The 57,671-nt window shown below is 58.0% G+C and carries 52 protein-coding genes and 2 pseudogenes (2 of these 54 cut by a window edge); 31 read left to right on the top strand and 23 right to left on the bottom strand.

The genetic code is table 11. The annotated features are described in order from the left end of the window. Both AOC04_RS14665 and AOC04_RS14670 read left to right on the top strand, forming a co-directional pair. Positions 1 to 452, top strand: the final stretch of a protein-coding gene (locus AOC04_RS14665) for an alpha/beta hydrolase (protein ID WP_060694570.1). Its footprint begins 493 nt before the window's first position; 452 of the gene's 945 nt are visible here — the last part of the coding sequence; its start codon lies beyond the left edge, outside the window; its stop codon occupies positions 450 to 452. Between the two features lie 70 nt (positions 453 to 522). Then, positions 523 to 993, top strand: a complete 471-nt coding sequence (locus tag AOC04_RS14670; RefSeq protein WP_060694572.1) for a MaoC family dehydratase — start codon at positions 523 to 525, stop codon at positions 991 to 993. A gap of 58 nt (positions 994 to 1,051) precedes the next feature. Here AOC04_RS14670 and AOC04_RS14675 read toward each other — a convergent pair whose 3' ends face one another. Continuing rightward, positions 1,052 to 1,519 carry a ferritin-like domain-containing protein gene (locus AOC04_RS14675; RefSeq protein ID WP_060694574.1) on the bottom strand — a complete coding sequence of 156 codons (468 nt, stop codon included), beginning with the start codon at positions 1,517 to 1,519 and terminating at the stop codon, positions 1,052 to 1,054. Between the two features lie 208 nt (positions 1,520 to 1,727). Here AOC04_RS14675 and AOC04_RS14680 point away from each other — a divergent pair, with 208 nt between their 5' ends. Together AOC04_RS14680 and AOC04_RS14685 are read left to right on the top strand one after the other, a co-directional pair. Next, positions 1,728 to 1,964, top strand: a complete 237-nt coding sequence (locus AOC04_RS14680) for a DUF3820 family protein (RefSeq protein WP_019693207.1) — start codon at positions 1,728 to 1,730, stop codon at positions 1,962 to 1,964. Positions 1,965 to 1,976: 12 nt separating this feature from the next. Then, positions 1,977 to 3,170, top strand: coding sequence for an aminotransferase class V-fold PLP-dependent enzyme (locus AOC04_RS14685; protein WP_060694577.1), 1,194 nt, complete (start codon positions 1,977 to 1,979; stop codon positions 3,168 to 3,170). A 140-nt stretch (positions 3,171 to 3,310) separates the two neighbouring features. On the opposite strand, the gene AOC04_RS14690 is transcribed toward AOC04_RS14685, so the two are convergent. The 3 genes from AOC04_RS14690 to zwf are packed head-to-tail and all read right to left on the bottom strand — an operon-like array spanning position 3,311 to position 6,172. Then, a complete protein-coding gene (locus tag AOC04_RS14690) occupies positions 3,311 to 4,006 on the bottom strand; it encodes a bifunctional 4-hydroxy-2-oxoglutarate aldolase/2-dehydro-3-deoxy-phosphogluconate aldolase (RefSeq protein ID WP_171970609.1) in 696 nt (231 codons plus the stop codon). After that, on the bottom strand, positions 4,003 to 4,716 hold the full coding sequence (pgl, locus tag AOC04_RS14695; protein ID WP_060694581.1) for a 6-phosphogluconolactonase: 714 nt from the start codon (positions 4,714 to 4,716) through the stop codon (positions 4,003 to 4,005). The genes AOC04_RS14690 and pgl overlap by 4 nt, the downstream gene beginning before the upstream one ends. Further along, a complete protein-coding gene (zwf, locus tag AOC04_RS14700) occupies positions 4,703 to 6,172 on the bottom strand; it encodes a glucose-6-phosphate dehydrogenase (protein ID WP_060694583.1) in 1,470 nt (489 codons plus the stop codon). Before zwf ends, pgl begins: the two co-directional genes overlap by 14 nt. A 208-nt stretch (positions 6,173 to 6,380) precedes the next feature. On the opposite strand from zwf, the gene AOC04_RS14705 reads away from it, so the two are divergent. Continuing rightward, a complete protein-coding gene (locus AOC04_RS14705; protein ID WP_171970613.1) occupies positions 6,381 to 7,241 on the top strand; it encodes a MurR/RpiR family transcriptional regulator in 861 nt (286 codons plus the stop codon). A 93-nt stretch (positions 7,242 to 7,334) separates the two neighbouring features. On the opposite strand, the gene AOC04_RS14710 is transcribed toward AOC04_RS14705, so the two are convergent. From AOC04_RS14710 to edd, 10 genes are all read right to left on the bottom strand, one after another. After that, the gene (locus AOC04_RS14710; protein WP_060694586.1) at positions 7,335 to 8,198 is read right to left on the bottom strand and encodes an aldose epimerase family protein; all 864 of its coding nucleotides are present in this window, start codon (positions 8,196 to 8,198) and stop codon (positions 7,335 to 7,337) included. A gap of 212 nt (positions 8,199 to 8,410) precedes the next feature. After that, positions 8,411 to 9,760: a carbohydrate porin gene (locus AOC04_RS14715; RefSeq protein ID WP_060694588.1), complete on the bottom strand. Its 1,350-nt coding sequence runs from the start codon at positions 9,758 to 9,760 to the stop codon at positions 8,411 to 8,413. 127 nt (positions 9,761 to 9,887) lie between these two features. Beyond that, on the bottom strand, positions 9,888 to 11,048 hold the full coding sequence (locus AOC04_RS14720) for an ABC transporter ATP-binding protein (RefSeq protein WP_060694590.1): 1,161 nt from the start codon (positions 11,046 to 11,048) through the stop codon (positions 9,888 to 9,890). A gap of 2 nt (positions 11,049 to 11,050) precedes the next feature. Then, a complete protein-coding gene (locus tag AOC04_RS14725) occupies positions 11,051 to 11,896 on the bottom strand; it encodes a carbohydrate ABC transporter permease (protein ID WP_060694592.1) in 846 nt (281 codons plus the stop codon). Further along, a complete protein-coding gene (locus AOC04_RS14730; protein WP_060694594.1) occupies positions 11,889 to 12,797 on the bottom strand; it encodes a carbohydrate ABC transporter permease in 909 nt (302 codons plus the stop codon). The genes AOC04_RS14725 and AOC04_RS14730 overlap by 8 nt, the downstream gene beginning before the upstream one ends. Positions 12,798 to 12,915: 118 nt before the next feature. Further along, positions 12,916 to 14,214, bottom strand: a complete 1,299-nt coding sequence (locus AOC04_RS14735; protein WP_060694596.1) for an ABC transporter substrate-binding protein — start codon at positions 14,212 to 14,214, stop codon at positions 12,916 to 12,918. A gap of 133 nt (positions 14,215 to 14,347) precedes the next feature. Beyond that, positions 14,348 to 15,808, bottom strand: coding sequence for an ATP-binding protein (locus tag AOC04_RS14740; RefSeq protein WP_060694598.1), 1,461 nt, complete (start codon positions 15,806 to 15,808; stop codon positions 14,348 to 14,350). Next, positions 15,798 to 16,535: a response regulator gene (locus tag AOC04_RS14745; RefSeq protein WP_060694600.1), complete on the bottom strand. Its 738-nt coding sequence runs from the start codon at positions 16,533 to 16,535 to the stop codon at positions 15,798 to 15,800. Before AOC04_RS14745 ends, AOC04_RS14740 begins: the two co-directional genes overlap by 11 nt. 125 nt (positions 16,536 to 16,660) lie before the next feature. Then, positions 16,661 to 17,617: a glucokinase gene (locus AOC04_RS14750; protein WP_060694602.1), complete on the bottom strand. Its 957-nt coding sequence runs from the start codon at positions 17,615 to 17,617 to the stop codon at positions 16,661 to 16,663. Then, the gene (gene edd, locus AOC04_RS14755) at positions 17,614 to 19,440 is read right to left on the bottom strand and encodes a phosphogluconate dehydratase (RefSeq protein WP_060694604.1); all 1,827 of its coding nucleotides are present in this window, start codon (positions 19,438 to 19,440) and stop codon (positions 17,614 to 17,616) included. The genes AOC04_RS14750 and edd overlap by 4 nt, the downstream gene beginning before the upstream one ends. Before the next feature lie 209 nt (positions 19,441 to 19,649). Here edd and gap point away from each other — a divergent pair, with 209 nt between their 5' ends. The 7 genes from gap (at position 19,650) to AOC04_RS14790 (ending at position 26,782) form a co-directional block, all read left to right on the top strand. Beyond that, entirely contained in the window at positions 19,650 to 20,651 is a 1,002-nt protein-coding gene (gene gap, locus AOC04_RS14760; RefSeq protein WP_060694605.1) for a type I glyceraldehyde-3-phosphate dehydrogenase, read from the top strand. Positions 20,652 to 20,655: 4 nt separating this feature from the next. Continuing rightward, positions 20,656 to 21,120, top strand: a complete 465-nt coding sequence (locus tag AOC04_RS14765; RefSeq protein ID WP_060694607.1) for a methylglyoxal synthase — start codon at positions 20,656 to 20,658, stop codon at positions 21,118 to 21,120. Between the two features lie 211 nt (positions 21,121 to 21,331). After that, the gene (locus AOC04_RS14770; RefSeq protein ID WP_060694609.1) at positions 21,332 to 21,850 is read left to right on the top strand and encodes an RNA polymerase sigma factor; all 519 of its coding nucleotides are present in this window, start codon (positions 21,332 to 21,334) and stop codon (positions 21,848 to 21,850) included. 98 nt (positions 21,851 to 21,948) lie between these two features. Beyond that, positions 21,949 to 22,854: a FecR family protein gene (locus AOC04_RS14775; protein WP_237178957.1), complete on the top strand. Its 906-nt coding sequence runs from the start codon at positions 21,949 to 21,951 to the stop codon at positions 22,852 to 22,854. A gap of 131 nt (positions 22,855 to 22,985) precedes the next feature. After that, positions 22,986 to 25,583, top strand: coding sequence for a TonB-dependent receptor (locus AOC04_RS14780; RefSeq protein WP_060694612.1), 2,598 nt, complete (start codon positions 22,986 to 22,988; stop codon positions 25,581 to 25,583). 112 nt (positions 25,584 to 25,695) lie between these two features. Continuing rightward, positions 25,696 to 26,304: a biliverdin-producing heme oxygenase gene (locus AOC04_RS14785; RefSeq protein ID WP_060694614.1), complete on the top strand. Its 609-nt coding sequence runs from the start codon at positions 25,696 to 25,698 to the stop codon at positions 26,302 to 26,304. A 58-nt stretch (positions 26,305 to 26,362) separates the two neighbouring features. Continuing rightward, positions 26,363 to 26,782, top strand: coding sequence for a YbaN family protein (locus AOC04_RS14790; protein ID WP_060694616.1), 420 nt, complete (start codon positions 26,363 to 26,365; stop codon positions 26,780 to 26,782). Between the two features lie 123 nt (positions 26,783 to 26,905). On the opposite strand, the gene arcD (AOC04_RS14795) is transcribed toward AOC04_RS14790, so the two are convergent. Further along, a complete protein-coding gene (gene arcD / locus AOC04_RS14795; protein WP_060694618.1) occupies positions 26,906 to 28,333 on the bottom strand; it encodes an arginine-ornithine antiporter in 1,428 nt (475 codons plus the stop codon). A gap of 450 nt (positions 28,334 to 28,783) precedes the next feature. Here arcD (AOC04_RS14795) and arcD (AOC04_RS14800) point away from each other — a divergent pair, with 450 nt between their 5' ends. The 12 genes from arcD (AOC04_RS14800) (at position 28,784) to AOC04_RS14855 (ending at position 43,145) form a co-directional block, all read left to right on the top strand. Further along, entirely contained in the window at positions 28,784 to 30,211 is a 1,428-nt protein-coding gene (gene arcD, locus AOC04_RS14800; RefSeq protein WP_060694620.1) for an arginine-ornithine antiporter, read from the top strand. Between the two features lie 33 nt (positions 30,212 to 30,244). Further along, a complete protein-coding gene (arcA, locus tag AOC04_RS14805; RefSeq protein WP_060694621.1) occupies positions 30,245 to 31,501 on the top strand; it encodes an arginine deiminase in 1,257 nt (418 codons plus the stop codon). A 77-nt stretch (positions 31,502 to 31,578) separates the two neighbouring features. After that, a complete protein-coding gene (locus AOC04_RS14810) occupies positions 31,579 to 32,589 on the top strand; it encodes an ornithine carbamoyltransferase (protein ID WP_060694623.1) in 1,011 nt (336 codons plus the stop codon). Positions 32,590 to 32,732: 143 nt separating this feature from the next. Then, positions 32,733 to 33,662, top strand: coding sequence for a carbamate kinase (gene arcC / locus AOC04_RS14815; RefSeq protein ID WP_060694625.1), 930 nt, complete (start codon positions 32,733 to 32,735; stop codon positions 33,660 to 33,662). A 57-nt stretch (positions 33,663 to 33,719) separates the two neighbouring features. Continuing rightward, the gene (locus AOC04_RS14820; protein WP_060694627.1) at positions 33,720 to 34,079 is read left to right on the top strand and encodes a DUF5064 family protein; all 360 of its coding nucleotides are present in this window, start codon (positions 33,720 to 33,722) and stop codon (positions 34,077 to 34,079) included. 176 nt (positions 34,080 to 34,255) lie between these two features. Further along, positions 34,256 to 35,764 carry a sigma-54-dependent transcriptional regulator gene (locus tag AOC04_RS14825; protein WP_060694629.1) on the top strand — a complete coding sequence of 503 codons (1,509 nt, stop codon included), beginning with the start codon at positions 34,256 to 34,258 and terminating at the stop codon, positions 35,762 to 35,764. 300 nt (positions 35,765 to 36,064) lie between these two features. Next, on the top strand, positions 36,065 to 36,448 hold the full coding sequence (gcvH, locus tag AOC04_RS14830) for a glycine cleavage system protein GcvH (RefSeq protein ID WP_060694631.1): 384 nt from the start codon (positions 36,065 to 36,067) through the stop codon (positions 36,446 to 36,448). A gap of 10 nt (positions 36,449 to 36,458) precedes the next feature. Next, on the top strand, positions 36,459 to 39,317 hold the full coding sequence (gene gcvP / locus AOC04_RS14835) for an aminomethyl-transferring glycine dehydrogenase (protein WP_060694633.1): 2,859 nt from the start codon (positions 36,459 to 36,461) through the stop codon (positions 39,315 to 39,317). Between the two features lie 125 nt (positions 39,318 to 39,442). Further along, the gene (locus AOC04_RS14840) at positions 39,443 to 40,819 is read left to right on the top strand and encodes an L-serine ammonia-lyase (protein ID WP_060694635.1); all 1,377 of its coding nucleotides are present in this window, start codon (positions 39,443 to 39,445) and stop codon (positions 40,817 to 40,819) included. A 17-nt stretch (positions 40,820 to 40,836) separates the two neighbouring features. Further along, complete coding sequence (gene gcvT / locus AOC04_RS14845; protein WP_060694637.1) at positions 40,837 to 41,967, top strand: glycine cleavage system aminomethyltransferase GcvT; 1,131 nt, start codon at positions 40,837 to 40,839, stop codon at positions 41,965 to 41,967. Between the two features lie 380 nt (positions 41,968 to 42,347). After that, positions 42,348 to 42,560: a cold-shock protein gene (locus AOC04_RS14850; RefSeq protein ID WP_003440624.1), complete on the top strand. Its 213-nt coding sequence runs from the start codon at positions 42,348 to 42,350 to the stop codon at positions 42,558 to 42,560. A 96-nt stretch (positions 42,561 to 42,656) separates the two neighbouring features. Beyond that, positions 42,657 to 43,145 (top strand): RDD family protein, encoded by a 489-nt coding sequence (locus AOC04_RS14855; RefSeq protein WP_060694640.1) that lies wholly within the window; start codon positions 42,657 to 42,659, stop codon positions 43,143 to 43,145. A gap of 93 nt (positions 43,146 to 43,238) precedes the next feature. Here the strand turns inward: AOC04_RS14855 and AOC04_RS14860 are convergent, their stop codons facing one another. The 4 genes and pseudogenes from AOC04_RS14860 to rpoE form a co-directional block, all read right to left on the bottom strand. Beyond that, a complete protein-coding gene (locus AOC04_RS14860; RefSeq protein ID WP_060694643.1) occupies positions 43,239 to 44,660 on the bottom strand; it encodes a DegQ family serine endoprotease in 1,422 nt (473 codons plus the stop codon). A gap of 184 nt (positions 44,661 to 44,844) precedes the next feature. After that, positions 44,845 to 45,812 (bottom strand): annotated as a pseudogene (locus AOC04_RS14865) (MucB/RseB C-terminal domain-containing protein). A gap of 8 nt (positions 45,813 to 45,820) precedes the next feature. Then, the gene (locus AOC04_RS14870) at positions 45,821 to 46,411 is read right to left on the bottom strand and encodes a sigma-E factor negative regulatory protein (protein WP_060694645.1); all 591 of its coding nucleotides are present in this window, start codon (positions 46,409 to 46,411) and stop codon (positions 45,821 to 45,823) included. Positions 46,412 to 46,442: 31 nt separating this feature from the next. After that, the gene (gene rpoE, locus AOC04_RS14875; protein ID WP_003172477.1) at positions 46,443 to 47,024 is read right to left on the bottom strand and encodes an RNA polymerase sigma factor RpoE/AlgU; all 582 of its coding nucleotides are present in this window, start codon (positions 47,022 to 47,024) and stop codon (positions 46,443 to 46,445) included. 504 nt (positions 47,025 to 47,528) lie between these two features. On the opposite strand from rpoE, the gene nadB reads away from it, so the two are divergent. Further along, positions 47,529 to 49,145, top strand: a complete 1,617-nt coding sequence (gene nadB, locus AOC04_RS14880; protein ID WP_060694647.1) for an L-aspartate oxidase — start codon at positions 47,529 to 47,531, stop codon at positions 49,143 to 49,145. Here the strand turns inward: nadB and AOC04_RS14885 are convergent. Both AOC04_RS14885 and AOC04_RS14890 read right to left on the bottom strand, forming a co-directional pair. Continuing rightward, positions 49,114 to 49,566: a protein YgfX gene (locus tag AOC04_RS14885; protein WP_060694649.1), complete on the bottom strand. Its 453-nt coding sequence runs from the start codon at positions 49,564 to 49,566 to the stop codon at positions 49,114 to 49,116. The two genes, nadB and AOC04_RS14885, sit on opposite strands and share 32 nt — an antisense overlap. Then, complete coding sequence (locus tag AOC04_RS14890; protein WP_003440597.1) at positions 49,550 to 49,804, bottom strand: FAD assembly factor SdhE; 255 nt, start codon at positions 49,802 to 49,804, stop codon at positions 49,550 to 49,552. The genes AOC04_RS14885 and AOC04_RS14890 overlap by 17 nt, the downstream gene beginning before the upstream one ends. Before the next feature lie 139 nt (positions 49,805 to 49,943). On the opposite strand from AOC04_RS14890, the gene ygfZ reads away from it, so the two are divergent. Together ygfZ and AOC04_RS14900 are read left to right on the top strand one after the other, a co-directional pair. Further along, positions 49,944 to 50,885 carry a CAF17-like 4Fe-4S cluster assembly/insertion protein YgfZ gene (ygfZ, locus tag AOC04_RS14895; RefSeq protein ID WP_060694651.1) on the top strand — a complete coding sequence of 314 codons (942 nt, stop codon included), beginning with the start codon at positions 49,944 to 49,946 and terminating at the stop codon, positions 50,883 to 50,885. Positions 50,886 to 50,911: 26 nt separating this feature from the next. Further along, positions 50,912 to 51,730, top strand: coding sequence for an HDOD domain-containing protein (locus AOC04_RS14900; RefSeq protein ID WP_060694653.1), 819 nt, complete (start codon positions 50,912 to 50,914; stop codon positions 51,728 to 51,730). A 96-nt stretch (positions 51,731 to 51,826) separates the two neighbouring features. Here the strand turns inward: AOC04_RS14900 and AOC04_RS14905 are convergent, their stop codons facing one another. Next, on the bottom strand, positions 51,827 to 53,233 hold the full coding sequence (locus AOC04_RS14905; RefSeq protein ID WP_060694655.1) for a sensor histidine kinase: 1,407 nt from the start codon (positions 53,231 to 53,233) through the stop codon (positions 51,827 to 51,829). Beyond that, positions 53,226 to 53,897: a response regulator gene (locus tag AOC04_RS14910; RefSeq protein ID WP_060694657.1), complete on the bottom strand. Its 672-nt coding sequence runs from the start codon at positions 53,895 to 53,897 to the stop codon at positions 53,226 to 53,228. The genes AOC04_RS14905 and AOC04_RS14910 overlap by 8 nt, the downstream gene beginning before the upstream one ends. Before the next feature lie 450 nt (positions 53,898 to 54,347). Between AOC04_RS14910 and AOC04_RS14915 the strand changes: the two are divergent. From AOC04_RS14915 to AOC04_RS14930, 4 genes and pseudogenes are all read left to right on the top strand, one after another. After that, positions 54,348 to 55,324 (top strand): annotated as a pseudogene (locus tag AOC04_RS14915) (Bug family tripartite tricarboxylate transporter substrate binding protein). A gap of 58 nt (positions 55,325 to 55,382) precedes the next feature. Next, positions 55,383 to 55,841 (top strand): tripartite tricarboxylate transporter TctB family protein, encoded by a 459-nt coding sequence (locus AOC04_RS14920; RefSeq protein WP_060694659.1) that lies wholly within the window; start codon positions 55,383 to 55,385, stop codon positions 55,839 to 55,841. A gap of 1 nt (position 55,842) precedes the next feature. Beyond that, entirely contained in the window at positions 55,843 to 57,357 is a 1,515-nt protein-coding gene (locus tag AOC04_RS14925) for a tripartite tricarboxylate transporter permease (RefSeq protein WP_060694661.1), read from the top strand. Next, positions 57,350 to 57,671 carry the beginning of an AbrB family transcriptional regulator gene (locus tag AOC04_RS14930; protein ID WP_060694662.1) on the top strand. The gene runs 713 nt beyond the window's last position, so only the first 322 of its 1,035 coding nucleotides appear in the window; its start codon is at positions 57,350 to 57,352; its stop codon lies beyond the right edge, outside the window. The genes AOC04_RS14925 and AOC04_RS14930 overlap by 8 nt, the downstream gene beginning before the upstream one ends.

Consider the following 57,671-nt stretch of genomic DNA (forward strand, 5'->3'; position numbering starts at 1 on the left):
GCAGTGCGCTGATCGAATGGCTGTCTTTTGGCTCGTTCAATAAAGCGTTCAAACCCAATCGCACCCAATATGACTGGTTAAGCCGTGATCCGGCCGAAGTCGACGCCTACGCCAGCGACCCTTTGTGCGGGTTCCGTTGCACCAACCAACTGTGGATTGACCTGCTGGGCGGCTTGCAGCAAATCAGCAAAGCGTCCAACCTCGCTCAGATAGATCCTGCCCTGCCATTGCTGGTGATGGGTGGCGCCTGTGATCCGGTGAGTGAAGGCAAGCGCCTTGAGGACCTGGCCCGGGCGTTGCGCAAAGCAGGCAGTCTGCATTTGCAACTCAATATCTACCCGCAGGCTCGGCATGAACTGTTCAATGAAACAAACCGTGACCAAGTGATGGCAGACGTTGTCGAATGGCTGAACCAGGCATTGCTTCACGCTCGTCCGCCACACAGCGAATAGCTCGACCATCTAAAAAATACTTTAAAATCAAAAACTTGAAATTAAACACTCGTCACAGGACATGCGCTAGATGACTCAGGTTACCAACACCCCGTACGAAGCCCTCGAAGTCGGTCAGACTGCCAGCTACAGCAAAACCGTCGAAGAGCGTGATATTCAGCTTTTTGCGGCCATGTCTGGTGACCATAACCCGGTGCACCTCGATCCGGAATTTGCCGCTGCGACCATGTTCAAAGAGCGCATTGCCCACGGCATGTTCAGTGGCGCGCTGATCAGCGCAGCCGTGGCATGCGAGCTGCCTGGCCCGGGCACTATTTATGTCGGCCAGCAGATGAGCTTCCAGAAACCGGTAAAAATTGGCGACACCCTCACCGTGCGTCTGGAAATTCTCGAGAAAATGCCGAAATTCCGCGTCCGTATCGCGACCCGCGTTTTCAATCAACGCGATGAAATCGTGGTCGACGGTGAAGCCGAAATCATTGCCCCGCGCAAGCAGCAAACCGTGACACTGCCGGTGTTGCCGGCGATCAGCATCGGCTGAATCGCAAACATAAAAAAACGCCGGCTAGCCGGCGTTTTTTTATGGGGTCACGCGGTATTCAGGATTGAGCACGAGCTCGGTTGCGCAGGGCTTTAACTTCATCGTGATTGCGCTGTACACCTTGAAGCTGGCGCACAACCAGATCACGAATGTGCAGCAGTTGGTGCTTGTCGATTTTTTCCAAGGCTTCTTTATAAGCCTTCAGCGCATGGTCTTCGCCGCGCTCGGCTTCATTAAGTACCGCCTCTTCGCCCTTGCCGGTAAAGATGGATTTCACATCGACCCAGCGACGATGCAAATCACCCGTCACACTGGTGCTGGTCTCCGGATCGCCACCCAGTGAGCGAACAGCACTCTGCAATTCAGCAGCGGCTGTACCGCAATCGGCAGCGCGCTGGACGAAAAAGGCCTTCAGATCCGGTTGCTTGATATCTTCAGCACAGGATTTGAATCCCTCCTGACCGTCTTTACTGGTTTCGATCAAATCGTTCAGGACAGAGATGGCTTCTTTATTAAGGTCAGTCATTGTTCAATTCCTTACAAGGTTGAGGATCGTGCAATAGGTATTGCAGAGCTCGTGCCAGTTACAGAATTTAACAAATCACATATATATCAATGACTTATAAAATACAGCTATTTCTGTATCCGGTTTATTTGCATGATCTGTCAATTGGCCTGCATGCAAAATGCCTGTATTTTTCATCCCGTTGATCCACGTGCCCGAAGGCTGTTGCATGAACCCCGAAAAACTCGAACTGCTGGTGACTCGCGAAATGCCATTCGGCAAATACAAAGGCCGAATCATCGCCGACCTCCCGGGCCAGTACCTGAACTGGTTTGCCCGCGAAGGCTTTCCACACGGCGAATTGGGCGGCCTTCTGGCCCTGATGCAAGAAATCGATCACAACGGTTTGTCAGACCTGCTCGACCCGTTGCGCGCCAAACACGGAAAACCCAAACCTCGCCACTGATAGAGTTGCCTTATGCCAAGGATTGAAGAGAACGCCCGCGATGAAAACTTCTGGCACGCTATCGCCGAGCGCTATGACATGGCACCCGGCCCGGTCAATCTGGAAAACGGCTACTTCGGGCGTATGACCCGGGGAGTTGCCCAGGACTACCAGCGCAATATCGACTTTATCAACCGCAACAACTCGGTGCATGTACGCCAGCAATTCGATGGTCCGCAGAACATCGAAATCCGTAATCAGCTGGCCGGGATGCTCGGAGTTGCACACGCCAGTATCGCCCTCACCCGTTGCGCTTCGGACGCACTGCAATCGCTGATTGGCAACTACAAGAACTTGCAGCCAGGCGATCAGTTACTGATCAGTGACCTGGAGTACCCCAGCGTCGAATCCGCCATGCGCTGGGTGGCACAGCATCGTGGCCTTGAGATCATCGAAATAGTCCATCAGCACCCCGCGACCCATGACGCCCTGGTGGCCAGCTATCGCGAGGCATTTGAACGTCATCCGCGGATCAAACTGATGGCGCTGACCCACGTCACCCACCGTACCGGCCTGGTTTTGCCGGTGCAGGCGATTGTCGAAGCGGCCAATGCTCACGGGGTGGACGTGGTACTGGACGGCGCCCATGCGCTCGGCCAGATCGAGTTTGACCTGCCGGCGCTGGGCGTGGCCTTTGCCGGCTACAACCTGCATAAATGGGTTGGCGGGCCTCTGACTCTGGGCTTTATGTACATCGACCCGCGGCGCCTCGCAGACATTGCCCCGGACATGGGCAGCCAGCGCTACCCTGAGCCTGACATCCGCACCCGTGCGCCCTACGGCACGGTCAATATTGCGGCATGGCTGACGCTGCCCAAGGTGCTGCAAGAGCACAAGGCATTGGGTGGCGCCAGGGCCAAAGGCGAGCGCCTGAACTACCTGCGAGAGCTATGGGTGAGTGAAGCGCGAAAAATGCCGGGAGTCGAAGTACTCACGCCTGACGATCCGCGTTTGCAGTGCGCCATTTCAGCGCTGCGCTTTACCGGGCTGGAGGATCAAAAGCCGATGGCAGACCGCCTGCTTGAGGACTACAACCTGTTCACCGTAGTGCGCGACGGTTCAGCCTGCGGCAGTTGTATCCGTATCACCGTGGGCTTGAGCACCTCACTGGATGACATCAACCGGTTGATCAGGGCATTGCGCGAGCTTTCCTGCAACCCACTGTAGGAGCGAGCTTGCCTCGCGATCTTTTAAAAGCTGGCGAGCAACCCCGCTCCTGCAGTGGGTGCCGGCACCAACAAATTGCGGGCAAAAAAAAGGTGCGCCGACCAAGCGCACCAAAAACCGTAGAACACACAACAAATTCTTTACAGGCTTGAGTCCAGCAGGGCCAGGGCCTCGGCCGTGCATTCCTGGATCCGGGCCCAGTCGCCGTTCTTGATCCACTCGCTGTCGAGCATCCAGCTACCGCCAACACACATGACGTTTTTCAATGCCATATAGTTGCGAATATTCGCCGGGCTAACACCACCGGTCGGGCAGAACTTCACTTCACCGAAGGGGCCGCCCAGCGCCTTGATCGCCGCCACACCGCCGCTGACTTCAGCCGGGAACAGCTTGAATCGACGGTAACCCAGCCCGTAGCCTTCCATAATTCCGGACGCATTGCTGATACCCGGCAGCAGCGGGATATCGCTGGCCACGCTGGCTTCGAGCAAGTCACGGGTAATGCCCGGAGTGACAATAAACTGCGAACCGGCCTCTTCGGCAGCCGCCAGCATGTGCCGGTCCAGCACGGTGCCCGCACCCGTCACCAACTCGGGCCGTTGCTCGCGCAGAACACGAATGGCCTTGAGCCCGAACTGTGAACGCAGGGTCACTTCAAGTGCCGTCAGACCGCCCGCTGCCAGCGCATCGGCCAGCGGCAAAATGTCTTGCTCACGAGCGATGGTGATCACCGGCAGAATTCGCGCCGAGGCACACAGTTCATCGATCAGGGCGACTTTATCCGCCATCGAAACGTGGGAAGTTTTTATTGTCATGGCAGCTGATCCTTGGCTCATGGGCACCAGTAAATCTCTAACGTAGGTTGCAGAAAGGCACGAATCGGCAAGGCGGCAATATCAGTGCCCGCCAGCGCTTCGTTGAGGGTATTCAATTTGGCCTGCCCTTGAATCGACAGCACCGTGTTCCTGGCGCTCGCCAGCAGGCTGCGGCTCATGCTCAAGCGTTGATGAGGCACGGTCGGTGCCAGCATCGGCCAGCAACGGCGCTCGCCATCCGCTTTCAAGGCTTCAAGCAGATTCGGGCTGTTGGGGAACAGCGATGCGGTATGCCCGTCATCACCCATCCCCAGGATCAGCACATCAATCGGCGGCAACTCGGCCAATGCCCGGTCGGCTTGCTCTGCCGCAGCGTCCAGATTGGCTGCAACGTTATACAAGCCGACAAAGCGCGCCTTGGCGCCAGGCCCTTGCAGCAGATGCTTTTTCAGCAGGCCGGCATTGCTGTCGGCGTGTTCGACCGGCACCCAGCGTTCATCAGCAAGGCTGACCACCACTTTGGACCAATCGACCGGTTGCTTGATCAGGCTCTGAAAAAACGCTACCGGACTACGACCGCCCGATACCACCAGGGTGGCAACCCCTTGTGCACCAATGGCTGCATTCAATTGCCCTGCCACTTTTTTTGCCAGTTCCTCGGCCAGAATCGCCGGGTTCTTGAAGGTGTGCGCGTTGACCCCTTCAGGCAGTTTCAAATCAGATATCGCCATACCAAGACCTCCCGTCCCGCGTAATCAATGCTATGGAACTCATCGGTCCCCAGGAGCCCGCCGCGTAGGGCTTGGGCGCATCACCAGACTTTTTCCAGCCGGCGATCAACTGGTCACACCACTTCCATGCCGCTTCAATTTCGTCCTTGCGCACAAACAGGTTCTGATTGCCGCGCATCACTTCGAGCAATAAACGCTCGTAGGCATCCGGAATCCGCGCACTGCGGTACGTGTCGGAAAAATTCAATTGCAGTGGGCCGCTACGCAGTTGCATGCCTTTATCCAGGCCCTGCTCTTTGGTCATCACCCGCAAGGAGATACCTTCGTCCGGCTGCAGGCGAATAATCAGCTTGTTGCCGATTTGCAGGCGCTGCTCCGGGGCGAAGATGTAGTGCGACGGCTCCTTGAAGTGGATAACGATCTGCGACAGTTTTTGCGGCATGCGTTTGCCAGTACGCAGATAAAACGGCACACCCGCCCAACGCCAGTTGCGAATATCGGCACGCAGGGCAACAAAGGTTTCGGTATCGCTCTGGGTATTGGAGTTTTCTTCCTCCAGATAACCCGGGACCGACTGCCCTTCGCTGTGACCGGCGATGTATTGGCCACGTACCACCTGGGTGGTCAGGCCCTCAGCGCTGATCGGGGCCAGCGCCTTGAGAACTTTTACTTTCTCGTCACGAATGCTGTCTGCCGACAAGTCCGCAGGCGGATCCATGGCAATCAGGCACAACAGCTGCAACAAGTGGTTCTGAATCATGTCGCGCAGTTGCCCGGCCTTGTCGAAATAGCCCCAGCGCCCCTCGATACCGACTTTCTCGGCCACGGTGATTTCAACGTGAGAGATGTAGCGCTGGTTCCACTGGGATTCGAACAGACTGTTGGCAAAGCGCAGGGCGATGAGGTTTTGAACGGTCTCTTTGCCCAGGTAGTGGTCGATGCGGTAAATGCGCGTCTCGGGGAAGAACTGCGCTACGGCGTCGTTGACCTTGCGCGACGAGTCAAGGTCCGAACCAATGGGTTTTTCCAGCACCACTCGGGTATTTTCAGCCAGACCGACCCTGGACAGGTTCTCGCAAATGGCGCCATACACCGCCGCAGGAGTCGCGAAATACGCGATCAAGGGCTGGTCGGTGCCGGCCTGTTCGGCCAGAAGCAAATAATCGTCAGTATTGAGAAAATCTACATGCAGATAGCTCAAACGAGCCAGGAAGCGGGTCAGCGCTTCATCTTCGATTTCCTTGTCGCCTACATACTGGCGCAACTGGCTGTCGATGTGCGCCAGATGCGTGAGGGCGTCGCCCGGCTCACGAGCCAGCGCCAGAATGCGCGTGTCGGCGTGCAACAGCCCGGCGCGATCCAGTTGGTATAAAGCAGGAAACAGCTTGCGCAAGGCTAAATCGCCAAGGGCGCCGAACAAGGCAAAGGTGCACGGTTCAACCGTAATCGAAGGCATGATGTTTGTTCTTTTATCAAGTTAAGCTACAAATACCTTTTTTCAAGGTATCACTCAAGGAAAAATGTAGTAATAACCACAACATTTTCTCAAAATACAGATTCCTGCTAGTGGTCGTTACAGGCCACAAGTAGGATAGGCCACCTTCCAGAGCCGCTTTAGAACACGGCTCTTTGCATCGCTGAACCAAGGAACATAAATGGACCGCGTGCGAAATTTACTCGAACAAATCAAAGGCCGCCTCGAAGACCTGAACAAGGCCGAGCGCAAAGTGGCAGAAATCATCCTGCAGAACCCGCAACAGGCGACCCGGTTCAGCATTGCGGCGCTCGCCCAGGCAGCTTCGGTCAGTGAACCGACGGTTAACCGGTTTTGCCGTTCGTTCGGCGTCAGCGGATACCCGGAATTAAAGCTGCAACTGGCGCAGAGCCTGGCCAGCGGTGCCGCCTATGTCAGCCGTGCGGTCGAGGCCGACGACAATCCGGAAGCTTACACCCAGAAAATTTTCGGCAGTGCAATTGCATCACTCGACAGTGCCTGCCAGGCGCTGGACCCCAACCTTGTGAGCCGCGCCGTCGACTTGCTGATACAGGCCCGCCAAATCCATTTCTTTGGCCTGGGCGCCTCGGCTCCGGTGGCGCTGGATGCACAGCACAAGTTCTTCCGCTTCAACCTGGCCGTCACTGCCCATGCCGACGTGTTGATGCAGCGCATGATTGCGTCAGTGGCGCACACCGGCGAGCTGTTCGTGATTATTTCTTACACCGGGCGTACGCGAGAGCTGGTAGAGGTGGCGCGCATTGCACGGGCCAACGGTGCCTCGGTACTGGGACTGACCGCCGAGAACTCGCCACTGGCCAAGGCCAGTACCCTGAGCCTGAACATCCCGCTGCCTGAAGACACCGACATTTACATGCCGATGACCTCACGCATCATCCAGTTGACCGTACTGGACGTATTGGCCACCGGCATGACCTTGCGCCGGGGCGTGGATTTCCAGCCACACCTGCGCAAAATCAAGGAGAGCCTCAACGCCAGCCGCTATCCGGTGGGTGACGAGTTTAATTGAAGCCAACAACTGCAGGAGCGAGCTTGCCTGTAGGAGCGAGCTTGCTCGCGAGCTTTTACAACAAACACAGCTCGCTCCTACAGGCAGGTTCGTTCAGGCACTCACTAACCTGGCCCGCGCCTGAAGGCTCAGATGCGCTTGCTCGCCGGGGGCCAGAGTCTGGTTGTGGGCTCCGCCGCTGGTGGACTCCACACACACAAATCCCATCACTTCGTTCCAGCTCACACCCAGTAACGGCCGCTTGCCCGGGTGCCACACCACCGTGTTGCCACTTGTGCCGGTGTCGATGCTCAGCGCGCGCCGCCAGGCGTGATCATTGAGCTGCATTTCGCCGTCATGCCGGAATACCCGCTGACAACCACCCGCCACCCGCAATTCGCCCTTTTGCTGGCAAACCTCACGGTTGAGCTGGTCGTACCCTTGCACTCCGTCCAGCCCGGACAGCGCTGCCTCAGCCACATCACCAATCCGCCAGTAAGCGCGTAAAGCCTGGCTCAGTTGGCAAGGTTCATCGTCCTGGTGCTCGGTACTCAGGTGTAGCGCCATGTCTTCGCCCAGTCGCGCATGCAGGTCAACCTGCCAGTCACACAGCTGCAACCGCCAATGCAGGCTCACGCCCTCTTCATCTGAATGGCTATCCAGTAACTTCCAGTCGATCAAGCGCGCCCAGCCGTGGGACGGCCACGCATTTTCGCTCGGATGGCGGCCATACCATGGCCAGAAAACGGGTACGCCGCCACGGATCGCACCGACCTGAGGCCATTTGGCAGCACACCACAACCAGGGCTTTTGCCCGGTAGGCTTGAAATGCAGAAGTTGCGCACCCTGACGGCTGAACACGGCCTGGCAGTGCGGGTGATCGATCACCAGAATGTCACGCTGCTGAAAGCGCTCCCACTGGAAGACAGGTTGCTCGCGTCTGGATTTGAAAAACCGGTGAAGTGGATGCTCATGCATGTGCCGCAGTCCTGAAAATCATGTCGCCCGAACCTTAGTAGAACCTGTGAAAGCCGACTTGCCTGCAATGAGGCAGCCACCTCCTGAATAGATATCGACGGTTACACCGCCATCGCAGCCTCACTAAAACCCGACGGCTGCGGCACAAAAAAAACGGATAGCCATGGCTATCCGTCAAATGCGCACTAGGAGAGGAGCTTATCGCAACAACGTTAGAACACCGACTGAATTTTCAGGCCGGCCACCAACGCGTTGTCAACTTGGTCCACGCCACCCGGATGGGTGATGTATTGCAGATTGGGACGCACAGTCAGCCAGTTGGTGACGTGGATGCCGTAGTTGAGTTCGTAGTTGTACTCGGTGGAACGCAGCGGCGCGTACAACGGGTCGTTGTAGTCGGTAACACCATTGGCCTCGTTGGCCAGCTCGGCGTTTTTCTTCACTTCGTTGTTAACGTGGATACGGGCAAAACCGATACCGATGTCATCTTTTGGACGCGCATCGAACGGTCCTTTGTACACGAACATCAGCGACTGGTAGTTGTCGACGATGTTGGTCGCCTTGTCGTGAAAAGTCGCGTTGGCTGCGACATTCAGACCACGGGAGGCATCACCGTTGTGGCTGGTGAGTTGCTGCTGGGCAACAAACCAGTAACCGTGTTTGCTGTTGTGCACGCGGTAGCTCTGACCGGTGGTGGCAGCGTCTGCACCGTTGATGTCTTCACGCAGGTCATTGGCAGGAGCCGTGCTCTTGTAGTAGCCCACACGGTATTCACCCGGCAGGTTGTTGACCTTCGGCGACCAGACCAGTTCGACTGGCAAAACGGTGCCCTTGGTCCCGCTGCCGCTGAGCTTGAAACCGTTGCCGTGTTCCAGCTGCGACGGGTTCTGGTTGTAAGCACCGATCTGCGCATAGAACTCTGGCGTGATGTTGTACTTCACGCGCAGTGCAGCCTGGCTGACCGGCCAGTTGTACCAGATGTTAGTGGCCCAGTTACCCACCTGGGAACCGCAGAACGCCAGGTTCTGGAATTCGCACGGGAAGGTGTTGAAGTCTTCGCCTTCACCGAAGTAGCCGGCTTTGACATCCAGTTTGCCGTCCAGGAATTGATGCTGGATATACAACTGGGTCAGACGAACCATGTGGCCACGGCCGTAGACTTCCTGCGAGGAACTCAAGGTTCCGGCACGCGGGTCGCCGACACGGTCATTGGAGATGCTCTGACCGTTACGGTTGGTCAGCTGGATCTTGGCCTGGGTGTTATCCCAGCCCCACAGCTTTTGCAGGTCCAATGCCACGCCCAGGCCAAACTGGTCGCTGTAGCGCGCGGTCTTGTCGTGGTTATAGCCGCCATGCAGGTTGGCGCCTACTTCACCGACGTAATCGGCCTTGATGTCGATACCCTGCTCAATGAGTTTGGTACGCTCGCCTCCCCAATCGCCGGTCATCCATTTTGAGTCCGCGCTGAAAGCGTCGTCTGCCATCGCATTGGCAGAAAGAACCAGCGCAGCGACTGCTGACAACTGGCAGACCAACCGGGTACTTGTGTGTTGCTTTTTCATCCCTAAATCCTCGTCTTTTATTGTTATTAACTGTTTTTGACTAACGCGGTCCACTTTTTTATTCCCGACAACCCCAATCCCCTCTGGAGCCAGCATTGCCGGCTGCCAGGCTTGCGCACATTGAAACTCAGCGACCCTTGATCCGGGTGACATTGTCGGCACGGTCCTGCACGGGCAACGTGCCTGCAGTGCCCAACCGCTCACCGGTCTTGGCGTCGAACAACAACACCTTGGCCGGATCGAACTGCAGCGTCAGGGTTTCGCCCACTTGTGGCGCCACATCGGGTGCCAGGCGGCAACAGACCTTGACGTCATTGAGCTGAACGAACACCAGCGTGTCCGGCCCGGTAGGCTCGGTCACTTGAACCTCGGCGCGAATGGTCGGCATGCCGGCCGCGTCGGCCGAGGCCAGCACGATTTGCTCCGGGCGCAGGCCCAAAATCACCTCACGGTCTTCCAGACCGGCGTCGCCCATGTTCAGCGGTAACTCACAACGCGCCTGGCCGCTATCCAGCAGCGCCACCAGGCGGCCGTCCTTGCGCTGCAGGCGCAGGGGAATGAAGTTCATCGGTGGTGAGCCGATGAAACTGGCGACAAACAGGTTGGCCGGATCGTTGTAGATCTGCTTGGGAGTACCGAACTGCTGAATGATGCCGTCCTTCATGACCGCCACTTTGTCGCCCAGTGTCATGGCCTCGATCTGATCGTGGGTGACATAGACGGTGGTGGTTTTCAGACGCTGATGCATCAGCTTCATTTCGGTCCGCATCTCGACCCGCAGTTTGGCGTCGAGGTTGGACAGCGGCTCGTCGAACAGGTAGATCTTCGGCCGCCGGGCCAGTGCCCGCCCCATCGCCACACGCTGTTGCTGGCCGCCGGACAACTGGCCCGGCTTGCGGTTAAGCAAATGCTCGATCTGCAACAACTTGGCGACCCGGGCAACCTCTTCGTCGATGTCCGCCCGGGGCATCTTGCGAATTTTGAGACCGAACTCGATGTTCTCGCGCACGCTCATGGTCGGGTACAGCGCATAGGACTGGAACACCATGGCGATGTCGCGATCCTTGGGGCTCAAGCCGCTGACATCCTGATCATCAATCATGATCGCGCCGCCCGTGATGTTCTCCAGGCCGGCGATGCAGTTCATCAGCGTCGACTTGCCGCACCCCGAGGGGCCCACCAGAATCAGGAATTCGCCTTCCTTGATCGACAGTTCGATGTTCTTGAGGGTGTCCGGCAGGCCGGCACCATAGGTCTTGTTAACGTTACGAAGCTCAAGCGTTGCCATGATTACCCCTTGACTGCGCCGGCCGTCAGCCCGCGCACGAAATACTTGCCTGCGACCACATAGACCAGCAGGGTCGGCAGCCCGGCGATCATCGCCGCTGCCATATCAACGTTGTATTCCTTGACCCCGGTGCTGGTGTTGACCAGGTTGTTCAGGGCCACGGTGATCGGCTGCGAGTCGCCACTGGAGAACACCACACCGAACAGGAAGTCGTTCCAGATCTGGGTGAACTGCCAGATCAGGCAGACCATGATGATCGGGGTCGACATCGGCAAAATGATCATGCGGAAGATCGTGAAGAAACCCGCGCCATCCAGACGTGCTGCCTTCACCAGCGCATCGGGAATGCTGACGTAGTAGTTGCGGAAAAACAGTGTAGTAAACGCCAGGCCGTAAACAATGTGCACGAACACCAGGCCGGTGGTGGTGCTGGCCAGGCCCATTTTGCCGAGGGTGAACGAGGCTGGCAGCAGCACGGTCTGGAACGGCAGGAAGCAGCCGAACAGCAACAGGCCGAAGAACAACTGCGAACCACGAAAACGCCACATCGACAACACATAGCCGTTCAGTGCACCGATAGCGGTGGACACCAGCACCGCCGGGACGGTGATCTTGATCGAGTTCCAGAAGTAGCCGTCGACCGTGGCCCAGGCCTTGACCCAGCCAATACCAGTGACCACGGTGGGCCAGCTCAGCAAGTTACCGGTACTGATGTCTTCCGGGGTCTTGAAGCTGGTCAACAGCATGACCACCAGTGGCACCAGATAAAGCAGTACGGCGAAGATCAGCACCGCGTAAATCGCGATGCGAGTGAGACTGATGGAAGATTTGCCGGCAAGACTAGTCATTACGCTTGGCCCTTAGCTCGGAGTACAGGTAAGGCACGATGATCGCGAGAATCGCACCGAGCATCAGGATCGCACTGGCCGAACCTACACCCATCTGGCCGCGACTGAAGGTGAACGAATACATGAACATCGCAGGCAGGTCGGAGGAGTAACCCGGTCCACCGGCCGTCATCGCCGCCACCAGGTCGAAGCTCTTGATCGCGATATGCGCCAGAATCATCACCGCACTGAAGAACACCGGACGCAGGCTGGGCAGCACCACTTTCCAGTAAATCCTGGGCAGGCTTGCCCCATCTATCTGGGCCGCACGAATGATCGATTGGTCCACCCCTCGAAGGCCGGCGAGGAACATCGCCATGATAAAGCCGGAGGCTTGCCACACTGCCGCGATGACCAGGCAATACACCACGCGGTCGGGATCGATCAGCCAGTCCAGGCGAAAGCCTTCCCAACCCCAGTCACGCAGCAGCTTGTCCAGCCCCATGCCCGGGTTGAGCAACCACTTCCAGGCAGTACCGGTCACGATCATCGAGAGCGCCATCGGGTACAGATAAATAGTGCGGATAAAACCTTCACGCCGGATGCGCTGATCGAGGAACACCGCCAGCGTCACGCCAATCACCAAGGTAATCGCGATGAACATGCCACCGAATACCGCAAGGTTTTTGCTGGCTACCCACCAGCGGTCGTTGTCGAACAACCGTACGTATTGCGCCAGCCCCACCCATTGGTAGGTCGGCAGGAAAGTCGAGTTGGTGAACGAAAGTACGAACGTCCACAGGATATAGCCATAGAAGCCCACCAGAACGATGAACATGCTGGGCGCCAGCACCAGTTTCGGTAGCCAGCGCTGCAATGCATCGAACGGTGAGGCTTTGCTGAACACAGCAACAGAACTCATGGGGAAATCCGGGCAGAGGATAGAGATTACAAGGCCATTGCACCTCTGCAGGAGCGAGCTTGTTCGCGAACCTTAAAGACAGCTCGCGAGCAAGCTCGCTCCTGCAGGGGGTGTGGGGTTACTTGGCAGACTTGACTGCGGCGCCGAGTTTTTTGGCCGTTTCAACCGGGTCGGCTTTCGGGTCGTTGATGTAGTTGGTCACGACATCAAAGAATGCGCCCTGCACTGCCAGCGTGGTTGCCATGTTGTGCGCCATGCTCGGCTGCAGGCCACCGCTCTTGGCATCCGCCAGGAAGTCCTTGGCTGCGGTCTGGGCGCAGGAGTCGAAGCCGTACTTGTTCATGTCGTTCAGCATGTCGATCCGCACCGGGATCGAGCCTTTGTTGATGCTGAAGACCTTCTGGAAGTCCTCACCCAGAGCGACCTTGGCGATGTCCTGTTGACCCGCCGCCGTGCCCTTGTCCTTCTGCTTGAACACCGCCAGGGAGTCGATGTTGTAGGTGAAGGCTTTATCGGTGCCCGGGAAAGGAACGCACTCATAATCCTTGCCCGCGACTTTCTTGGCCGCTGTCCATTCGCTCTTGGCCCAGTCGCCCATGATCTGCATGCCGGCCTTGCCGTTGATGACCTTGCCCGCTTCCAGGTTCCAGTCCTGACCTTTGCCGTCTGCGTCCATGTAGGTCGCGACTTTCTTCAGTTCGGTCAGCGCCTTGACCATTTGCGGACCGGTGAGTGTGGCGTCATCCAGCTCTACCAACGCTTTTTTGTAGCCATCGACACCCATGACCGAGAGCACCACGGCTTCGAACACCGTGCTGTCCTGCCAAGGCTGGCCACCGTGGGCCAGCGGAATGAAACCGGCAGCCTTGAGCTTGTCGCCGGCGGCGTAGAATTCTTCGAGGGTGGTCGGGGCTTTTTCGATACCGGCTTTCTTGAAGACTGCCGGGTTGATCCACAGCCAGTTGACGCGGTGGATGTTCACCGGCACGGCCACGTAATTACCTTCGTACTTCACGGTATCGGAGACTTTCTTGTCGAGCAGGCTGTCCCACTTCTCGTCCTTGGCCACATTCTTCAGGACGTCAGTGTCGAGCAGGCCGGTAGATGCCCACTCCTGGATGTCCGGACCTTTGATCTGGGCCATGCCTGGCGGGTTGCCGGCAACGGCACGACTTTTCAGTACGGTCATGGCCGTGGCCCCGCCACCGCCGGCAACAGCGCCGTCTTTCCAGGTGAAGCCGTCTTTTTCTACTTGGGCCTTGAGGACATCCACGGCCGCTTTTTCACCGCCCGATGTCCACCAGTGCACCACTTCGACCGTGCCTTTGGAATCGGCAGGTGCATCGGCGGCATAGGCGGTCAGGGGAAATGCACAGGCGAGAGAGATGGAAACGGCGAGGCGACTGAGTAAATTCATGACATGTCCTTTCTTGTTGTTATAGCTGGGCAAGTCTTTTGCTTGCGCTGCTAAAGAGTGTATCCATCACCGCCCGCCCCCACGTAACGAAGAGACGCGCAAATGTCACAGTCCGGTTACATAAGGCAGGAGATCAATCGGCATTTCGCGGCAAGGTCAACGTCACCCGCAGACCACCCACACGCAGGTTCTGCAGACTGACTTCGCCCCCATGGCTGTGGGCGATGCTGCGCGCGATACCGAGCCCCAGGCCATAGCCCTGCTGCTGTCCGGCCAGGCGAAAGTGCGGTTCGAAGATTTGCTCCATACGCTGCTCGGGTACGCCCGGGCCCTCATCGTCAACGGTCAGGACAAATTTATGGGCATTGTCATCAATGCGCAGGTGAGCGTTTTTACCGTATTTCAGAGCGTTGTCGATCAGGTTGCCCATGCAGCGGCGCAGCGCCAGCGACTTGCCCGAGTAGGGCTTGAGCGCCCGCCCGTGCAACGTCACGCGGCCATTGCCCTGTGGCAGCAAGTAAGGTTCGATCAAACAATCCAGCAACAGGTTGAGGTCCACCTGCTCGATATTTTCGTGAATATCGGTGTCCTTCACGCACTGCAGCGCACCTTTTACCAGCAGCTCGAGTTCATCCAGATCGCGGCCAAACTTGTGTTGCAATTGCTCATCATCAAGCAGCTCGACCCGCAGACGCAGGCGGGTGATGGGCGTACGTAAATCATGGGAGATCGCACTGAACAATTGGCTGCGCTCAGTCAAATAACGGCTGATACGCGCACGCATGGTGTTAAAGGCCCGACCGACTTCCACCACTTCGCTGCCGCCACCGATCTCCACCGGCTTGAGCCTGTCCTCGCCCAGCGACATATCCCGCGCCGCCCGTGCCAGACGCTTGAGCGGGCGGCTTTGCCAGTGCACCAGCAGCCCGATAAACAACAGCAGGAAAATACTGCTCAGGCCAATGAACCACAGCTGCACGGCCGGCAGGCCTTCCTCCTCAAGACTGGTATAGGGCTCGGGCAACAAGGAGGCGATGTACAGCCACTCGCCGGGCGCCATCTGAATTTGCGTCACCAGCACCGGCGGGTTGACCGGTTCCAGGGTCAGGGCGAAATGCGCCCAGGAACGCGGCAACTCTTCGAGTTTCATGCCGGCATTGAAGATGCGTAAGTCCTGGGGGCTGACAAACTGCACGGTCATGTCGACATCAGCCCCCAGCGACTGGCGCAACACTTGATCGACCGCGCTGAGCACCGCCTTTTTACGCTGGGTCGGCTGCAGAACCGGCATCTGCAGTGGCTTGTCATTCAGGCTTACGAAGAACCGCGTACCGCCCATGCTGCGCATCTGATCGAGCACCATGGGACGGTAGGCCAGGGGCAGTGAGCGCAAGTACGTCACCGTGGCGTTCATCGAATACGCCAGGCTGCGCGCACTGGTGACCAGACCTTCAAGCTGGGTGGTGCGCAACTGCGAGAGCCAGATCGCACTCGAAAGCGTCTGCGCCAGCAAGATGGCAAGCAGGGTCAGTAACAACATGCGCCCGAGCAGTGAACGGGGGACCCGTACCTTGCCCAGGAATTTAAAGGCCATGGACAGGGAAAACCTGGGCCGCCAATTGATAGCCACTGCCACGGATGGTGCGGATCAACCGTGGCGGTTTCTCGGTGTCGCGCAGGCGCTGACGCAAGCGGCTGACGGCCATGTCAACGATCCGGTCCAGAGGCATCAGCTCCCGGCCCCGGGTCGCATTGCCAATGGTGTCGCGATCAAGGATCTGTTGCGGATGATCCAGAAACATCTTCAGCAGAGCGAAATCTGCGCCGGACAGAATGACCTCCTCACCATCGGTATGGAACAAGCGGTGGGTCACGATGTTGAGCCGCCACTCGTCAAAGGCCATGACCTCGTTGCCCGCAGCCGCACTTACGCTGGCAAATTGCGCACGGCGCAACAACGCCTTGATTCGCGCCTGGAGCTCGCGGGGGCTGAAAGGTTTACCCAGGTAATCATCGGCGCCCAGTTCCAGGCCTATCACCCGATCGGCTTCGTCGGAACTGGCGGTGAGCATGATGATGGGGATCTGGGCAAAACGCGGATGCTGACGCACCCAGCGGCATAAACTGAAACCGTCTTCGTCGGGCAACATGACATCAAGAATCAACAGATCGCTTGAAGCGTCGTCCATGGCCAGCCGAAAACCGGCACCGTCGCCCACGGTGCGGACCTGGAAGCCCGCACGGGTGAGATAGATATCAAGCAGTTCGCGAATTTCCTGGTCATCGTCGACCAGCAAAATGGATTTGCCGAGTGCGCTCACAGCAATGTTCCTTATTGTTTTTTACCCGTCACAGCGGGCTTGCCGGCAACAGTAGCGCTGCGGGTATTCAGACTGCCGTCTGAATCGCCGGCAAGCCGGCTTCCACATGTTTGGCCATCAGAGAGTCAACCGAACGCCTGCTGCAGGGCTACCCCCGCGCCGATCAGTCCCGAGTAGGGAGCCGTCACCAGCCATACCGGGATACCTTTGAGGTAGTCGCTCATGCAGCCCTTGTCCGCGAAACTTTTGGCAAAACCGCTGGCCAGAAAGATATCGGCAAAGCGCGGGATCACCCCCCCGACGATGTATACCCCGCCGCGTCCGCCGACAGTCAGCACGTTGTTACCCGCCACTCGCCCCAGCCAGCAACTAAACTGCTCCAGCACTTGGCGCGCAACCGGGTCACCGTCCAGGGCCGCCGCCGTGATGGCACGGTCGCTGTCCAGCACCGGGGTATGACCATCTACGGCACAGATCGCGCGATAGACACGGGGCAGCCCGCTACCGCTCAAAATGGTCTCAGCGCTGACATGCCCGATTTCGTTGTAGATGTGCTGCCACAGCTGCACTTCGCGCGGGTTGCTCATGGGCAGATCAACGTGACCGCCCTCCCCCGGCAACGCCATCCACTGCTCGTCACCCAGATTCAGCAGGGTGCCGACCCCAAGCCCGGTGCCCGGGCCGATCACCACCGCAGGTCGCGCCGGGTCAGCAGTGCCGGGGCACACCTCACGCACATCCTCCGGCTGCAAGCGGGTCATGCCCAGTGCCATGGCACTGAAATCATTGACCAGCAGCAGATTGTCGACCTGTAACGCCTGGCAGAACGCCGAACGGCTCAAGCGCCAGTGGTTGTTGGTGAAGCGAAATTCATCGCCACTCACCGGTCCTGCCACGGACAAACAGACCGAGCCTACTGCGCCCGGGGCCAGTTGCAGATCGTGCAGGTACAGCCTGATGGCGTCTTCCGGGCAGACGAAGTCCACCGTGGCCAATACGCGGACCGAATGCAGCTGGTCGTTCTCCCACAACGCAAATCGTGCGTTGGTGCCACCGATATCACCGACCAGCGCCAGTTTCATTTCAAGTTTTCCAGAGACGAGGTGAAGGTACTCGCGCCCTGCTCAGCCGAACTGAAGGCCTCGCGCATGAACGCAAACAACTCGCGCCCGGTACCGACGGCATTACTCAAGGTGCCGATGGCCGGAGTGCGCGCCGCGAATTCTGCCTCATCCACCAGCAGTTGCAACGTTCCCTTGACCCCATCAACCCGAATCAGGTCGCCGTCCCTGACCCGTGCCAGGGCGCCGCCGCGCGCGGCCTCGGGGCTGACGTGAATCGCCGCCGGGATTTTGCCCGACGCGCCGGACATGCGACCGTCAGTAATCAATGCCACTTTAAAGCCACGGTCCTGCAACACGCCCAGGAATGGCGTCATTTTGTGCAGCTCGGGCATGCCATTGGAGCGCGGCCCCTGGAAACGCATTACAGCGACAAAGTCGTGTTCCAGGGTCCCGGCCGTGAACGCATCGGCCAGCTCTTGCTGATCCTGAAATACCCGGGCCGGGGCTTCAACGATTTGATGCTCGGGCGCAACGGCCGAGACCTTCATCACGCCGCGCCCCAGGTTGCCTTCCATGACCCGCAAGCCACCCTCTGCCGAGAAGGCACGGGCCACCGGGCGCAAGATCGCTTCATCAAGGCTTTCAATCGGGCCATCACGCCAGACCAGTTCACCATCAACGAGGAATGGTTCGCGGGTGTAGCGACTCAGGCCAAAGCCGGCCACGGTATTGACGTTTTCGTGCAGCAAACCGGCTTCGAGCAGTTCACGGATCAGGAACGCCATACCGCCTGCGGCCTGGAAGTGGTTGATGTCGGCTTTGCCGTTTGGATACACGTGGGACAGGGTCGGTACCACCTCGGACAGGTCGGCCATGTCTTGCCAGGTCAATTGGATGCCCGCGGCCATGGCAATCGCCGGCATGTGCAGCGTGTGGTTGGTCGAGCCGCCCGTGGCATGCAGCGCCACAATGGAGTTGACCAGGGAGCGCTCGTCGACGATCTCGCCCAACGGCGTAAAGTTGCCGTTTTGCTTGGTCAGACGGGTGATCTGGTGGGCTGCTTCGCGTGTCAGTGCATCACGCAATGGCGTGTAGGGATTAACGAAAGAGGCGCCCGGCAGGTGCAGGCCCATGACTTCCATCAGCAACTGGTTGGTGTTGGCGGTGCCATAGAACGTGCAGGTGCCAGGGCTGTGGTAGGACTTCATCTCCGATTCCAGCAGCTCTTCGCGGCTGGCCTTGCCTTCGGCGTAGCGCTGACGCACGTCGGCTTTTTCCTTGTTGGAGATACCCGATGGCATCGGCCCGCCCGGAACAAAGATTGTTGGCAGATGACCGAAGCGCAGTGCGCCTATCAACAAGCCCGGAACGATCTTGTCGCAAATACCCAGCATCATCGCGGCATCGAACATGTTGTGCGACAGCGCCACAGCCGTCGACAACGCAATCACTTCGCGGCTCAGCAGGCTCAGCTCCATCCCTGCCTCGCCCTGGGTCACGCCATCGCACATGGCCGGGGTGCCGCCTGCAAATTGGCCGACCGAGCCCATTTCGCGCAGTGCTTTCTTGATTTGCTCAGGGAAATGCTCGTAAGGCTGATGCGCCGACAGCATGTCGTTATATGACGAAACAATTGCCACGTTGGCCGCGTTCATCATTTTCAGGCTGTTTTTGTCTTCCGTTCCGCAGCCGGCCACGCCATGGGCAAAGTTGGCACATTGCAGCTTGCCGCGTTGCGGACCGTCACTGGCGGCCCCGCGAATAAGCGTCAGATACGCCTCGCGGGTAGCTCGACTGCGGGCAATAAGACGCTCGGTGACTTCAAGAACGCGGGGATGCATGTGTTGAACTCCAGGCTAACGGATGTGGCGACCTGTACGTGTCCTATGCTGATCGAAGGGCGCAGACACGCGACTTTGATCATTCGGACCCGTTGATTCAGGTCACTCGTTGTAGATAAAACAAAATATTGCCACTTAAATGGCTTGTTTTCTATTTTTATGAGAATAATCTTGTAATTCCAACAACAAATCGATGGCGGACGCTTTCCATGACTCTACGAATCGCAATCAATGGTTTTGGCCGAATCGGCCGTAACGTCCTACGTGCACTGTATACCCAAGGCTACCGTCAGGACTTGCAGATCGTCGCCATCAACGATCTGGGCGACAGCTCGATCAATGCTCACCTGCTCAAGTTCGACACGGTTCATGGCACTTTCGACGCAACTGTCGAGCATGATCAGGACAGTCTGACCGTGAATGGCGACCGCATTGCCGTCAGTGCCATCCGCAATCCGGCTGAACTGCCATGGGCTGCATTGAAGATCGACGTGGTGTTTGAATGCACCGGCCTGTTCACCGATCGCAGCAAAGCCGAGGCCCATATCAGCGCCGGCGCACGCAAGGTGATTATCTCCGCTCCCGGCAAAAATGCCGATGCGACTGTGGTCTACGGGGTTAACCACGACATCCTGCGCCAATCGCACCAGATCATTTCCAACGCTTCATGCACCACCAACTGCCTGGCGCCTGTGGCGCAAATTCTGCACCGCGAATTTGGTATTGAAAACGGCCTGATGACCACCATCCACGCCTATACCAACGACCAGAACCTGACCGACGTTTACCACAGCGACCCCTACCGCGCCCGTTCGGCTACCCATAACATGATCCCGAGCAAAACCGGCGCTGCCGAAGCCGTGGGCCTGGTACTGCCTGAACTGGCCGGCAAACTGACCGGCATGGCTGTTCGGGTTCCGGTGATCAACGTGTCACTGGTCGACCTGACCATTGAGCTCAAGCGTGAAGTCAGCGCAGCTGAAGTCAACGCGCTGTTCAAAGAAGCCAGCCAACATTCCAAAGTGCTGGGTTACAACACCCTGCCGCTGGTTTCGAGCGACTTCAACCACAACCCGCTGTCGTCGATCTTCGACGCCAATCACACCAAAGTCAGCGGCAAACTGCTGAAAGTCCTGGCCTGGTACGACAATGAGTGGGGCTTCTCCAACCGCATGCTCGATAACTGCCTGGCGCTGTACAACGCGGAGTAACGCGATGATCGGTATCAGCTTCACCACGGCTCCCCTGGCGGCGCGCAAGCGTATCGCCCTGGTGGCCCACGATCACTGCAAAGGGTTCTTGCTGGACTGGGCCGAGCGGCACAAAACAGCGCTCAGCCAGCATGACCTGTGTGCCACCGGCACTACAGGTCTGTTGCTAAGCCAACGCCTGGGGTTACCGATCGAAAGCATGATCAGCGGCCCGTTGGGCGGCGACCAGCAGGTTGGCGCACGGATCGCCGAACAACGGGTCGACATGCTGGTGTTTTTCTGGGACCCCTTCGAGCCGCAGCCTCACGACCCGGATATCAAGGCACTGCTGCGGGTCGCTGCGGTGTGGAATATCCCAGTGGCATGCAATGAATGCAGCGCCGATTACTTGATCAGCAGCCCATTGATGAGCCAGCCCCACGAGCATCGCATCCCGGATTACAGCGCCTATCTCAAGGGCCGCATTTAAGCGGTATCTCCTAGTCCCCGATGTGGGAGCTGGCTTGCCAGCGATGCAGGCACCGCGGCTTTAGCCTCATACCGCGCTGCTGCAATCGCTGGCAAGCCAGCTCCCACAGATGGTCAGTTGCCTCGCAGATTCGCCCCCGACCAAAACAGCACTTGACCAACAGAGCAGATGATAAGCATTATCATTCGCTAACATTCGGTCGGGTAGTACAGTGAGTCAGTCCCACTTCAATCAAGTCTTCCTTACCCAACGGGTAACCCTGCTGCGTACTCTGGAACGGATGGTCAACAACCACAGTACCGCCGAGGACCTGCTGCAAGAGACCTACTTGCGTGTGACCCGGGCCTTGAACGAGCGCGCGATCGAACACCTTGAGCCATTTGTGTTCCAGACGGCGCGCAATCTGGCCCTTGACCATCTAAGGGCACGACGCATTCAGTCCCGTACGGTGGTTGAAGACGTACCGATGGAAGTCATCGAAGGCGTCGCCTCCCCCCTCAGCACCCCCGAAGAAGCCCATCAAGCCGCGCAATTACTGGAGCGTTTGAGTGTGAGCCTGAGCCAGTTGAGCGCACGTCAGCAGCGGATTTTCATCCTCAGCCGTCTGCATGGCTGCAGTTATCAAGAGATCGCCAATGAACTTGACGTGTCATTGAGCACCGTCCAAAAGGAACTCAAATTGATCATGGCAATCTGCATCGGGGTAGCCGACAGGCTGAGTCGGCCTTAATCTTCACCGTCGATGCCTGCAAAATGCCCTGAGACTGCCAAGGAACATCCGTGACGGACACTCACAAATCTGCTCAAGACGTGCTGCAAGACAGCGCCATGGATCAGGCACTGGACTGGCTGATCACGCTTGAGTGCGCGAACGCCGAACAAAAGTGCGCCTTCAATGACTGGCTCAATGCCGACCCTGCCCATGCACTGGCTTTTGCCAAAGCCAATGCCATCTGGAACGGGCAACCGCTGCTGGACGCCGCCAAAACCTTGCAAACCCGCCGCACTCCCGGTTTGTTGCGGCGTGCAAGCCGGTACTGGAAGCACGTGGCAACCGCCGCAGTGCTGATCATTACCGTGGGCGGTTACAGCAACGTGCCGTTACGCCTGCAGGCCGATCACCTGACAGTGGTGGGCGAACGCCAGCGCCTGCAACTCGAAGACGGCTCAAAAGTGCTGCTCAACACCAACTCTGCGTTTTCCAGCCATGTGGTCAATGCCCAGGGCAACGCCCGCCTGTATCAAGGCGAGGCGTTTTTCGAGGTCCCGGCCAATCTGGAATTTCCGCTGCTGCTTGAAGCCGGCCCGGTGCGCGCCAGCGTCCGCGATTCTGCTTTCGCCGTGAGTTACCTCAATGGCGAAGCGCATGTCAGGGTGCAGCGTGGCGATGTTGAATTGCGGGTAAAAAGTGTCGGTACACAAATGCGTTTGTCTGCCGGCAATAGTGTGAGCATTGGCCCCAACGGCTTTGGGCAACCGGTCACGCTCAACCCCCAGACCGACCTCGCCTGGGTCCAGGGGCGCCTGGTGTTTGAAAACTGCCCCATGGGCAAAGTTCTGGATGAAGTGCGACGCTATTACCCCGGCTGGATCGTCAACAACAACGACAAGCTGGCCAACGTGGCAGTGACCGGTAATTACCGTCTCGACCAGCCGCTGGACATCGTTCGCTCACTCGCCCACATCACCTCGAGCAGCCTTGCGGAATTTCCGGCACTGGTGATCCTCAATTAAACAGTGCAATTAATTAAAAGTTTTTTTACTCGATAGCCCGGGGTCATACGTCTCGTTGTAGTCAATGCAACTGATTCGCATTTTGAATCAGCTTCGCAACTATAAGATTCGTTCACCACGGAGCGCTATCAATGCCCACTCGTTTCAACAGCCGGTCCTCATCCAACGCCCGTCCGGGCGGCCTGCAACAGTGCACGTTGTCATTGTTGACCGTCGCCATGCTTCTGGCCGGTGTGCAAGCAGCTCCGGCCATGGCTGGCGGTGATGAGCAACCCGCTACCCGCTCCGTGGGCAATTACAAATTCGCAATCTCCCAGCAACCCCTGGTGTCCGCGCTTAACGCCTTTACCGTGGTGACGGGCTGGCAGGTCGGCTTGCCAGCCGAACTGGGACAGAATGTTTCCTCACCGGGAGTACGCGGTGCCCTGTCCCCGGAAAAAGCCCTGGATCGCCTGCTGATTGGCACAAACCTGGGCTATCGCAAGTTGGGCAACAACAACATCGTGCTCGAAAAACGCAGCAACAGCAGCGGTACTCTGGCCCTGCAACAGGTGACCATCAGTGCCACCCGCCAGGAACAGGACGTGAACTCGGTACCCAGCACCATCACGGTCCAGGATCGCCAGGCCCTCGACCGTCAGAACGTCAACACCATCAAGGATCTGGTGCGTTATGAACCGGGCGTTTCGGTGGGCGGCGCAGGCCAGCGTGGCGGGATCAGCGGCTATAACATTCGCGGCATCGACGGCGACCGGATCCTGACCCAGGTCGACGGAGTAGAAATCCCGGATTCGTTCTTCAACGGCCCCTATGCCAAAACCCAGCGCAACTACGTCGACCCCGAAATCGTCAAGCGTGTTGAAATCCTGCGTGGCCCGGCGTCGGTTCTTTACGGCAGCAACGCCATAGGCGGGGCAGTCAGTTACTTCACCCTCGACCCGGATGACATCATCAAACCGGGCGCGGATGTTGGCGCCCGCCTGAAAACCGGCTACAGCTCGGCCGATCGCAGCTGGCTCAAGTCCGGCACCGTGGCCGGGCGTTCAGGTGATTTTGACGGCTTGCTGCATCTGAGCCAGCGCGATGGCCACCAAACCGAATCCTATGGCGATCATGGCGGCACTGGTTTGAGCCGTACGGCAGCCAACCCGGAGGACGTCAAAACCACCAACGTGCTGGCCAAGGCAGGCTGGAACTACAACGATGACGATCGTCTGGTCTTCACCTACGAAAAATTCAAGAACCGGATCGATGCCAATGAAAAAAGCGCGGTCGGCGGGCCCTACAACAAAGGCCAGCCGATGGGCATGTACCGTTCCCGCTCCGGTACGGACACTGTCAGCCGCGAGCGTTTCGGGCTCGAAAACAGCATGGTTGTTGATAGTGCAGTGGCCGACAATCTCAAGCTGAGCCTCAATTACCAGATCGCTAAAACCGATCAGGACACTCTGGAAGACTACTTCCCCTTCTCCCGTAATGTGTTGCGTTCACGCAACACCACGTACCAAGAGAAACAATGGGTGCTGGACGCTCAGGCGGACAAAGCATTCCAGATCGCTGACACCGACCATTTGCTGACCTACGGCGCAACCGTAAAACACCAGAAAGTCACCGGCTCGCGCAGCGGCTCGGGGATCTGCCTGGCCGTAGGCAGAGGTTGCACTGCCCCGGGCGCCAACAGCCCGAGCGACTACCTGGTTAAATCCAGCGACTTCCCGGACCCGACCATCAACACCTACAGCCTGTTCGCCCAGGATGAGATCAGCTGGAACGACTGGACCTTCATGCCGGGGCTGCGCTACGACTACACCAGACTCACGCCACACATCACTCAAGAGTTCATGAATACGGTGGCCGCCGATGACAAGGACAGTGTCAGCAACAAGAAGAAGGTCTGGCATCGGTTCTCGCCCAAGTTTGGTCTGACCTACGCCCTGAGCGATCAATACACATGGTACGGCCAGTACGCCGAAGGTTTCCGTACCCCAAGTGCCAAAGCGCTGTACGGCCGGTTTACCAATCTGGGGGAAGGCTATTCGGTTGAGCCCAATCCCAATCTTGAGCCGGAAAAAAGCAAAAGCTTCGAAACCGGCCTGCGTGGCAATTTCGATGCGGGCTCATTCGATATTGCCGTGTTCTATAACAAGTACCGCGACTTCATCAATGAAGATGCGATCACACCCGGCTACGACGAGCTGACGTTCCAGAGCAACAACATCAAGCACGCCACCATCAAGGGCGCCGAAGTCAAAGGCCGCCTGAATCTGGATGCGTTCGGTGCACCCCAGGGTCTGTACAACATAGGCTCGGTGGCGTACGCCCACGGCAGAAACGACGACACCGGCGAGCCGATCAACAGCGTCAACCCGCTTAAAGCGGTACTCGGCCTTGGCTATGAGCAAGAGAACTACGGCGCCCTGGTCAGCTGGACCCTGGTTAAACGCAAGGATCAGGTCGACGACAGCAATTTCTTCTCGCCCGACGGCACCAGCACGCAATTCAAGTCCCCGGGCTACGGCGTGATCGATCTTTCTGGCTTCTATAAGGTCACCAAGGACGTCACCGTGAACGCCGGCCTGTACAACCTGACCGACAAGAAATACTGGAACTGGGATGATGTGCGCGGTTACGACAGCGTAGGTGAAGCCGGTGTCATCAACCCCGCCAACATGGATCGCCTGACCGCCCCCGGCCGCAACTTCGCGGTCAACCTGGTATGGGATATCTGATCCAGAGGCCCATTGCGCAGCTCTTTTACGCTGCGCAGTGAGGATTTTTTACTGTGCCGCGTCTTCTGGTTCGTCTAGTTACAAAGCGCATCTCATTCTCAAGGACATTTGCATGAATACTCCAGATTCCGCACCGCGCCCTTCCCTGCGTTCACAACGCCTGAACCAGATCACCAACGAGCCGCACCAAAAGCTCGATGCACTGGTCAAGGCGCACAAGCCGTTTGATCAAGTGGCCAGTTTCGCCCGTTTTGTCGTGGCCCAATACCTGTTCCAGTCGGAACTCAAAGCGCTGTACACCGACCCGGCCTTGCAAGAAATCGTTCCGGATCTGCCAGAACGTTGCCGTGCCGAGCAAGCCAGGGCCGATCTGGCCGACCTCAACACTGAAGTACCGGCCCCTGTTGCCGGCGCAGTGACCTCGCCGAGCAAAGCCGAAGCCCTGGGCTGGATTTTCGTTTCCGAAGGCTCCAAGCTCGGCGCCGCGTTCCTGATCAAACGTGCTGTTGGCCTGGGCCTGAGCGACACGTTCGGTGCCCGCCACCTGGGTGAGCCTGCAGGCGGCCGCGCCGAAGGCTGGAAGCGCTTTATCAGGACTCTCGACGGCCTGGACCTCAGCGCTGAAGAAGAAGCCGACCTGGACAAAGGTGCTGTTGCTGCCTTCGAACGTTTCACCGTATTACTGGAACACGCTTACGCTGCTGAACCGGAACTGGCTTAAGCTTGACCTGCCCGGTCAGCACTGGCTGACCGGGCGTCCTTTCATGCGTCTTGAGCTTATGACCCAGCAAACTCAATCCCCGTCGAAAATAGCTCGCGTGTTGTTTGGCTTGCTGGCCTACGTGAGTCTGGGTATTGGCCTGATCGCCATCGTGATTCCTGGCCTGCCGACCACCGAATTCATTTTGCTCGCTGCCTGGGCCGCGACCAAAAGCTCGCCGCGCCTGAGTGCCTGGCTCGAAAACCACCGTTTGTTTGGCCCGATCCTGAGTAATTGGCGCAACGGTAAAATCATCCAGCGCAAAGCCAAGGTCAGCGCCACGATCAGCATGCTGATATGCGCCGGGCTGATGCTGTATGTGCTTGACCACCAATGGCCAGTGTTCCTCGCCATTGCCGGCATGAGCATGGGCAATCTGTGGATATGGTCCCGACCAGAGCGCTTGCCACCGACAACTACCGCCCCGCAGAACGACTGATCCCGCTGGCAGCCTTCCACTGTAGGCGCTGGCTGGCCAGCGACAATATCAGTGCGGTTTCCCGCTTGAATCCGGTCGCTTGGATCGCTGGCAAGCCAGCTCCCACAGGTTTTTCAGGTCGTATTACAGGGTCAGTGCGCCGCTATAAAGCCCGTACGCCGCCGAAAGTGCTGTGAACAACACCGCAGCAAAGATCAGTTTTTCCCAGTGCTTGAACAGCGGCTCTCCCTGCTCGCGCTTGGCCTTGGCAAAGAGCAGAACCCCCGGGGCATAAAGCAATGCCGAGAGCAGCAGGTATTTGGGCCCAGCGGCATACAGCAGCCAAAAGGCATAACTGAGTGCCACTGCGCCTACCACCAGGTCCTTGATCCGCCGTCTGCTGGCGTGCGAGTAGGTCTCCCCCCTGACGCACAACAACACCGAATAGGCAGCCGACCACAGGTAAGGCACCAGAATCATCGAAGACGCCAGGCGGATCAGGCTGGTGTAGGTGCTGGCTGAGACCAGGGTAATGATCAGGAAAATCTGAATCATCACGTTGGTCAGCCACAAGGCATTGACCGGCACATGGTTGGCATTTTCCTTTTTCAGGAACGCCGGCATCGTTTTGTCCCTGGACGTTGCGAAGAGTATTTCGGCGCACAGCAGCGCCCATGACAACAATGCCCCCAACAACGAAATGACCAGCCCGATGCTGATCAAGATCGCGCCCCACTCCCCGACCACGTGCTTGAGTACCCCGGCCATCGACGGGTTCTGCAAGTTGGCCAGCTCCGGCTGGGTCATGATCCCGAGCGAGAGCACATTCACCAGCACCAGCAACGCCAGCACCCCGAGAAAGCCGATCACTGTAGCCTTGCCCACATCCGAACGTTTCTCGGCCCTTCCCGAATACACGCTGGCGCCTTCAATACCGATGAATACGAACACGGTGACCAGCATCATGTTGCGCACCTGGTCCATCACGCTGCCCAGATCGGGCGTACCCCTGCCCCATAGATCCCGGGTGAAGATGTCCGCCTTGAAGGCCACAGCCGCAATCACGATAAACATGACGATCGGGACGATTTTCGCGATCGTGGTCAATTGGTTGATGAAGGCGGCCTCCTTGATCCCGCGCAGTACCAAAAAGTGCACGCCCCACAGCAATAACGAAGCACAACCGATGGCAACCGGCGTGTTGCCCTGACCAAAAACCGGAAAGAAGTAGCCCAGGGTGCTGAACAGCAGCACGAAGTAACCGACGTTGCCCAGCCAGGCACTGATCCAGTAGCCCCAGGCCGATGAGAACCCCATGTAGTCGCCAAAGCCGGCCCTGGCATAGGCGTACACGCCTGAGTCGAGTTCGGGCTTGCGATTGGCAAGCGTCTGGAACACAAAGGCCAGCGCCAGCATCCCCACCGCCGTGATCGACCAGCCAATCAGTACGGCACCGCCAGCAGCCTGCTCGGCAATGTTTTGCGGCAGAGAAAAGATACCGCCGCCAATCATTGAGCCGACCACCAACGCAATCAGGGCATTGAGCCGAAGCTTTTGCGTCTGCTGTGACATTGCCACCTCTTTTTTCAATTATTTATTAACCGGTATCAGGGCACAGCCACGGGCTGACTAAATATAACTATGGCCTGAACGTTTACTAAGGTTAGGCAATAAGTATGCTGTTTTTAATAACAACGTTTTCTATTGAAACCTAAAAAACAATTTATATGTGAATGACATTTTAAATTTCCGGCGGCCGGATGAAACATCACGATGACATTTGCAAATCTGAAAATAGTGTCTAGCTTCAATCCCCACGCGAACGTAGTAAATCCGCAGCGTTGACTGAGAATATCCCTGTCTGGATAAGGCCTTCCAGAGCGCGTCAAAATAAGTCGCCATTGCGACTTACTCTCCCTATTCACAATGGAATGTAGTAATGCCCTGATCTAAGTCAACTGGCTCAAAAAACCAACGGACTAACCTTTAGGCCTCACTTCTCCTAGATTGGAGTCACTACAAATGTCTGATACTCCTGGAAAACTTCGACTGGGTGCATTGGTTGCGCTGGTAGTCGGCTCAATGATTGGCGGCGGTATCTTTTCTCTGCCGCAAAACATGGCCGCAAGTGCCGATGTGGGCGCTGTTCTTATCGGGTGGGCAATCACTGCGGTAGGCATGCTAACCCTGGCTTTCGTCTTCCAGACCCTCGCTAATCGCAAACCGGATATCGACGGCGGCGTTTACGCCTATGCCAAGGCCGGCTTTGGCGACTACATGGGGTTCTCATCGGCCTGGGGCTACTGGATCAGTGCCTGGCTGGGCAACGTCGGCTACTTCGTGCTGCTGTTCAGCACCCTGGGCTACTTCTTCCCGATCTTCGGCGAAGGCAACACGCCGGCAGCCATCATAGGTGCCTCGATTTTGCTCTGGGCCGTGCACTTTCTAGTGCTGCGCGGGATCAAGGAAGCAGCGTTCATCAATCTGGTGACCACCATCGCCAAGGTTGTGCCACTGATTCTGTTCATCCTGATTGCCCTGTTCGCCTTCAAGCTGGACATCTTTACCAGTGACATCTGGGGTCTGAAAAACCCGAGTCTGGGCAGCGTGATGGACCAGGTGCGCAACATGATGCTGGTCACCGTATGGGTGTTCATCGGTATCGAAGGGGCGAGTATTTTCTCTTCCCGTGCCGAAAAACGCTCGGATGTGGGTAAGGCCACCGTGCTCGGCTTTATTACCGTGCTGCTGTTGCTGGTGCTGGTCAACGTACTGTCGCTGGGCATCATGACTCAGCCTGAGTTGGCCAAACTGCAGAACCCTTCGATGGCGGCCGTGCTTGAGCACGTAGTGGGTCACTGGGGCGCGGTGCTGATCAGCGTCGGCTTGATTATCTCGCTGCTGGGCGCCCTGTTGTCATGGGTACTGCTGTGCGCCGAGATCATGTTCTCGGCGGCCAAAGACCACACCATGCCGGCCTTCCTGAAAAAGGAAAACGTCAACCATGTACCGGTCAACGCTCTGTGGCTGACCAACGCGATGGTGCAGTTGTTCCTGATCATCACCCTGTTCTCGGCCAGCACTTACCTGTCACTGATTTACCTGGCGACCTCAATGATTCTGGTGCCTTACCTCTGGTCGGCAGCCTACGGTTTCCTGTTGGCGGTACGCGGCGAGACCTACGAGAACGCTCTGGCGGAACGCAAGAAAGACCTGATCATCGGCGGTATCGCGCTGATCTACGCCATCTGGCTGATCTATGCCGGCGGCCTTAAATACCTGCTGCTCTCGGCCCTACTGTACGCCCCTGGCGCAATCCTGTTCGCCAAGGCCAAACACGAGAGCGGCCAGCCCGTTTTCACCAACATCGAGAAAGTGATATTTGCCGCAGTAGTGATTGGCGCCCTGGTAGCGGCCTATGGACTCTACGACGGCTTCCTGACCCTGTAACACCCTGTTTATGTACTTTGGAGGATGACTGTAATGACCACGGAAAAAGTGAAGTACGGCGTACATTCCGAAGCCGGAAAGCTGCATAAGGTTATGGTTTGCTCCCCGGGCCTGGCTCACCAGCGCCTGACTCCGAGCAACTGCGATGAACTGCTGTTTGATGACGTGTTGTGGGTCAACCAGGCCAAACGCGACCACTTCGATTTCGTCACCAAAATGCGCGATCGCGGCATCGACGTTCTGGAAATGCACAACCTGCTGACAGACATCGTTGCCATGCCTGAAGCACTGGACTGGATCCTGGATCACAAAGTAACCCCCGATCAGGTTGGCGTCGGTCTGGTCAGTGAAGTCAAAGCCTGGATCAAGAGCCTGGAACCACGCCACATAGCCGAGTACCTGATCGGCGGCGTCTCTGCAGACGATCTGCCGGACAGCTTCGGTGGCAAAACCATCCAGATGTTCCGCGACTTCCTGGGCCATACCAGCTTTATCCTGCCACCTCTGCCCAACACACAATTCACCCGTGACACCACCTGCTGGATCTACGGCGGCGTGACGCTGAACCCGATGTACTGGCCAGCCCGTCGTCAGGAAACCCTGCTGACCACGGCAATTTACAAATTCCACCCTGAATTCACCAACGCGGACTTCCAGATCTGGTACGGCGACCCGACCATTGACCACGGCAACGCCAGCCTTGAAGGCGGCGACGTGATGCCAATCGGCAAAGGTGTGGTCCTGATCGGCATGGGCGAGCGCTCTTCGCGTCAAGCCATCGGCCAACTGGCACAGAGCCTGTTCAAGAACAAAGCGGTAGAACGGGTCATCGTGGCGGGCCTGCCCAAGTCGCGGGCCGCGATGCACCTGGACACCGTGTTCAGCTTCTGCGACCGCGACCTGGTGACGATCTTCCCTGAAGTCGTCAACCAGATCGTCGCCTTCTCGCTGTACCCGGACGAAAGCAAAGCCGGCGGCATCGACGTGCGCCGTGAAGAAGCCAGCTTCCTCAATGTCGTGGCCAAGGCGCTTGACCTCAAGGCCCTGCGTGTTGTCGAAACCGGTGGCAATTCCTTTGCTGCCGAGCGCGAACAGTGGGATGACGGCAACAACGTAGTGGCTCTGGAGCCTGGTGTGGTGATCGGTTATGACCGCAACACCTACACCAACACTCTGCTGCGCAAGGCCGGTGTTGAAGTAATCACCATCAGCGCCTCCGAACTGGGGCGCGGCCGTGGCGGCGGCCACTGCATGACCTGCCCGATCGTACGCGACGCGATTGACTATTAATTCATTCATTAGATTGCTTGCGCCCCACCCCACAAGGGACGGCGCAAGCCGGTTAACCAGAAACCCAGGAGATCCCCATGGCGTTTAACATGAAAAACCGCAGCTTGCTCAGCCTGATGCACCACACTCCGCGTGAGCTGCACTTTCTGCTGGATCTGTCCCGCGACCTCAAGCGCGCCAAGTACACCGGTACTGAAGAGCCCCATCTGAAAGGCAAAAACATTGCGCTGATTTTCGAAAAAACTTCAACCCGCACCCGTTGTGCATTTGAAGTGGCCGCCCATGACCAGGGCGCGCACGTCACCTACATTGATCCGGTTTCTTCGCAAATCGGTCACAAAGAAAGCATGAAAGACACCGCCCGCGTTCTGGGCCGCATGTTTGATGCCATCGAATACCGTGGCTTTGCCCAGGAAATCGTCGAAGAACTGGCGAAATATGCAGGGGTACCGGTGTTCAACGGCCTGACCGCTGAATTCCACCCGACGCAAATGATCGCTGATGCGCTGACCATGCGTGAAAACAGCGACAAACCGCTGCACAGCATCAGCTACGCGTACCTGGGCGATGCACGCAATAACATGGGTAACTCGCTGCTGATGATCGGTGCCAAGCTGGGTATGGACGTGCGGATCGGTGCACCGAAAAGCCTGTGGCCAGAAGAGTCATTCGTGAAGCAGTGCAAGGAATTCGCCAAGGAAAGCGGCGCTAAAATCACCCTGACCGAAGACCCTAAAGCAGCAGTCAAGGGCGTGGACTTCATCCATACCGACGTATGGGTATCGATGGGCGAGCCGGTTGAAGCCTGGAACGAACGCATCAAGCTGCTGCTGCCGTATCAGGTCAATGCCGAGATGATCAAGGCGGCAGAAAATCCGCGCGTGAAATTCATGCACTGCCTGCCAGCGTTTCACAACTGTGAAACCAAGGTTGGCAAGGACGTGGCCGAGCACCATCCAAACCTGAAAAACGGCATTGAAGTGACTGAGGAAGTGTTTGAGTCCCCGGTGAACATCGCCTTTGAGCAAGCAGAAAACCGCATGCACACCATCAAGGCAATCCTGGTCGCAGCGCTGGCTGACATCTAAGGCCCGCGGGTTTCGTGTGGGAGCCGGCTTGCCGGCGATGACATCACCCCGGATCAGGACTCCGACCGGGGCGTCTGCATCGCGAGCAAGCCCGGCTTCTGCGGGACTCAAGTCGCTCCCCGCTTTTTATAAGGACACTTTTTATGCGTATCGTCGTAGCACTGGGCGGTAACGCCCTCTTGCGTCGCGGTCAGCCCATGACTGCAGAAAACCAGCGCGAAAACATCCAGACCGCAGCTCAGCAAATCGCCCTCATCGCCCCCGGTAACGAACTGGTGGTGGCCCACGGCAATGGCCCGCAAGTCGGCCTGCTGTCGCTGCAAGCGGCTTCCTACTCCGCCGTCGATCCTTACCCGCTGGATGTGCTGGGTGCTGAAAGCGAAGGCATGATCGGTTACATGATTGAGCAGGAACTGGGCAACGTATTGCCCAAGGAAACACCACTTGCCACCTTGCTGACCCAAGTCCAGGTCGACCCAAAAGACCCGGCTTTCAAGAACCCGACCAAGCCGATTGGCCCGGTTTACAGCAAGGCCGAAGCTGAAAGCCTGGCCGCGGAAAAAGGCTGGAGCATCGCCCCGGACGGTGACAAGTTCCGGCGTGTGGTCGCCAGCCCCAAACCCATGCGCATCTTCGAGATCCGCCCGATCAAATGGATGCTCGAAAAAGGCACCACCGTCATTTGTGCGGGCGGAGGCGGCATTCCAACCATGTATGGCGAAGACGGCAAACTCAAGGGCATCGAGGCTGTTATCGACAAGGACTTGTGTTCGTCGCTACTGGCGCAGGAACTCAAAAGTGACTTGCTGGTGATTGCCACTGACGTTGTCGCGGCCTTTATTGACTGGGGCAAGCCTACGCAAAAAGCTATCGCCCAGGCGCATCCGGACGAACTGGAAAAGCTCGGCTTCGCCAATGGCTCCATGGGGCCCAAAGTCCAGGCGGCTTGCGAGTTTGCCCGCAATACCGGCAAGACCGCGGTCATCGGCGCGCTGGCGGATATTGAAGCTATTGTTCAGGGCAAAGCCGGTACCCGTGTCAGCACTGAAAAGCCTGGCATCAGCTACTTTTGAACCATAGGGCAGACCTCGCGGTCTGCCCTTTATCCCCAAGCATTCAGGAGTTGCCCTATGGCCTCGTTCGAACCCGGTCACCTGCATATCCATCGTGAGCCCCTGCAACCGGGTGACTTCGGGTATGACATCAAGATCGATTACCAGGTCGTTCAAGATCCCAAGGAAGGCAAGTCGATGCAGTTCGACATGCACGGCCAGATCAACCAAAAGGATTTCAAGGAGTCGTTCACCCTGCCCAAGGACAAGTGGTTCGACTTCGCCAGGGTGGCCTTCAAGATTGCCGTGGACCACGGCATACCCAGCACGGCCAACATCCTGTCGATGCACAAGTATTACGACCTGATGTTCAAGGACGTGCGCCAGCAGCTCGACGTGCAACTTGGCGACCCGGTCAAGCCCGAACACCTCGAATAACCCGAGTACTTTAATCGCCGGCAAGCCGGCTCCCACAAGGTTTGTTATCGGCATCAATGTTGTGGGCGCCGGCTTGCCGGCGATACAGCCAATGTCTCCCCGCCCTGCGATTTCACCAATATCCCGCGCCAAGGCATACTGGCCGCTTCTGCTGGCCAAAAGTGCTCACTGCTCCCATGCGTATCCATGTCAGTTTTATCGACCGAGTCGGCATCACCCAGGAAGTTCTGGCGTTGCTCGGCGGGCGCAACCTCAACCTGGATGCGGTGGAAATGGTCCCGCCCAACGTGTATATCGACGCCCCGACCCTGAGCCCGCAAGTGCTCGACGAGTTGCGCGAGGCGCTGTTCAAGGTCAATGGCGTACAGACGGTGACGGTGGTCGACATCCTTCCCGGTCAACGCCGCCATCTGCAACTTGACGCTCTGCTCGCAGCCATGACCGACCCGGTACTGGCTCTGGACAGCGCGGGCCACGTACTGCTGGCCAACCCGGCGCTGGTTGCCCTGTATGGGCATGAACCCACCGGTGAAAGTATCGGCGAACTGTTCAGTGACCCGGGGTTGCTCGATGTATTGCTGGAGCACGGCTTCCGCCTGCCATTGCGCGAAGTCACCCTCAACGGCCACCCGCTGATGCTCGACGCCACACCGATCACCGATGCCGGCGCCCTGCTGACCCTGTATCAACCGAGCCGCATCGGTGAACGCCTGGCCGCGCTGCATCACGACCACGCAGAAGGCTTTGACGCGCTGCTCGGCGACTCCCCTGCCATTCGTACCCTCAAGGCCCGGGCGCAGCGTGTAGCAGCACTGGATGCGCCATTATTGATCCAGGGCGAGACCGGTACCGGTAAAGAACTGGTCGCGCGCGCCTGCCATGCCATCAGCGACCGTTTTGGCGCCCCCTTTTTGGCCTTGAACTGTGCGGCACTCCCGGAGAACCTGGCCGAGAGTGAACTGTTCGGTTATGCCCCTGGCGCCTTCACCGGTGCCCAGCGCGGGGGTAAACCGGGGCTGATGGAACTGGCCAACCATGGCACGGTGTTCCTCGACGAAATCGCGGAAATGTCGCCTTACCTGCAAGCCAAGCTGCTGCGCTTTCTGAATGACGGCAGCTTCCGCCGGGTAGGCGGCGAACGCGAGGTCAAGGTCAATGTGCGGATCCTCAGCGCTACCCACCGCAACCTCGAAAAAATGGTCAACGAGGGTTCTTTTCGCGAGGACCTGTTCTATCGCCTGAACGTGCTTAATATCGAAGTGCCGCCACTGCGCGAGCGCGGCCAGGACATTTTGTTGCTGGCACGCACCTTTATGCAGCAGGCCTGCACTCAGATTCAGCGCCCCGTGTGCCGCCTGGCACCCGGCACCTATCCGGCGCTGCTGGGTAATCGCTGGCCCGGTAACGTGCGGCAATTGCAGAACGTGATCTTTCGTGCCGCAGCAATCTGCGAAAGCACCCTGGTCGACATTGGCGACCTGGACATTGCCGGTACCTCGGTTGCACGCCAAAGCGACGGCGAGGTTGAAACCCTGGAGCATGCGGTCGAAACCTTCGAGAAAGCCCTGCTCGAAAAGCTGTATGTCAGCTACCCCTCGACCCGCCAGCTGGCCAGCCGTCTGCAAACCAGCCATACCGCCATTGCCCACCGCCTGCGCAAGTATGGAATCCGCGGCAAGGCCTGACCTGCTTCAGCTCCCATGAAGCTACCGTATCGAAATCATTCCACTGGATCGATTTCGATACACTCCCTTCAGCCCCATGCTGTGCAAGGCCATGATCCTCATAGCTTTTTTTCCAGCCTCCGGACTGTAGTGATTTCGCTACAGATCAGTTTTCAATCTGCGCTCTAGAAACTTTCAAGGCGTTGATAAATATAGATATTTTTAAACTGGCAGCCATTTTGCAGTGATCTCCTCAATAAGCTCGACCTGCACGAGCATTAACCTGTGACCACCAGACATGTCTGGCCCTGAGGAGTTTGCATGAGCCAATTGCGTTTTACTGAAGACCACGAATGGCTACGCGCCGAAGCTGACGGCAGCGTGACCGTGGGTATCACCGCGTTTGCGCAAAACGCTCTGGGGGATGTGGTGTTTGTCCAGCTGCCCGAGTTGCAGTCATACGACAAAGGCGCAGAAGCCGCCACCGTTGAGTCGGTCAAGGCGGCCAGCGGCGTCTACATGCCACTGGACGGTGAAGTGCTCGAAGTAAACCCGGCGCTCGAAGACAGCCCGGAACTGGTTAACGAAGACCCACTGGGGCAAGGCTGGTTCTTCCGTTTCAAGCCTGCTGATGCGAACGCCGTCGACAAGCTGCTGGATCAAGATGCCTACGACCGCCTGATCAAAGCTCAAGACGACAACTGAGGAGCCTGCCATGACCATCGATCTCAGCACTGCCAATGAATTCATCGCCCGCCACATCGGCCCGCGCCAGGCCGATGAGCAAGCCATGCTCGCCACCCTCGGGTTTGACTCCCTTGAAGGCCTGAGCGCCAGCGTGATCCCTGAAAGCATTAAGGGCACCAGCGTTCTCGACTTGCCGGCCGGACAAAGCGAAGCCGATGCGCTGGCCTCGATCAAAGCCATTGCCGCCAAAAACCAGCTGTGCAAAACCTATATCGGCCAGGGCTATTACAACTGCCACACCCCCTCGCCGATCCTGCGCAACCTGCTGGAAAACCCGGCCTGGTACACCGCCTACACCCCGTATCAGCCAGAAATTTCCCAAGGCCGCCTCGAAGCCCTGCTCAACTATCAAACCCTGATCAGTGATCTCAGCGGTCTACCGATTTCCAACGCTTCATTGCTCGATGAGGCCACCGCCGCCGCCGAAGCGATGACCTTCTGCAAGCGTTTGAGCAAGAACAAAACCAGCCACAGCTTTTTTGCTTCCAGCCACTGCCATCCGCAAACCCTCGACGTGTTGCGCACCCGTGCCGAACCATTGGGCATTGAGGTGGTAGTCGCGGATGAGCGTGAACTGACTGATGTGTCGGCTTTCTTCGGTGCCCTGCTGCAATACCCGGCAAGCAACGGTGACGTGTTCGACTACCGCGACCTGGTTGAGCGTTTCCACGCTGCCAATGCGCTGGTGGCCGTTGCCGCTGACCTGCTGGCCTTGACCCTGTTGACGCCTCCGGGCGAGTTTGGCGCCGACGTGGCCATCGGCAGCGCCCAGCGTTTCGGTGTCCCGCTGGGCTTCGGTGGCCCGCATGCGGCTTACTTCGCCACGCGCGACGCATTCAAGCGCGACATGCCAGGGCGTCTGGTCGGTGTTTCGGTTGACCGTCACGGCAAACCGGCATTGCGCCTGGCCATGCAAACCCGCGAGCAACATATCCGCCGCGAGAAGGCCACCAGCAACATCTGCACCGCACAGGTCCTGCTCGCCAACATCGCCAGCATGTATGCCGTGTATCACGGCCCCAAGGGCCTGACCCAAATCGCCCGGCGCATTCACCAGCTGACCGCGATTCTGGCCAAGGGGCTGAGCGATCTGGGGCTGAAGGTTGAACAAACCGCCTTCTTCGACACCCTGACCCTGAACACCGGCAGCCAGACCGCCACCCTGCATGCCAAGGCTCACGCCCGGCGCATCAACCTGCGCGTAATCGATGGCCAGCGCCTGGGCCTGTCGCTGGACGAAACCAGCAGCCAGTCCGATGTAACCGCACTGTGGGCGTTGCTCGCGGCTGACGGCCAGGCACTGCCTGATTTCGACGCACTGGCCACTGCGGTGACCGGCACCTTGCCGACGGCGCTGCTGCGCCAGTCGCCGATACTCAGCCACCCGGTATTCAATCGCTACCACTCTGAAACCGAGCTGATGCGCTACCTGCGCCGTCTGGCCGACAAAGACCTGGCCCTGGATCGCACCATGATCCCGCTGGGCTCGTGCACCATGAAGCTCAACGCCGCCAGCGAAATGATTCCGGTGACCTGGGCCGAGTTCGGCAACCTGCACCCGTTTGCACCCGCTGAGCAAAGCCTTGGCTACCAGCAATTGACCACCGAGCTGGAAGCGATGCTGTGCGCGGCCACCGGTTACGACGCCATCTCGCTGCAACCGAATGCCGGCTCCCAGGGTGAATACGCCGGCCTGCTGGCCATTCGTGCCTATCACCAGAGCCGTGGTGAAGAGCGTCGCGATATCTGCCTGATCCCGTCCTCGGCACACGGCACCAACCCGGCAACCGCCAACATGGCCGGTATGCGCGTGGTGGTGACGGCGTGCGATGCACGGGGCAACGTTGACATCGAAGACCTGCGCGCCAAAGCCATCGAGCACCGTGATCACCTGGCGGCCCTGATGATCACCTACCCGTCGACCCACGGCGTGTTCGAGGAAGGCATCCGCGAAATCTGCGGCATCATTCATGACAACGGCGGCCAGGTGTACATCGACGGCGCCAACATGAACGCCATGGTCGGCCTGTGCGCACCGGGCAAATTCGGCGGCGACGTATCCCACCTCAACCTGCACAAAACCTTCTGCATCCCGCACGGCGGCGGCGGACCGGGTGTCGGCCCGATCGGGGTCAAATCGCACCTCACGCCGTTCCTGCCGGGTCACGGCACCATGGAGCGCAAGGAAGGCGCGGTCTGCGCGGCGCCGTTTGGCAGCGCGAGCATCCTGCCGATTACCTGGATGTATATCCGCATGATGGGCGGCGAAGGCCTCAAGCGTGCTTCGCAGCTGGCGATTCTGAACGCCAACTACATTGCCCGCCGTCTCGAAGAGCACTACCCGGTGCTGTACTCGGGCAGCAACGGCCTGGTGGCGCACGAATGCATTCTTGACCTGCGCCCGCTCAAGGACAGCAGCGGCATCAGCGTCGACGACGTAGCCAAGCGCCTGATCGACTTCGGTTTCCATGCTCCGACCATGTCGTTCCCGGTAGCCGGCACACTGATGATCGAGCCGACCGAGAGTGAATCCAAAGAAGAACTGGACCGCTTCTGCGAAGCCATGATCCGCATCCGCGAAGAGATTCGTGCGGTGGAAAATGGCAGCCTGGACAAAGAAGACAACCCGCTGAAAAACGCTCCGCACACCGCTGCCGAAATGGTCGGTGAATGGACTCACCCCTACAGTCGCGAACAGGCGGTGTATCCGGTGGCATCCCTGATTGAAGGTAAATACTGGCCGCCGGTTGGCCGGGTCGACAATGTGTTCGGCGACCGCAATCTGGTGTGTGCTTGCCCGTCGATCGAAAGCTACCAGGAGGCGTAAACACCCAATAAACCTGTAGGAGCGAGCTTGCTCGCGAGCTGTTACGCAACGAGAAGCTCGCGAGCAAGCTCGCTCCTACAGGGATGTTTTTTTGCCAACAAACCTATAAGAAACCGGAGAACCCCATGTCGTTAAGCGTGTTCGACCTGTTCAAGATTGGCATCGGCCCCTCCAGTTCCCATACCGTCGGCCCCATGCGCGCAGCCGCGCGTTTTGCCGAAGGTCTGCGCCGTGATGACCTGCTGCAAGACACTGCCTGCGTAAAAGTTGAACTCTACGGTTCCCTCGGCGCCACCGGCAAAGGCCACGGCAGCGACAAGGCCGTGCTGCTGGGCCTTGAAGGCGAGCACCCGGATACCGTAAACACCGAAACAGTCGCCGAACGTCTGGCCGCTATTCGCAACAGCGGGCGTTTGAACCTGCTGGGCGAGCACCCCATCGATTTCAATGAAAAATCGCACCTGGCGATGATTCGAAAACCCCTGCCCTATCACCCCAACGGCATGATTTTCCGGGCGCTGGATGGCGCCGGGATTCAGATCCGCAGCCGCGAGTATTACTCGGTGGGCGGCGGCTTCGTGGTGGATGAAGGCGCGGCAGGCGCTGATCGCATTGTCGAAGACAGCACGGCGCTGAAATACCCGTTCAAAACTGCCAAAGACTTGCTGCGCCATTGCGTCACCCACGATCTGTCGATCAGCCAGGTGATGATGGCCAATGAAAGCGCCTGGCGCCCGGAAGCAGAAACCCGCAGCGGCTTGCTGAATATCTGGCAAGTGATGCAGGACTGCGTGAGTGCAGGTTGCCGCAACGAAGGTATTTTGCCGGGTGGTTTGAAGGTCAAGCGGCGAGCCGCCGCGCTGCACCGGCAGCTGTGCGCCAACCCCGAGGCCGCACTGCGCGATGCGCTGTCAGTGCTCGACTGGGTGAACCTGTACGCCCTGGCCGTGAATGAAGAAAACGCCAACGGCGGCCGGGTGGTCACCGCGCCGACCAATGGAGCGGCGGGGATCATTCCGGCGGTTCTGCATTACTACATGCGTTTCATTGGCGGGGCCAATGAGGACGGCGTGGTGCGCTTCATGCTGACGGCTGCCGCCATCGGCATTCTGTACAAGGAAAACGCGTCAATCTCAGGCGCCGAAGTGGGCTGCCAGGGCGAAGTCGGCGTGGCTTGCTCCATGGCCGCCGGCGCGTTGTGTGAAGTGCTGGGCGGCAGCGTGCAGCAAGTCGAAAACGCTGCCGAAATTGGTATGGAGCACAACCTTGGCCTGACCTGCGACCCCATTGGCGGGCTGGTGCAGGTGCCCTGCATCGAGCGCAACGCAATGGGCTCGGTCAAGGCCATCAACGCCGTACGGATGGCCCTGCGCGGCGACGGACAGCATTTTGTCTCACTGGACAAGGTGATCCGCACCATGCGCCAGACCGGCGCCGACATGAAAAGCAAATACAAAGAGACTGCCCGCGGCGGTCTGGCCGTAAACATTATTGAGTGCTGATTTTCAAGGAGTCACGAATGTCCACCGAACAACTGCTTAAAACCCCGCTGCACGCACTGCACCTTGAACTCGGTGCCCGCATGGTGCCATTCGCCGGTTATGACATGCCGGTGCAATACCCGTTGGGCGTGATGAAAGAACATCAACATACCCGTGAACACGCCGGGTTGTTCGATGTGTCGCACATGGGGCAAATTCGTTTGAGCGGCACTGATGCGGCCAGGGCACTGGAAGCTCTGGTACCGGTAGACATCATCGACCTGCCGGTTGGCATGCAGCGCTATGCCATGTTCACCAATGAACAAGGCGGCATCCTGGACGATCTGATGGTTGCCAATCTGGGTAATGACCAGCTGTTTCTGGTGGTCAACGCGGCCTGCAAGGACCAGGACCTGGCGCATCTGCGCAAGCACCTGGGCGCACATTGCAGTATAGAGCCGCTGTTTGAAGAGCGCGCCTTGCTCGCGCTGCAAGGTCCGGCCGCCGTGACTGTGCTGCAACGTCTGGCGCCAGAAGTGGCAAAAATGACCTTTATGCAATTTGCCCCTGTCACGCTTCTGGGAGTCGAATGCTACGTCAGTCGTTCGGGTTACACCGGAGAAGACGGCTTTGAAATTTCGGTTCCGGCAGAACACGCAGAAACTCTGGCACGCCGTCTGCTCGCCGAGCCAGAGGTACAGGCCATTGGCCTTGGCGCACGAGATTCCCTGCGTCTGGAAGCCGGCCTGTGCCTGTACGGGCATGACATGAACGAAAACACCACGCCGATTGAGGCCAGCCTGCTCTGGGCGATCTCGAAAACCCGTCGCGCCGACGGTCTGCGGGCCGGCGGTTTCCCCGGTGCCGACGTCATTTTCGCCCAGCAGCAAAACGGTGTAGCGCGCAAGCGTGTGGGCCTGCTGCCCCAAGAGCGCACCCCGGTACGTGAAGGCGCTGAAATCGTTGACGCCGAAGGTACGGTCATCGGCACTGTGTGCAGCGGCGGTTTTGGGCCGACACTGGGCGCACCTCTGGCAATGGGCTACTTGGATACAGCATTTACACCGCTGGACTCTGAGGTGTGGGCAATCGTGCGCGGTAAACGTGTACCGCTGAAAGTGTCGAAGTTGCCATTTGTTCCACAGCGTTATTATCGCGGCCACGTCTAAAGCTAATTAATACAGTTGCATGCTCACGTGACATACGTGCCATGCAACTGCCACAAAACAGTGCAAACTTTCGATAGCGAAAACACAGTTACAAACATGAGCACAATTGAACCCCGCTATGATGAATAACCTTTAAAACCCGCCCCGAAAAACATTGCAAACCAGACGGGGCGCGGCCTGTAAGAGGGGCTTGTATTTTCATTTACGGTTTCGTAAAGTTTGCCCACTGTGTTTGCATGGGTCGCTGGAATCGTGACCTGGGCAGTAGCTTAATGTTTGCTACAACCCGTTCTGCGTCTCTTACTTTCCTGCAACCCAGCACCAGTCCTCTTTAAATACAAAGAGGCTGTCATTAATTGTTAGCGTCAAGGAATTAAGAAATGTCCCAACGTCAGAGCGGTACCGTAAAGTGGTTTAACGACGAGAAAGGTTTTGGTTTCATTACTCCGGAAAGCGGTCCGGACCTGTTTGTGCACTTTCGCGCTATTCAGGGCAATGGCTTCAAGAGCTTGAAAGAAGGCCAGAAAGTGACCTTCATTGCAGTCCAGGGCCAAAAAGGCCTGCAGGCTGACGAAGTGCAAGCCGAAGGCTAAGCATTCTCGCGTTGAAAAGCCTCTGATGCTGACATCAGAGGCTTTTTTATTGGTGTAATTCCGTAAGATGGCGGTTTTCCTTCACGAGACCCTGCCATGTCGAAACAACCACTTAGCCCTCAAGGCGACTTTCCCGCCGTTGGCCTGGGGCGCCGCCTGGCAGCTATGTTTTATGATTTTTTGCTGTGCACGGCCCTGCTTATTGTCACCACGTTCATCTACAAACTGATCATGATGAGCTTTATCGGCGAAGCCAAGATGCGGGCGTTGTCCGAGTCGGGGGCATTGGATGGCGACCCGCTGCTCTCAACCATTTTGTTTTTTGTACTGTTCGGCTTCTTTGCGAAGTTCTGGACCCACTCCGGGCAAACCCTGGGCATGCAGGTCTGGGGCATACGGGTACAGAATGCCGATGGCACCGCAATCAGCCTGTGGCAGGCTCTGCTGCGCTTTATCGTCTCCATCGGCTCCTGGCTGTGCCTGGGGCTCGGGTTTGTCTGGTCGATATTCGACAAGCACAACCGCACCTGGCACGACATGTACTCCAGTAGCCAGCTGGTACGCATTCCCAAGCCGAAGAAATAAAAAAAGCCCGTATCTCTCGATACGGGCTTTTTTTATTACCGGGAGACATCAGAGCTGCAGGAGCACGCGTGCGCCTGCAGTTCAGCTGCGCCCCTATTCAGCCAGTTTGAAGGTAATGAAGCTGGCACGTCCCTGACGCAGAACCCGCATCGATACCGAACGGTTCTTCGGCAATGCCTTGGCAATTTCAGTGAACTGTTTGCCATTAGTGATTGCCTGGTTGTTCAGATGAGTAATCACATCGCCTGGCTGCAGGCCAATCAGGGCAGCCGGGCCGTCCTGCACGTCCTTGATGATCACGCCACCCTTGATGTCATTGGCTTTCTTCTGCTCTTCGCTCAAGTCCGCCACGGACACACCCAGGCGATTGCTGCTCAGTTCTGCACCTGCAGCGGAGGTCATTTCTTTCCCTTCATCAGGGATAGCCCCCACGGTCAGATCCAGGGTTTTGCGCTTGCCGTCACGAACCACTTCAAGGGTCGCCTTGCTGCCGGCCTTGAGTGCGCCCACCAGATGCGGCAGGTCTGCGGACATCACGATCGGCTGACCATTCATGCTCAGGATCACGTCACCCACTTGCAGGCCACCTTTGGCAGCAGGACCGTCGTCAAGCACCTGGGCCACCAGCGCACCGGCCGGTTTATCCAGACCAAACGACTCGGCCAGGTCTTTGTTGACCTCTTGAATCACCACGCCCAACCAGCCACGGCTTACCTTGCCGCCTGCTTTGAGCTGATTGGCAACATCCATCGCCACATCGATAGGAATGGCGAAAGACACGCCCATAAAGCCGCCGGAGCGGGTATAGATTTGCGAGTTGATACCCACTACTTCGCCCGTCAGGTTGAACAACGGGCCACCCGAGTTACCCGGGTTAATCGGCACGTCAGTTTGGATGAACGGCACGTAGCTTTCATTGGGCAGGCTGCGACCGATGGCGCTGATGATGCCTTGGGTCACGGTGTGGTCAAACCCGAACGGTGAACCTATGGCAACCACCCACTGACCGGCCTTGAGGTCCTGGGATTTGCCCAGTTTTAAAACTGGCAGGTTCTTGCCGTCGATTTTCAGCAATGCGACGTCGGAGCGTGGATCTGTGCCGACCAGCTTGGCTTTCATTTCACTGCGGTCAGACAGGCGCACGATGATTTCATCCGCATCCGCAACCACATGGTTGTTGGTCAGGATGTAGCCGTCCGGCGAGATGATGAAGCCAGACCCCAGGGACTGGGCCTCACGCTGACGCCCCCCCTGGCCGCCACTGCCAGGCGGCAGGCTGCGTTCAAAGAAGTCCCGCAGACCAGGCGGCAGGCCTTCCAGATCGGGCATTTGCCCCATGCTGGAGACTTTGCGATCGGGCAGCTTTTGCGTGGTACTGATGTTCACCACGGCCGGAGAGGCCTGCTCGACCAGTTGCGTGAAGTCAGGTAACTGTGCTTCAGCAAGGACCGGCACTGCCTGCCCGAGCATCAGCACGGCTGCAAAAATGGGTAAGTAAGATTTCAATCGAGGCATTGATTTACAGCTCCCGTTAATAGCAAGCAGAGTTAAGCGACAAGCACCAAAAAACTAAGGGCAGCATAGACCTTTTTTTTTGGCCCAGAAAACAAACAAGGCCAGAGCCTTGCGGGCTCTGACCTGTATATAGAGATAAAATGTCTGGTGAATCTGAACGCTCACCGATCATTTCCGAACACCACTATGGCTTGCCCTGCGGAGCAGGATCGTTCTGACCGGCACGCATCGAGAGCGCAATCCGCTCTGCGGTACCCATCGGAATCTCCCCCACAACCGTGGCCATCATGTCACCCCCGGGGTAGTGAGATGCCTGGAGACCGCAACGGTCGGGCCCAGTTGTAACCGCGTATCGGGTACAGAGCTGCCCTTCAGTGGCTCAAGAAACACCGAGAAGCGCGTCAAACCATCGTCGTACAAAAGGCTGGTAACTTCAGACTTGGTCTGAGGGTCATTGCGCACAGTACTGCTGATCAGTTCAAAACCCGGAGGTAACCAGTCTGAATGCCAGACATGGGTAGTTTTGACCGCGGATGGCGCAGGATCAGACGCGACAACAGGACGGCATTTACCGGTGGGCTTGAGCTCACTGTCATCCGGAGGCGTTGTATCAAGAGTTGTAAACTGGAAACGCTCAAGCAACTGCCCCTTGTCATTGAGTAACAATGATTTCAGTGCCAAACCTGTTTCGTTATCCAGATACAGTTCAACCCCGTAGCGATGCTGGTCGCGAGGCGTGAAAGCAATGACGGATACAGGCCGGCCAGCGACCCGTGAGTCGCCAACCTTTGCGACTGAATACCAGTCATTAAGGCGCTCGGTGTTGAGCTGTCGCGCGGTGGTGACCGGAGTATCTCCGAGCCCGGAGATAATCTTGCCACTGACGCACTCGGTGCGACCATCTGCACGAACAACCTCTTGCGCAGCTCCGTCCAGTTGCATCAGTCGTTCACGCACGGACCCGTCTTGCACCAGGTGCCAGATACCATGGGTAGAAAAACTGCCGTTGCGTTCGTAGACGAAAGTGCCCTGGTAGCTTTGCTGTTGCTCGGCCTGCCCGAGGCGTTTAAGCCAATCTCTGGCTTCATCGGCCTGGGCAGGAACAACAAATAAACCAGTGAGCAGAAAAGGTAGCAGAGGTAGGACGCGCATGATGGTCCTTAACGGTTTTCCAGGCTGGCAGCACGAGCATAAGGCAGAGGGCTTTCAGTACCCTTCAACGCGGCTTGCTGTGCATGCTGGCGCAGGTAACCCGGCAAACGCTGATCTTGCCATCCAGGTTGACCTTGCAGAACGCCGTTAGCCATTGGACCGGTGGCCTGGTCGGAGCTCTCGCTGTAGTTCGCCAATACTGCCGGGCCTTTCACCATCGGAGCACTCAGGCTCTGCGGAGCATTTTGCTGCGCCAGCTGGTTACCGACAATATCATCCTGGTTGTACAGTCTTACACCCGCCAATACAGCAACTGTGACCGAGGCAGCGACGGCCAGACGACCGATACCGCGCCAAGGGCCACGTACGACTTTGGCAGGCGTCTGCTCTTCGGCCAAAGCGGCCGAAACGGCTGATGCGATGTCCAGATTTGGAATCAACAAGTCCTTGTGCATCACAGCACGTGCCAACTGGTAACGGGACCAAGTATCACGTGTTTGTGTATCGTCAAAGGCACTTAATACCCGACGTAATTCCAGTTCGTCCGCTTCGTTATCCATCACCGCGGACAGCGATTCCTGCAGGGCTTCACGACTCATGGCGGTTCCTCTCTTGGCTATCGCCGCTGTCTCAGTTTTCCTGCAACAACGGCTGCAGGGCTTTATCGATGGCTTCCCGAGCGCGGAAAATCCGGGAGCGCACGGTACCCACCGGACATTGCATGACACTCGCAATGTCCTCGTAACTCAGACCATCAAACTCACGTAAAGTTAACGCCGTACGCAAATCTTCTGGTAATTGCTGAATGGTGCGGTGAACCGTGCCCTCAATCTCGTCACGGAGCAAAGCACGCTCCGGCGACTCAAGATCCTTGAGACCGTGATCACCATCATAAAATTCAGCGTCTTCAGAACTCACATCGCTATCAGGAGGACGTCGACCGCGGGACACCAAATAGTTTTTCGCCGTGTTGATAGCAATACGGTACAGCCAGGTATAAAAGGCGCTGTCACCGCGAAAATTACCTAGTGCCCTGTAAGCCTTGATAAAGGCTTCCTGAGCGACATCCTGGGCTTCATGGGTGTCGTGCACAAAACGCACGATCAACCCGAGAATTTTGTGCTGATACTTCAACACGAGCAGATCGAAAGCTCGCTTGTCGCCGCGCTGTACGCGCTCGACCAGCTGCTGATCCTCTTCCTGGGTTAGCATGAATACTCCTCATAAGACCGGGAGGAAGAATGCTTTGCTAATTGATCAGGCTTGCAAACATAGACTCGGCTTTTACGCAAAAGTTCTCTCCCCCCTGGCAAGTTTCCTGCGCACTCTGATTTGGCACGCACGAAAACGCAGCTCGGGCCTGCCCGGCTGCGTCGATAATCTTGTCGTCAAATTCAACAGCTGGGGTCAGATCGAAAACCCGCTGCACATTCGACGCTGTTCTCCCATATGAAGGCCAACCCTCTATGGAGCCCCTGGCCTCAGGAAAAGTTCAAAACCTCATACGAAATCAAGCCATATGAGCGCTAGCAACAAGCCTAGGCCTGAGTTGCTGCGGGCGGATGCCGATTAATTGTGCAAATCGCCATGCAGGCCCCACAACTCTGAGGCACACTTCCTGCCCGCTGTACTTTCCCTATGCCACAAAAGCCCGGCTATTGTGCCGATCCCCCCCTCTATATACTAGTGGGCGCTTTTTTTGCGGATCCAAGAAGAATGAGCCAACATTTTCAACATGATGTGCTGGTGATTGGCAGCGGCGCTGCCGGTTTGAGCCTGGCCCTTACACTGCCGGGGCACATGCGTATTGCAGTGCTCAGCAAAGGCGATCTGGCCAACGGCTCGACGTTCTGGGCACAGGGCGGAGTGGCCGCCGTCCTCGATGACACCGACACCGTGCAGTCTCACGTCGAAGACACCCTCAACGCTGGAGGCGGCTTGTGTCATGAAGACGCAGTGCGGTTCACCGTCGAGCACAGCCGCGAAGCCATCCAGTGGCTGATCGACCAGGGCGTACCCTTCACCCGTGATGAAGACGCAAACCCAGAACAGCCGGGCTTTGAGTTCCACCTCACCCGCGAAGGCGGGCACAGCCACCGGCGAATTATCCATGCCGCTGACGCCACCGGCGCTGCCATTTTCAAAACCCTGCTCGAGCAAGCCCGCCAACGACCCAACATTGAATTGCTTGAGCAGCGGGTCGCCGTTGATCTGATTACCGAGCGCCGGCTGGGCCTGGAAGGCGATCGCTGCCTGGGGGCTTATGTGCTCAACCGCAGCACGGGAGAGGTCGAGACCTACGGTTCACGCTTCACCATTCTGGCCACAGGTGGTGCCGCCAAGGTCTACCTCTATACCAGCAACCCCGACGGTGCCTGCGGTGATGGCATTGCCATGGCCTGGCGTTCCGGGTGTCGGGTGGCGAATCTGGAATTCAACCAGTTCCACCCCACATGCCTGTACCACCCCCAGGCCAAAAGCTTTCTGATTACCGAAGCGTTACGTGGCGAAGGCGCACACCTCAAACTGCCTGACGGCGAGCGCTTCATGCATCGTTTTGACCCGCGCGGGGAGTTGGCGCCACGAGATATCGTCGCCCGCGCTATTGACCACGAGATGAAGCGCCTGGGTATCGATTGCGTGTATCTCGATATCAGCCACCAGTCAGAAGCCTTCATCAAAACGCACTTCCCGACTGTCTATGAGCGCTGCCTGGAGTTCTCCATCGACATCACCAAACAGGCGATCCCGGTGGTGCCGGCAGCACATTACACCTGCGGCGGGGTGATGGTGGACGAGCATGGCCACACCGATGTGCCGGGCCTGTATGCCATTGGTGAAACCAGCTTCACCGGTTTGCATGGCGCCAATCGCATGGCCAGCAATTCGCTGCTGGAGTGCTTTGTATATGCCAAGTCGGCAGCGGCCGACATCCTCGCCCAACTGCCCCAGGTGGCCACGCCTGTCGCCCTCCCTGACTGGGATGCCAGCCAGGTCACGGACTCGGATGAAGATGTGATCATTGCCCACAACTGGGATGAATTGCGGCGCTTCATGTGGGACTACGTCGGCATCGTACGCACCAACAAACGCCTGCAACGGGCACAACACCGCGTACGTCTGCTGCTGGATGAGATTGACGAGTTCTACAGCAACTACAAAGTCAGCCGCGACCTGATTGAACTGCGAAATCTGGCGCAAGTGGCCGAACTGATGATCCGCAGCGCCATGGCGAGAAAAGAGTCGCGAGGCCTGCATTACACCCTCGACTACCCGCACATGCTGCCCGAGGCCCTGGACACTATTCTGGTGCCGACCACCTACGTCGGCTGAATTTCAGCCGCACGCGCAAGCGCCGGTGCTGATCCGGCGCCAGCGCGTCACGGGGAATGCATACCGTGCGCACCCAGCGTTCATTGCACACTCTGAAGCGCACGATCACCACACTTGGCAACGCTAGGCTGTCACGACGCAATTGAACGGCCTGCCAGCCCCTGGCACGGTTCCATAACTGCCAGCCGTCGGCATCCCGGCGCAACCCGCTATAGGCCGAGCAGTGGGTCAAGCGGATGTGGCGCCCCAGCACCCAATAACCATGGGCCAGACACAGCAAAATACCGGACACACGTGCCCAGACAGGAATCGACAGAAGGCAAATTGAGATCAGCGCCAGGGTCTGGGCTGCAAGACATGCCGCCAGCAATTGCCCGGAGGCACGCCAGCGGCACTCGAAATAATTACTTGGGCTGGACACGATCCAGAATCATGCGAACCATGCGCTGCAACTCCGGGTCCTCGGACTCTGCGCGTTCCATGAACCAGCCGAACATATCCTGGTCTTCGCACTCAAGCAGCTTGCGATAGCATTCACGATCGACATCATTAAGGGTGGCGTACACTTCCTTGACGAAAGGCACCAGCAACACGTCAAGCTCCAGCATGCCGCGACGGCTGTGCCAGTAGAGACGATTGAGTTCAACATCTTCGACCATGGAGCGCTCCTCAAATAGAGCGCAAGTATACAGCCCGATCCGCCATAGAACAGTCGGCTTTGGTCGCCAGGCATTGAACTACCCATTTGCAGGTCGCACCTCTATGATGTATCCCAGACTTTATTACCTGCGATGACCCATGGCCGACTCTGCTTTTTTCTGCACCCTTTCTCACGAAGGCGTTCTCGCCGTTATCGGCAATGACGCCAGCAAGTTCCTGCAGGGGCAGCTGACCTGCAACCTCAACTATTTGAGCGAGACGCGCTCGAGCCTGGGTGCACGCTGCACGCAAAAAGGCCGGATGCAGTCCAGCTTCCGCATTGTTCTTGAGACCGAAGGTTGCCTGCTGGCGATGGCTCGCGAACTGGTCGAGCCGCAGTTGGCAGACCTGAAAAAATATGCCGTTTTCTCCAAGTCAAAACTGACCGACGACAGCGCCAGCTGGGTGCGCTTTGGCCTGCACCAGGCAGATGCCGCGCTGGAAAGCCTGGGCCTCCATCTGCCAGCCGAAACCGACAGCGTAGTCAGAGCCAACGGTTTGATCGCCATTCGCGTCAGCGAGGGCCGGGCCGAGCTGTGGGCAGCTGCTGAGCAGACAGAAAGCCTGGAGCAACACCTCAAAGCGCAACTGGTTGAAGCCGACCTCAATCAATGGATCCTTGGCCAGATTCGTGCAGGCATCGGCCAGGTCATGCCCCAGACCCGCGAACTGTTCATTCCGCAAATGCTCAACCTGCAAGCGGTAGGCGCAGTCAGCTTCAAAAAAGGCTGTTATACCGGGCAGGAAATCGTCGCGCGCATGCAGTATCTGGGCAAACTCAAACGCCGCCTCTACCGCCTGCGTCTTGAGTCTGACGAACTGCCCGCCCCCGCAACGCCACTGTTTGCACCTGCTCATGGCAGCAGCGTGGGTGAAGTCGTGATGGCTGCCCATGCTGAAAACGGCATCGAGCTGCTTTGTGTCCTGACCGCCGATGCCGTAGAAGTGGGTGAAATCCATATAGGTGATGCGCAAGGTCCAACTCTTTCGCTGCTTGACTTGCCGTACCAGCTAGACCGTGACCGTGAGATCCAGCGCTAATTGCCACACCTTGCTAGAGAACAGAAATGAGTACGTTGGCGCACAAGGTCCAAATGGACTTGATTAAGGCCATCGATAAAGATGACCTGGTTTTGCCCACGCTACCGGAAGTGGCGTTAAACATCCGCAAAGCAGCAGAAAACCCTGAAATCAGCGTAAGTCATCTGAGTAAAGTCATCGGTCGCGACACTGCGCTGTCGGCGCGACTGATTAAGGTCGTCAACAGTCCGCTGCTACGAGCCCTCTACGAAGTCACCGACCTGCATACCGCCATCACCCGCCTGGGCGTCAACTACAGCAGTAATCTGGCGATCGGACTGGTGATGGAACAGATTTTTCATGCCCGTTCGCAAGTGGTCGAAAACAAAATGCGCGACGTGTGGCGCCAAAGTCTGGAGATCGCCGGGATTTGCTACACCCTGTGTCGTCGATACACCTCACTCAAGCCTGATCAGGCGGCACTCGGAGGGCTGGTCCATCAAATTGGCGTGCTGCCGATTCTGACCTACGCCGAAGACCACAATGAACTGCTGTTCGATCCGGTGTCGCTGAATCACGTCATCGAGAGCATTCATCCGCGCATTGGCGACAAGCTGCTGGCGGTGTGGGAATTCCCCGAAATGTTGCTGAAACTCCCCGGCCAGTACCAGGACTTCACTCGCGACTCCAAGGTCATCGACTACATCGACCTGGTACAAATCGCGACCCTGTTCTGCTCTCAAGGCAGCAACGCAGTTGCGGGTCTTGAGCTGAGCACCCTGCCCGCCTTCAAAAAACTGGGGGTGGATGCCGATGACCAAAAGTTCCAGGACGATCTGAACGCGGCACGCGGGATGTTTATCTGAAGCCAGATCAAAACCTGTAGTCGCTGCCGAAGGCTGCGATGGAGCGCGTAGCTGTCCCGAATGTCCTTCGCCCCTTATCGCAGCCTTCGGCAGCGCCTACAAGGTTTGCGTACGCCCTCCGGCCAGCACAAAACTCACCCGTACTTTCAACCCGCCCTGCGCGCCATCGTGCAGGCTGATCGGTGCCAGGTGCGCACGACAAATCTCTCCGACTATCGCCAGCCCGAGCCCCGAGCCTGCCACCTCATGGTTGCGTCGATAAAAGCGCTCAAACACTCGCTCGCGGTCTACAAGGGGGATGCCCGGCCCGTCGTCTTCAACCTCAAGCACGGCATGGGGCGTTACACGCAGAATCACATTACCGCCCTTCGGCGTATGGGCCAGTGCGTTGTCCACCAGATTGCTTAACAATTCACTCAACAATGTGGGCTCGCCGCGCATCCACACTGGCTGATCCGCCTCAAGCGCCAAGGCTACGCCCCGCGCATGGGCGAGTGGCGCCATGGCCATTCCCAGCTCACGGGCCAACTGGCTGAGATCGAGCAACTGCGCCCCGCCTTCGGCAATGGCGCGCGCGCCGTTTTCAATCCGCGCCAGCGATAGCAGCTGATTCGCCAGCTGGGTCAAACGGTCGGTGTCATTCGCTGCCTGTTCAAGGGTCATGCGCCAGGTCTGCGCGTCATTGGCCCGCAAGCCCAATTCGAGCCGGGCCTTGAGCACCGCCAGGGGGGTGCGCAACTCATGGGCGGCGTCGGCAATAAATTGCGCCTGGCGCTCAAACTGACCACGCAAACGCTCGGTAAAGTGATTGAGCGCCTGCACCAATGGCCGCAACTCTCGCTGTACCGACACCAACGGCAGTGGCCGCAAGTCATCGGGCTGGCGCTCCTCAACCGCGGTGCGCAAACGCTCCAGCGGTCGCAATGCCGCACTGACCGCAAACCACACCACTATTAATGCCCCCAGCCCCAACATGCCCAGGCGCAATAATGTGTCGGCCATCAAACTACGCGCCATGGCCACGCGCGCCTCGTCAGTTTCGGCAACCCGAATTTCCGCCATGCCATTCATGTTGGGCTCACTCACGGCCTTGAGCAGGCTCACCACCCGCACGTTTTGCCCCTGATACTGGCCGTTATAAAACCGTGCCAGAGCCGGGTAATCATCGGTACGCGGGGTACCCGCAGGCGGAGCCGGCAACTGTTCATAACCGGAAATCAGCTGCTGATGAATGTCGTTGACCTGGTAGTAGATACGTCCGGCGCTGTCGTAGGCAAAAGTATCGAGCGCGACATAAGGGACATCGGCACTCAAGCTGCCATCACGTTGCGACAGACCGGCAGCAATAGTCCGTGCCGAGGCCAGCAGGGTCCGGTCATAGGCCGTGTCGGCAGCTTCACGGCCATTGAAGTAAGCGCTGAAACCGCTGGCCAGCATCAATGCCACCAGCAACAGCGAGAGATTCCACAATAAACGCCCGCGCAAACTGTCGAATTTAAACATCGCGGCCTTCCAGCAGGTACCCCAGGCCCCTGAAGGTCACAATCGCTACCGCCTGGCCGTCGAGTTTTTTACGCAGCCGGTGAATATAGATTTCGATGGCATCAGAACTGGCTTCCTCGTCCAGGCCAAATACCTGGGCCGCCAGTTGCTCCTTGCTCATGACCCTTCCGGGCCTTGCGATCAACGCCTCAAGCACCGCTTGCTCGCGCGAAGTCAGGATCAGCAATTCATCGCCAAGGGTGAAGCGTCGGGTTCCCAGGTCGTACACCAGAGCTCCGCACTGCTGCTGACGCTCCCCGCCCAGCACACTTCGGCGCAGCAGGGCTTTGACCCTTGCCTCAAGCTCAGTCAGTTCGAAGGGTTTGGCCAGATAGTCATCAGCCCCAAGATTAAGCCCGTGTACCCGGTCTCTGACATCGCTACGCGCCGTCAGCATCAATACCGGCAGGGTCTTGCCCCGACTGCGCAAACGCGCCAGCACTTCAAAACCGTCCATGCGTGGCAACCCCACATCCAGGATCGCCACCGCATACTCTTCGCTGCTCAAGGCCAGGTCGGCAGCCACGCCGTCGTGCAGTACATCCACGGTCAGCCCCGTGCTTTTCAAGGCCTGGGCAACACTCTCGGCCAACTGCAACTGATCCTCGACCAAAAGTACACGCATCGGATTTACCTCATTATTTTTATGCAGGCCGGGGGCCTGTCTTTGCGCGGAGTGTACAGACGGCAGAAATACTGTGAAGTGCGAAAACCGTGAAAGGCCAATGAAAGGCAACTGAAAGGTTCGCGAAAGGTTGGCTGATTAGGATCCGGAAATGGACAGTTACAACTGTCATAACGTATCGCCCTGAAAAACGCCTCGAAGCGTTTTCGCCAATAAGAACAATAATGGAGCACCCCGCATGCTGACGCTTCAGCCCGATGCCCGCCGTCTTTGTGTTTCCCCCGTGTCGATCCAACACTGCAACTGGCTTGCGAATGACTTCCTGTCGTCTTCATTTTGTCCGCAATACGCCTGAGGCCCCACGCCAGCCCTGCGCGATCGTTGCCCGCGCGTAACGGCAGCAGCGAACAACACCAGCCCCCTAAAAACAAAAACGCCTGTGGAGACACCATGAACCTATCACTGCGCACCGTCGCTCTCGCCGCCAGCTGCCTGCTATTCACTGGCCAACTGATGGCTGAACCGAAACGCCCGGAATGCATCGCACCGGCCTCCCCGGCGGTGGTTTCGACCTCACTTGCAAGCTGGCACAAAGCGCACTGGTGAACGAAAAGCTGCTCAGCAAACCGATGCGCGTGACGTACATGCCCGGTGGCGTTGGCGCCGTTGCCTACAACGCCGTGGTCGCACAGCGCCCGGCCGACGCCGGCACGCTAGTGGCCTGGTCCAGTGGTTCGCTGCTCAACCTTGCGCAAGGCAAGTTCGGTCGTTTCGATGAGAACGCCGTGCGCTGGCTCGCCGCCGTGGGTACCAGCTATGGCGCAATTGCGGTGAAAAGCGATTCGCCCTACAAGAACCTCGATGATCTGGTTCAGGCCCTGAAGAAAGATCCAGGCAAAGTGGTCATCGGCTCCGGTGGCACTGTCGGTAGCCAGGACTGGATGCAGACGGCCCTGATCGCCAAGGCCGCCGGAATCAACCCGCGTGACTTGCGCTATGTAGCCCTCGAAGGTGGCGGTGAAATCGCAACGGCCCTGCTGGGCGGGCACATTCAAGTAGGCAGCACCGATATTTCCGACTCCATGCCGCACATCCAGAGCGGTGATATGCGCCTGCTCGCAGTGTTCGCCAATGAACGCCTCGATGACCCCGAGATGAAGAACATCCCGACCGCCAAAGAACAGGGCTACGACATTGTCTGGCCAGTGGTGCGCGGCTTTTACCTGGGGCCAAAAGTCAGCGATGAAGACTACGCATGGTGGAAAGACGCTTTCGACAAACTGCTGGCCTCTGACGAATTCGCCAAGCTGCGCGATCAGCGTGAACTCTTCCCCTTCGCCATGACCGGGCCGGAGCTGGACACCTATGTGAAAAAACAGGTGGCCGACTACAAAACCCTGGCCCAGGAATTTGGCCTGATCCAGTAACCGTCGCCATCCGCTGGCTGAGCCCCTGGATATGGGGGGCTCCGCCCAGGAGTGAACCATGCTCTTCCAACGAATTTTTGCCTCGGGCCTGCTCATCGTCTGTGCCGGTCTAGCGATAATGGCCTGGCCTTACCAGGCAGCGTTTTCCTACGAGCCTGTAGGTCCTCGCGCCTTCCCCTTGCTCATGCTCGCCTTGATGGCACTGGGTTTGATTTACATGATTGTTCGCCCGTCGCCTGTCGTACATAGCGAAGAAGACCCACAACTGGATCGCCAGACTCTGACCAAGATCGGCCTGTGTGTTCTGCTGCTTCTGGTCTTCGCCGGCACCTTCGAACCACTGGGTTTTATCCTCAGCAGCGCGCTGGTCGGCATCCCGATGGCCCGTTTGTATGGCGGTCGCTGGTTGCCGAGCATCGTGATCATCAGCTTGATGAGCGTCGCTCTTTATCTGCTGTTCGATAAAGCCATGGATGTTCCGCTGCCACTTGGCCTGCTCGACGTTCTGGAGAACTGATATGGATACTTTTGGCTATTTGGGACAGGGCTTTGGCGTCGCGCTCACCCCCTACAACCTGATCACCGCACTGTGTGGCACCTTGATTGGCACCGTGGTCGGATTGCTTCCAGGTCTTGGCCCCATCAACGGGGTCGCCCTGCTGATCCCCATTGCTTTCGCCCTTGGGCTGCCACCCGAGTCTGCGCTGATCCTGCTGGCGGCCGTCTACCTGGGCTGTGAGTACGGCGGGCGTATCAGCTCGATCCTGCTGAACATCCCCGGTGAAGCATCGACCGTCATGACCACCCTGGACGGCTACCCGATGGCCCGTAAAGGCCTGGCAGGCGTGGCGCTTTCGCTGTCTGCCTGGAGCTCATTCATTGGCGCCTTTATTGCCACCTGCGGCATGGTGCTGTTCGCCCCGCTGCTGGCCAAATGGGCGATCGCCTTCGGCCCGGCGGAATACTTCGTACTGATGGTATTCGCCATTGTCTGCCTGGGCGGCATGGCCGGAGATCGTCCACTCAAGACATTTATCGCGGCCTTGATCGGCCTGTTTCTGTCGACGGTGGGGATTGATGCCAACAGCGGGGTGTACCGTTTCACAGGGGACAACATCCACCTGACTGACGGCATCCAGTTTGTGGTGCTGGTACTGGGCCTGTTTTCAATCAGCGAAATCCTGTTGCTGCTGGAAAAAACCCACCGCGGGCAAGAGGCCGTAAAAGCCACCGGCCGCATGATGTTCAACTTCAAAGAAGCATCCGCCGTATTCGTGGTGAACATCCGGTGCGGTCTGCTCGGTTTCATCATGGGCGTGCTGCCGGGTGCCGGCGCAACCCTGGCCAGCGCCGTGGCCTACATGACGGAAAAACGCCTGGCGGGTACCACCGGCAAATTCGGCGAAGGTGACATGCGCGGTCTGGCAGCGCCCGAGACAGCCATCGGGGCTTCGGCCTGCGGTGCCCTGGTACCGATGCTGACCCTGGGTGTACCGGGATCGGGCACCACGGCTGTAATGATTGGCGCGTTGTCGTTGTACAACATCACGCCCGGCCCGCTGTTGTTTCAACAGCAGCCGGATATCGTCTGGGGCCTGATCGCATCGTTGTTTATCGCCAACATCATGCTGGTGATCCTCAACATTCCGATGATTCGCATTTTCACCCGGATTCTTGCAGTGCCCAATTGGGCGCTGGTGCCGGTGATCGCGATTATTACCGCCATCGGTGTCTATGCAGTCCACGCCACGACTTTCGATCTGTTCCTGATGATCGGTATCGGTATCTTCGGCTATATCCTGCGCAAGCTCGACTTCCCGCTATCGCCCGTGCTTTTGGGCTTCATCCTGGGCGGACTGATGGAGCAGAACTTGCGGCGTGCCCTGTCGATTTCCAACGGTGCGCTGGAAATTCTGTGGGCAAGCCCGATCACGCTGGGGGTCTGGGTGCTGACCGCGATCATGCTGCTGATGCCCGTTCTGCGCATCTGGCGCAAGCGCAGCGCCAAACGTCGCGCACTCGCCAATGCCTGAACAAGGGTTCAGGCATTGGTGGGGAACGCCGCTGGTCGGCCTGACCGGCGGCTTTCTCGCCAGCCAAATTGGCTGGCCACTGCCCTGGATGGTCGGCTCGTTGCTGGCAATCATTTTGGTCCGCTGCCTGACCCCGTGGCAGTTGGCCGAGATTCCGGGCGGACGTAAATGCGGGCAGTGGATTGTGGGCATAGGGATCGGCCTGCACTTCACCCCCGTGGTCATTGAGCAGGTGCTGGCGCATTTCGGTCTGATCTTTATCGGGGCGCTGCTCACCAGCGTGTCGAGCGTGATCGGGGTGTGGATCATGCGTC

It is taken from the genome of Pseudomonas versuta (assembly GCF_001294575.1).
Classification (GTDB): domain Bacteria; phylum Pseudomonadota; class Gammaproteobacteria; order Pseudomonadales; family Pseudomonadaceae; genus Aquipseudomonas; species Aquipseudomonas versuta.

Bases quoted from the DNA above. Each gene is read 5' to 3' on its own strand.
- AOC04_RS14670 (WP_060694572.1), top strand. From the start codon at position 523: ATGACTCAGGTTACCAACACCCCGTACGAAGCCCTCGAAGTCGGTCAG.
- AOC04_RS14675 (WP_060694574.1), bottom strand. From the start codon at position 1,519: ATGACTGACCTTAATAAAGAAGCCATCTCTGTCCTGAACGATTTGATC.
- AOC04_RS14680 (WP_019693207.1), top strand. From the start codon at position 1,728: ATGAACCCCGAAAAACTCGAACTGCTGGTGACTCGCGAAATGCCATTC.
- AOC04_RS14685 (WP_060694577.1), top strand. From the start codon at position 1,977: ATGCCAAGGATTGAAGAGAACGCCCGCGATGAAAACTTCTGGCACGCT.
- AOC04_RS14690 (WP_171970609.1), bottom strand. From the start codon at position 4,006: ATGAGCCAAGGATCAGCTGCCATGACAATAAAAACTTCCCACGTTTCG.
- pgl (WP_060694581.1), bottom strand. From the start codon at position 4,716: ATGGCGATATCTGATTTGAAACTGCCTGAAGGGGTCAACGCGCACACC.
- zwf (WP_060694583.1), bottom strand. From the start codon at position 6,172: ATGCCTTCGATTACGGTTGAACCGTGCACCTTTGCCTTGTTCGGCGCC.
- AOC04_RS14710 (WP_060694586.1), bottom strand. From the start codon at position 8,198: ATGCATGAGCATCCACTTCACCGGTTTTTCAAATCCAGACGCGAGCAA.
- AOC04_RS14715 (WP_060694588.1), bottom strand. From the start codon at position 9,760: ATGAAAAAGCAACACACAAGTACCCGGTTGGTCTGCCAGTTGTCAGCA.
- AOC04_RS14720 (WP_060694590.1), bottom strand. From the start codon at position 11,048: ATGGCAACGCTTGAGCTTCGTAACGTTAACAAGACCTATGGTGCCGGC.
- AOC04_RS14725 (WP_060694592.1), bottom strand. From the start codon at position 11,896: ATGACTAGTCTTGCCGGCAAATCTTCCATCAGTCTCACTCGCATCGCG.
- AOC04_RS14730 (WP_060694594.1), bottom strand. From the start codon at position 12,797: ATGAGTTCTGTTGCTGTGTTCAGCAAAGCCTCACCGTTCGATGCATTG.
- AOC04_RS14735 (WP_060694596.1), bottom strand. From the start codon at position 14,214: ATGAATTTACTCAGTCGCCTCGCCGTTTCCATCTCTCTCGCCTGTGCA.
- AOC04_RS14740 (WP_060694598.1), bottom strand. From the start codon at position 15,808: ATGGCCTTTAAATTCCTGGGCAAGGTACGGGTCCCCCGTTCACTGCTC.
- AOC04_RS14750 (WP_060694602.1), bottom strand. From the start codon at position 17,617: ATGAAACTGGCGCTGGTCGGTGATATCGGTGGCACCAACGCACGATTT.
- edd (WP_060694604.1), bottom strand. From the start codon at position 19,440: ATGCATCCCCGCGTTCTTGAAGTCACCGAGCGTCTTATTGCCCGCAGT.
- gap (WP_060694605.1), top strand. From the start codon at position 19,650: ATGACTCTACGAATCGCAATCAATGGTTTTGGCCGAATCGGCCGTAAC.
- AOC04_RS14765 (WP_060694607.1), top strand. From the start codon at position 20,656: ATGATCGGTATCAGCTTCACCACGGCTCCCCTGGCGGCGCGCAAGCGT.
- AOC04_RS14775 (WP_237178957.1), top strand. From the start codon at position 21,949: ATGGATCAGGCACTGGACTGGCTGATCACGCTTGAGTGCGCGAACGCC.
- AOC04_RS14780 (WP_060694612.1), top strand. From the start codon at position 22,986: ATGCCCACTCGTTTCAACAGCCGGTCCTCATCCAACGCCCGTCCGGGC.
- AOC04_RS14785 (WP_060694614.1), top strand. From the start codon at position 25,696: ATGAATACTCCAGATTCCGCACCGCGCCCTTCCCTGCGTTCACAACGC.
- AOC04_RS14790 (WP_060694616.1), top strand. From the start codon at position 26,363: ATGACCCAGCAAACTCAATCCCCGTCGAAAATAGCTCGCGTGTTGTTT.
- arcD (WP_060694618.1), bottom strand. From the start codon at position 28,333: ATGTCACAGCAGACGCAAAAGCTTCGGCTCAATGCCCTGATTGCGTTG.
- arcD (WP_060694620.1), top strand. From the start codon at position 28,784: ATGTCTGATACTCCTGGAAAACTTCGACTGGGTGCATTGGTTGCGCTG.
- arcA (WP_060694621.1), top strand. From the start codon at position 30,245: ATGACCACGGAAAAAGTGAAGTACGGCGTACATTCCGAAGCCGGAAAG.
- AOC04_RS14810 (WP_060694623.1), top strand. From the start codon at position 31,579: ATGGCGTTTAACATGAAAAACCGCAGCTTGCTCAGCCTGATGCACCAC.
- arcC (WP_060694625.1), top strand. From the start codon at position 32,733: ATGCGTATCGTCGTAGCACTGGGCGGTAACGCCCTCTTGCGTCGCGGT.
- AOC04_RS14820 (WP_060694627.1), top strand. From the start codon at position 33,720: ATGGCCTCGTTCGAACCCGGTCACCTGCATATCCATCGTGAGCCCCTG.
- AOC04_RS14825 (WP_060694629.1), top strand. From the start codon at position 34,256: ATGCGTATCCATGTCAGTTTTATCGACCGAGTCGGCATCACCCAGGAA.
- gcvH (WP_060694631.1), top strand. From the start codon at position 36,065: ATGAGCCAATTGCGTTTTACTGAAGACCACGAATGGCTACGCGCCGAA.
- gcvP (WP_060694633.1), top strand. From the start codon at position 36,459: ATGACCATCGATCTCAGCACTGCCAATGAATTCATCGCCCGCCACATC.
- AOC04_RS14840 (WP_060694635.1), top strand. From the start codon at position 39,443: ATGTCGTTAAGCGTGTTCGACCTGTTCAAGATTGGCATCGGCCCCTCC.
- gcvT (WP_060694637.1), top strand. From the start codon at position 40,837: ATGTCCACCGAACAACTGCTTAAAACCCCGCTGCACGCACTGCACCTT.
- AOC04_RS14850 (WP_003440624.1), top strand. From the start codon at position 42,348: ATGTCCCAACGTCAGAGCGGTACCGTAAAGTGGTTTAACGACGAGAAA.
- AOC04_RS14855 (WP_060694640.1), top strand. From the start codon at position 42,657: ATGTCGAAACAACCACTTAGCCCTCAAGGCGACTTTCCCGCCGTTGGC.
- AOC04_RS14860 (WP_060694643.1), bottom strand. From the start codon at position 44,660: ATGCCTCGATTGAAATCTTACTTACCCATTTTTGCAGCCGTGCTGATG.
- AOC04_RS14870 (WP_060694645.1), bottom strand. From the start codon at position 46,411: ATGAGTCGTGAAGCCCTGCAGGAATCGCTGTCCGCGGTGATGGATAAC.
- rpoE (WP_003172477.1), bottom strand. From the start codon at position 47,024: ATGCTAACCCAGGAAGAGGATCAGCAGCTGGTCGAGCGCGTACAGCGC.
- nadB (WP_060694647.1), top strand. From the start codon at position 47,529: ATGAGCCAACATTTTCAACATGATGTGCTGGTGATTGGCAGCGGCGCT.
- AOC04_RS14890 (WP_003440597.1), bottom strand. From the start codon at position 49,804: ATGGTCGAAGATGTTGAACTCAATCGTCTCTACTGGCACAGCCGTCGC.
- ygfZ (WP_060694651.1), top strand. From the start codon at position 49,944: ATGGCCGACTCTGCTTTTTTCTGCACCCTTTCTCACGAAGGCGTTCTC.
- AOC04_RS14900 (WP_060694653.1), top strand. From the start codon at position 50,912: ATGAGTACGTTGGCGCACAAGGTCCAAATGGACTTGATTAAGGCCATC.
- AOC04_RS14905 (WP_060694655.1), bottom strand. From the start codon at position 53,233: ATGTTTAAATTCGACAGTTTGCGCGGGCGTTTATTGTGGAATCTCTCG.
- AOC04_RS14910 (WP_060694657.1), bottom strand. From the start codon at position 53,897: ATGCGTGTACTTTTGGTCGAGGATCAGTTGCAGTTGGCCGAGAGTGTT.
- AOC04_RS14920 (WP_060694659.1), top strand. From the start codon at position 55,383: ATGCTCTTCCAACGAATTTTTGCCTCGGGCCTGCTCATCGTCTGTGCC.
- AOC04_RS14925 (WP_060694661.1), top strand. From the start codon at position 55,843: ATGGATACTTTTGGCTATTTGGGACAGGGCTTTGGCGTCGCGCTCACC.